Source organism: bacterium (genome assembly GCA_030652805.1).
Lineage (GTDB): Bacteria > JAHJDO01 > JAHJDO01 > JAHJDO01 > JAHJDO01 > JAHJDO01.
In genome coordinates this window covers 1-50289 of the sequence record JAUSPT010000041.1, presented here as the reverse complement: position 1 = coordinate 50289, position 50289 = coordinate 1, and the positions used below count along the sequence as shown (strand labels likewise).

Annotated in this window: 47 protein-coding genes; 36 read left to right on the top strand and 11 right to left on the bottom strand. The window is 37.4% G+C overall.

Annotation, left to right across the window (positions count from 1 at the left end; all coding sequences use genetic code 11):
* The 7 genes from Q7J67_04395 to gatA all read left to right on the top strand — a co-directional run.
* The coding region (locus Q7J67_04395; protein MDO9464520.1) for a pyrroline-5-carboxylate reductase dimerization domain-containing protein at positions 1-480 on the top strand (480 nt) is incomplete at its 5' end.
* A gap of 2 nt (positions 481-482) precedes the next feature.
* Complete coding sequence (locus Q7J67_04390; GenBank protein MDO9464519.1) at positions 483-779, top strand: YggT family protein; 297 nt, start codon at positions 483-485, stop codon at positions 777-779.
* 16 nt (positions 780-795) lie between these two features.
* On the top strand, positions 796-3564 hold the full coding sequence (ileS, locus tag Q7J67_04385) for an isoleucine--tRNA ligase (GenBank protein ID MDO9464518.1): 2769 nt from the start codon (positions 796-798) through the stop codon (positions 3562-3564).
* A complete protein-coding gene (locus Q7J67_04380; protein MDO9464517.1) occupies positions 3546-3932 on the top strand; it encodes a TraR/DksA C4-type zinc finger protein in 387 nt (128 codons plus the stop codon). The genes ileS and Q7J67_04380 overlap by 19 nt, the downstream gene beginning before the upstream one ends.
* Positions 3932-4414 carry a signal peptidase II gene (lspA, locus tag Q7J67_04375; GenBank protein MDO9464516.1) on the top strand — a complete coding sequence of 161 codons (483 nt, stop codon included), beginning with the start codon at positions 3932-3934 and terminating at the stop codon, positions 4412-4414. The genes Q7J67_04380 and lspA overlap by 1 nt, the downstream gene beginning before the upstream one ends.
* Entirely contained in the window at positions 4395-5156 is a 762-nt protein-coding gene (gene lgt, locus Q7J67_04370) for a prolipoprotein diacylglyceryl transferase (protein MDO9464515.1), read from the top strand. Before lspA ends, lgt begins: the two co-directional genes overlap by 20 nt.
* On the top strand, positions 5153-6610 hold the full coding sequence (gene gatA, locus Q7J67_04365; protein ID MDO9464514.1) for an Asp-tRNA(Asn)/Glu-tRNA(Gln) amidotransferase subunit GatA: 1458 nt from the start codon (positions 5153-5155) through the stop codon (positions 6608-6610). Before lgt ends, gatA begins: the two co-directional genes overlap by 4 nt.
* A gap of 11 nt (positions 6611-6621) precedes the next feature.
* Here the strand turns inward: gatA and Q7J67_04360 are convergent, their stop codons facing one another.
* From Q7J67_04360 to Q7J67_04320, 9 genes are all read right to left on the bottom strand, one after another.
* Complete coding sequence (locus tag Q7J67_04360; GenBank protein MDO9464513.1) at positions 6622-7761, bottom strand: uroporphyrinogen decarboxylase family protein; 1140 nt, start codon at positions 7759-7761, stop codon at positions 6622-6624.
* 9 nt (positions 7762-7770) lie between these two features.
* Entirely contained in the window at positions 7771-9903 is a 2133-nt protein-coding gene (locus Q7J67_04355; protein ID MDO9464512.1) for a beta-galactosidase, read from the bottom strand.
* A gap of 85 nt (positions 9904-9988) precedes the next feature.
* Entirely contained in the window at positions 9989-11413 is a 1425-nt protein-coding gene (locus tag Q7J67_04350) for a hypothetical protein (GenBank protein ID MDO9464511.1), read from the bottom strand.
* Positions 11414-11505: 92 nt separating this feature from the next.
* Positions 11506-12153, bottom strand: coding sequence for a DUF1559 domain-containing protein (locus tag Q7J67_04345; GenBank protein MDO9464510.1), 648 nt, complete (start codon positions 12151-12153; stop codon positions 11506-11508).
* Positions 12154-12192: 39 nt separating this feature from the next.
* Complete coding sequence (locus Q7J67_04340) at positions 12193-12954, bottom strand: LamG domain-containing protein (protein MDO9464509.1); 762 nt, start codon at positions 12952-12954, stop codon at positions 12193-12195.
* Positions 12955-12967: 13 nt separating this feature from the next.
* Positions 12968-15853, bottom strand: a complete 2886-nt coding sequence (locus Q7J67_04335) for a carbohydrate binding family 9 domain-containing protein (GenBank protein MDO9464508.1) — start codon at positions 15851-15853, stop codon at positions 12968-12970.
* Positions 15854-15856: 3 nt separating this feature from the next.
* Complete coding sequence (locus Q7J67_04330; GenBank protein MDO9464507.1) at positions 15857-16924, bottom strand: substrate-binding domain-containing protein; 1068 nt, start codon at positions 16922-16924, stop codon at positions 15857-15859.
* A 192-nt stretch (positions 16925-17116) separates the two neighbouring features.
* Entirely contained in the window at positions 17117-17338 is a 222-nt protein-coding gene (locus Q7J67_04325; protein MDO9464506.1) for a type II toxin-antitoxin system HicA family toxin, read from the bottom strand.
* Positions 17335-17556, bottom strand: a complete 222-nt coding sequence (locus tag Q7J67_04320; protein MDO9464505.1) for a type II toxin-antitoxin system HicB family antitoxin — start codon at positions 17554-17556, stop codon at positions 17335-17337. Before Q7J67_04320 ends, Q7J67_04325 begins: the two co-directional genes overlap by 4 nt.
* A gap of 277 nt (positions 17557-17833) precedes the next feature.
* Between Q7J67_04320 and Q7J67_04315 the strand changes: the two genes are divergently transcribed.
* The 28 genes from Q7J67_04315 (at position 17834) to nadE (ending at position 48939) form a co-directional block, all read left to right on the top strand.
* Entirely contained in the window at positions 17834-17998 is a 165-nt protein-coding gene (locus tag Q7J67_04315) for a hypothetical protein (GenBank protein MDO9464504.1), read from the top strand.
* Positions 17995-19428, top strand: coding sequence for an Asp-tRNA(Asn)/Glu-tRNA(Gln) amidotransferase subunit GatB (gene gatB / locus Q7J67_04310; protein ID MDO9464503.1), 1434 nt, complete (start codon positions 17995-17997; stop codon positions 19426-19428). Before Q7J67_04315 ends, gatB begins: the two co-directional genes overlap by 4 nt.
* Before the next feature lie 76 nt (positions 19429-19504).
* A complete protein-coding gene (locus Q7J67_04305; protein ID MDO9464502.1) occupies positions 19505-19846 on the top strand; it encodes a P-II family nitrogen regulator in 342 nt (113 codons plus the stop codon).
* A gap of 16 nt (positions 19847-19862) precedes the next feature.
* Positions 19863-21107: a Glu/Leu/Phe/Val dehydrogenase gene (locus tag Q7J67_04300; protein ID MDO9464501.1), complete on the top strand. Its 1245-nt coding sequence runs from the start codon at positions 19863-19865 to the stop codon at positions 21105-21107.
* 3 nt (positions 21108-21110) lie between these two features.
* A complete protein-coding gene (glmS, locus tag Q7J67_04295) occupies positions 21111-22937 on the top strand; it encodes a glutamine--fructose-6-phosphate transaminase (isomerizing) (GenBank protein ID MDO9464500.1) in 1827 nt (608 codons plus the stop codon).
* Positions 22938-22972: 35 nt separating this feature from the next.
* Complete coding sequence (locus Q7J67_04290) at positions 22973-24058, top strand: mechanosensitive ion channel family protein (GenBank protein MDO9464499.1); 1086 nt, start codon at positions 22973-22975, stop codon at positions 24056-24058.
* Positions 24059-24173: 115 nt separating this feature from the next.
* A complete protein-coding gene (locus tag Q7J67_04285; protein MDO9464498.1) occupies positions 24174-24356 on the top strand; it encodes a hypothetical protein in 183 nt (60 codons plus the stop codon).
* 212 nt (positions 24357-24568) lie between these two features.
* Entirely contained in the window at positions 24569-26041 is a 1473-nt protein-coding gene (locus Q7J67_04280) for an N-6 DNA methylase (GenBank protein MDO9464497.1), read from the top strand.
* Positions 26042-26044: 3 nt separating this feature from the next.
* The gene (locus Q7J67_04275) at positions 26045-27214 is read left to right on the top strand and encodes a DUF4263 domain-containing protein (protein MDO9464496.1); all 1170 of its coding nucleotides are present in this window, start codon (positions 26045-26047) and stop codon (positions 27212-27214) included.
* Positions 27204-28319, top strand: coding sequence for a restriction endonuclease subunit S (locus Q7J67_04270; GenBank protein MDO9464495.1), 1116 nt, complete (start codon positions 27204-27206; stop codon positions 28317-28319). Before Q7J67_04275 ends, Q7J67_04270 begins: the two co-directional genes overlap by 11 nt.
* A 25-nt stretch (positions 28320-28344) precedes the next feature.
* Positions 28345-29373, top strand: a complete 1029-nt coding sequence (locus Q7J67_04265; protein ID MDO9464494.1) for a virulence RhuM family protein — start codon at positions 28345-28347, stop codon at positions 29371-29373.
* Positions 29360-31672: a DEAD/DEAH box helicase family protein gene (locus tag Q7J67_04260; GenBank protein MDO9464493.1), complete on the top strand. Its 2313-nt coding sequence runs from the start codon at positions 29360-29362 to the stop codon at positions 31670-31672. Before Q7J67_04265 ends, Q7J67_04260 begins: the two co-directional genes overlap by 14 nt.
* A 213-nt stretch (positions 31673-31885) precedes the next feature.
* Positions 31886-32122 carry a hypothetical protein gene (locus Q7J67_04255; GenBank protein ID MDO9464492.1) on the top strand — a complete coding sequence of 79 codons (237 nt, stop codon included), beginning with the start codon at positions 31886-31888 and terminating at the stop codon, positions 32120-32122.
* Positions 32106-32957: an exosortase/archaeosortase family protein gene (locus tag Q7J67_04250; protein MDO9464491.1), complete on the top strand. Its 852-nt coding sequence runs from the start codon at positions 32106-32108 to the stop codon at positions 32955-32957. Before Q7J67_04255 ends, Q7J67_04250 begins: the two co-directional genes overlap by 17 nt.
* Positions 32957-34792, top strand: coding sequence for a tRNA uridine-5-carboxymethylaminomethyl(34) synthesis enzyme MnmG (gene mnmG / locus Q7J67_04245; protein ID MDO9464490.1), 1836 nt, complete (start codon positions 32957-32959; stop codon positions 34790-34792). Before Q7J67_04250 ends, mnmG begins: the two co-directional genes overlap by 1 nt.
* Before the next feature lie 86 nt (positions 34793-34878).
* Complete coding sequence (locus tag Q7J67_04240; protein MDO9464489.1) at positions 34879-35646, top strand: DeoR/GlpR family DNA-binding transcription regulator; 768 nt, start codon at positions 34879-34881, stop codon at positions 35644-35646.
* Positions 35647-35673: 27 nt separating this feature from the next.
* Positions 35674-37041 (top strand): aspartate aminotransferase family protein, encoded by a 1368-nt coding sequence (locus tag Q7J67_04235; protein MDO9464488.1) that lies wholly within the window; start codon positions 35674-35676, stop codon positions 37039-37041.
* Positions 37042-37090: 49 nt separating this feature from the next.
* A complete protein-coding gene (locus tag Q7J67_04230; protein ID MDO9464487.1) occupies positions 37091-38206 on the top strand; it encodes a hypothetical protein in 1116 nt (371 codons plus the stop codon).
* Positions 38207-38280: 74 nt separating this feature from the next.
* Positions 38281-39309, top strand: a complete 1029-nt coding sequence (locus Q7J67_04225) for a uroporphyrinogen decarboxylase family protein (protein ID MDO9464486.1) — start codon at positions 38281-38283, stop codon at positions 39307-39309.
* A gap of 85 nt (positions 39310-39394) precedes the next feature.
* Entirely contained in the window at positions 39395-40156 is a 762-nt protein-coding gene (locus Q7J67_04220; protein ID MDO9464485.1) for a creatininase family protein, read from the top strand.
* Complete coding sequence (locus tag Q7J67_04215; protein ID MDO9464484.1) at positions 40146-40625, top strand: cupin domain-containing protein; 480 nt, start codon at positions 40146-40148, stop codon at positions 40623-40625. The genes Q7J67_04220 and Q7J67_04215 overlap by 11 nt, the downstream gene beginning before the upstream one ends.
* Entirely contained in the window at positions 40612-41775 is a 1164-nt protein-coding gene (locus Q7J67_04210) for a Gfo/Idh/MocA family oxidoreductase (GenBank protein ID MDO9464483.1), read from the top strand. The genes Q7J67_04215 and Q7J67_04210 overlap by 14 nt, the downstream gene beginning before the upstream one ends.
* 12 nt (positions 41776-41787) lie before the next feature.
* Complete coding sequence (locus tag Q7J67_04205; GenBank protein MDO9464482.1) at positions 41788-43098, top strand: FGGY-family carbohydrate kinase; 1311 nt, start codon at positions 41788-41790, stop codon at positions 43096-43098.
* On the top strand, positions 43095-44027 hold the full coding sequence (locus tag Q7J67_04200; protein MDO9464481.1) for a hypothetical protein: 933 nt from the start codon (positions 43095-43097) through the stop codon (positions 44025-44027). Before Q7J67_04205 ends, Q7J67_04200 begins: the two co-directional genes overlap by 4 nt.
* 4 nt (positions 44028-44031) lie before the next feature.
* Positions 44032-45036: an amidohydrolase family protein gene (locus Q7J67_04195; protein MDO9464480.1), complete on the top strand. Its 1005-nt coding sequence runs from the start codon at positions 44032-44034 to the stop codon at positions 45034-45036.
* 33 nt (positions 45037-45069) lie between these two features.
* Positions 45070-46023: a TIGR01212 family radical SAM protein gene (locus Q7J67_04190; GenBank protein MDO9464479.1), complete on the top strand. Its 954-nt coding sequence runs from the start codon at positions 45070-45072 to the stop codon at positions 46021-46023.
* A 1-nt stretch (position 46024) separates the two neighbouring features.
* Positions 46025-48217, top strand: coding sequence for a glutamine synthetase III (locus Q7J67_04185; protein MDO9464478.1), 2193 nt, complete (start codon positions 46025-46027; stop codon positions 48215-48217).
* Positions 48217-48939, top strand: coding sequence for an NAD(+) synthase (nadE, locus tag Q7J67_04180; protein ID MDO9464477.1), 723 nt, complete (start codon positions 48217-48219; stop codon positions 48937-48939). Before Q7J67_04185 ends, nadE begins: the two co-directional genes overlap by 1 nt.
* On the opposite strand, the gene Q7J67_04175 is transcribed toward nadE, so the two are convergent.
* Together Q7J67_04175 and Q7J67_04170 are read right to left on the bottom strand one after the other, a co-directional pair.
* Positions 48936-49106, bottom strand: a complete 171-nt coding sequence (locus Q7J67_04175) for a hypothetical protein (GenBank protein MDO9464476.1) — start codon at positions 49104-49106, stop codon at positions 48936-48938. The two genes, nadE and Q7J67_04175, sit on opposite strands and share 4 nt — an antisense overlap.
* Positions 49107-49119: 13 nt before the next feature.
* Positions 49120-49317 (bottom strand): helix-turn-helix domain-containing protein, encoded by a 198-nt coding sequence (locus Q7J67_04170; GenBank protein ID MDO9464475.1) that lies wholly within the window; start codon positions 49315-49317, stop codon positions 49120-49122.
* 173 nt (positions 49318-49490) lie between these two features.
* On the opposite strand from Q7J67_04170, the gene Q7J67_04165 reads away from it, so the two are divergent.
* Positions 49491-50168, top strand: a complete 678-nt coding sequence (locus Q7J67_04165) for a glycosyltransferase family 39 protein (GenBank protein ID MDO9464474.1) — start codon at positions 49491-49493, stop codon at positions 50166-50168.
* Positions 50169-50289: the final 121 nt, after the last annotated feature.

The following is a 50289-nucleotide window of genomic DNA, read 5'->3' as shown; positions in this document are numbered from 1 at the left end:
CAAAATACTAAAGTTGCCAGGGTTATGCCAAATCTTTGTGTTAGCGTGAAAAAAGGAGTTTCAGCGTGTTGTTTTAGTAGTGACTGTCGCAATGAAGATAAACAGTTTGTTGAGTCTCTGTTTAAAGAGCTTGGTATAACTTTGAGCGTTGATGAGAATAAGATGAATATTATTACAGCTATAAGCGGAAGCGGTCCAGGCTATTTATTTAAAATTATGGAGGTCCTTATTGATATAGGGAAGGAAGAAGGTCTTAATGAAGAAGATTCTGGGAAACTGGTCTATCAAACAGTTTCAGGAGCTGTGGCTTTAGCAATAACCAGTAATGTCTCTGCCAGGGCATTGAGAGAAAAAGTAACATCCAAAGCAGGCACAACAGAAGCAGCCCTAAAGGTTATGGATGAATACAAAATTGAGGAAATGTTTCGTGAAGCTGTAAAGGCAGCTCTCAATAGAGAGAAGGAATTGTCAAAGGAGTAGGAATGTTTGTTTTAGGTAATTTCATAGTAGCAATAGCACAGATTATTAGTGCAATATTAACGATACTTACCTGGATTATAATCATAAGAGCGCTTATATCCTGGGTAAATCCGGATCCCTACAATTCAATAGTACAGTTTCTATACAGAGTAACTGAGCCTATCCTGATGCCTATACGGAGGATACTGCCGGCAATGGGCGGTTTTGATCTTTCGCCGATAGTGGCTTTAATAGGAATTATGTTTATCAGGTCTTTTGTGGTCCGGACACTTATTGAGTTTGGCATGCGGATAAAATAGGAGATATCAGTAAACAATGGAGTACAAAGACACATTAAATCTCCCAAAAACAAGTTTCAAGATGAAGGCAAATCTTTCACAGAAAGAGCCGGAAATTTTGAAGAATCTTGAAGAACAGAATATTTATCAGAAGATACGGGATAAATATAAAGGACAGCCTTCCTATATTCTGCATGACGGGCCTCCTTATGCAAATGGGGATATTCACGTAGGGCAGGCGTTCAACAAGATTATGAAGGATATAGTGATAAAGTATAAAACAATGAAGGGGTTTGATGCTCCTTATGTGCCGGGATGGGACTGCCATGGCCTGCCGATAGAATATCAGCTTTTTAAAGAATTAGGAGTTACGAGACATCAAATTGGGCATGTGAAATTTCGTAAGAAAGCCAGAGCCTATGCGAATAAGTATATAGATAGACAAAAAAAGGAATTTAAGAGATTAGGTATATTCGGAGAATGGGACAATCCTTATCTTACAATGGATTTCAACTATGAAGCAGAAATTATAAGGGCTTTTGGGAGATTGGCAAAGGCAGGTTACATATATAAAGGGAGAAAGCCAGTTTACTGGTGTATAAAGTGTGAAACAGCGCTGGCTGAAGCAGAGGTGGAATACAAAGACAAAACTTCTCCCTCTATATGGGTAAAATTTCCTGTTAAAGATGAGTCTGCAGCATATATTCTTATCTGGACAACTACACCATGGACAATTCCTGCAAATGTTGCTGTTGCTGTTCATCCTGAATTTAAGTATGCATTTGTCAAAACAAGGATTAGTGGCATAGAACAGGTATTAATCATGGCAGAAGGCCTGATTTCTGCTGTTCTGGATACATGTCTTGGGGAAAAGTACGAGATTTTAAAGGTCGTAAAAGGTGAAGATTTAGGGAGCATGGAATATAGACATCCTTTCTTGGATAGGATTGGAAAAGTGGTGTTTGCTGATTATGTTGAACTGAGTGAGGGAACAGGTTGTGTCCACACTGCGCCGGGACATGGAGCGGACGATTATCTGACAGGAATAAAATTTAATCTGCCAATACTTTCTCCTGTAAATAATAAAGGGGAATTTACTGAGGAAGCAGGTCCAGACCTTAAAGGACGAAATGTATTTGAGGCGAATGCAAAAATAGTAGATAAGCTGTCGTCTAAGAGTTTATTGCTACATGAAGATAAGGTGCAGCATTCCTATCCACATTGCTGGAGATGCAAGGAGCCTGTTATTTTCAGGGCAACACCTCAGTGGTTTATGAGTGTGGATAAGCATAACCTGCGCAGCAGGGCGCTTGATACTGTAAAGAAGGTAAAATGGATTCCACCTCGCACTATGAATAGAATAGATGCTATGCTTATGAACAGACCTGATTGGTGTTTGTCCAGACAGAGGTACTGGGGAGTAGCAATACCAGCTTTGTATTGCGCAAATTGCAAGCATACGATACTCAATCAGACTATTATTGAGAATGTAGCTGAACTTGTTTCTGTAAATGGATCTGATGCATGGTTTGAAGTTGATATAGAAAAAATTGTCCCGGAAAATTTTGCCTGTCCAAAGTGTGGCAAAACAAGTTTTGAAAAAGAAAAAGATATTATTGATGTGTGGTTTGATTCAGGTGTGAGTCATGAAGCTGTACTTAAGAAAAGGAAGAATCTATCATGGCCGGCAGATTTGTATTTAGAAGGAAGCGATCAGCATAGAGGGTGGTTTCAAACCTCTCTGCTCGCATCAATGGGATTAAATAATAAATCAAGCTACAGGAGTGTGTTAACTCATGGCTTTGTAATGGATGGTGAAGGCAAAAAGATGTCCAAGTCCATTGGTAATGTGATTGATCCCCAGGATGTAACAGCAAAATATGGAGCTGATATACTAAGACTCTGGGTATGTTCTTCAGATTATAAGGATGATATCAGAATTTCCGATGATATTCTAAGGCAAATAGTTGATGTATACAGAAGGATACGAAATACTGTTCGCTTTATTCTCGGAAATATATCTGACTTTAATCCGGATAAAAACGGAATTGCTTACAATAAGCTAACGGAAATAGATAAATGGATGTATTCCAAGCTACAGGAGCTTATAAAGAATGTTGGAGATGCATACGAAAATTTTGCATTCAACAAAGTTTATGTCTTGTTAAACAATTTTTGCACAAATGAGTTAAGTTCTTTTTATCTGGATGTGTTAAAAGATAGATTATACACTGCCAAAGGGGACTCTTTCCAGAGGAGGAGTTCGCAAACAGTGCTTTATGAGATTATTGAGAATATGGCAAGATTAATGTGTCCTGTTTTAACCTTTACATCTCAGGAGATATGGGAACATATTCCGGAGAAAAAGGATAGTGTGTTCCTTGCAGAGTTCCCCAATCAAGGTAAAATAGATAATTCTTTACACCAGAAGTGGCAGGAAATATTGAGTATTCGTGAGAAGGTTCTTAAGATAATTGAAGAAGCGCGGGAGAAGAAACTTATTGGCAACTCTCTTGAAGCGGAAGTAGCTATATATTGCACAAAAGAGACAGCAGAGTTTTTGGAGAACTTTAAGGAAACTTTGCCCTTGATTTTTATTGTGTCAAAAGTTAGTATTACGCAATTTTCAAAGACGGACTCTAAAAAAGATTTAAGGATAGTTGTAGAACATGCTTCTGGAGAGAAATGCGTTAGATGCTGGAACTGGAAGGAATCAGTTGGGAAAGACGTGCAGCATCCGCAATTATGCACCCGTTGTGTAGAGGTAATGAAAAGAGGAGATGCAAAATGCAAGAGCGTATGTTAGAGAGTTTTAAGAAGAAATTAATAAAAGAAAGAGAAAAGTTGCTTGAAGATGTTAATCACATACGTAACGAGGAACTGGGCAAGTCTCAGAGGGATGCGACTGGTGAGCTTTCAGGGTATGCCGATCATATGGCAGACGGGGGGACCGACGATATAGAGAGACAAGTCTCCCTTGGGTTAATGTCTAATGAAGAAGCCATGCTTATTAATATCGATGGAGCTCTTAAGAGAATAGAGGATAAGACCTATGGTGTATGTGAATTGTGCAAAGAGAAAATTTCGCAGGAACGTCTTAACGCAGTCCCATATGCAACATATTGCATAAAGTGCAGGTCTCAGGAAGAAAGCAAAAACAATAAGAAGATTTAATGATAATCTTCTTTTCTGCTTTATCTATATTTCTTATAGATCAGATTATAAAGTTCTGTATAGTAGAGCATCTTTATTTGGGCCAAGAAATATCAATCGTTAAAAATATATTCAGTATTTCCTTTGTCACAAATAAAGGAATTGCGTTTGGCTTATTTTCAAATTCCAACTTTCCTTTTGTCTTAATATCCATAGCAGTGCTTGTATGTATGACATTAGTGTTTATTTCATTTAATAAAGACGCTATATCAAAAAAGGCGGAGGTTTGGATAAGAATTGCATATGGATTAATTTTAGGCGGTGCATTTAGTAATATGCTGGATAGAATAAGAATAGGGGAGGTTATTGACTTTTTGGACTTTCATATCTGGCCTGTATTTAATATTGGAGATTCTGCAATATGTGTAGGGGCTGGAATATTTGTGTTGAATATTTTAAGAAGCAAGAGCAAAATAAAAAGCCATGCATCCAATACTGTTTAAAATCGGTCCAGTAGTTATTTATTCGTATGGAGTGATGGTAGCCGTTGCCTTTCTCAGCTCCGTATATCTCCTAAGTCGCTCAGCGCAAAAAGTAGGTATTAGCAGCAAAAATATCGCAGATCTTGGGCTAGTTCTTTTAATTTCAGGCATAATTGGAGCAAGATTATTATATGTTCTTACAGAAATAGAATATTACAGAGCAAATCCCCTTGAGATAGTAATGATCTGGAAAGGGGGACTGATTTTCTATGGTGGATTTATTGTAGCATTTGTTTGTGGCTGGGTATTTTTAAAAAGAAACAAAATGCCTGTCCTGAAAACCTGTGATCATATAATTCCATATCTTGCATTAGCCCAGGCAATAGGGAGAATCGGATGTTTCTTTAATGGATGTTGTTTTGGAAAGCCGACAAATCTTCCATGGGGAATGATATTCCCAAAAGGAAGCATAGCAGGAGATATCTATCCTGCTATGCATATTCATCCAACACAGTTATATTCTGTTTATACGAATTTTTTGATATTTGCAATACTCTTATTATTTGAAAATTGGAAGAAGTTTGACGGGCAAATTTTATATCTGTATTTAATTCTATATTCTGTATCAAGATTTCTTATAGAATTCCTGCGGGCAGACAACCCACATATTTTAATGGGATTAACAATAGCTCAGGTAATTTGTGTTGTGTTATTTCTAACAGGAGTAGTTATGTATATTAGAGGAGCGGCTCGAAGGAGATGAAATTACATACACTAACAGCTCATGAACTTGCTAAACTACTTATCAGTAGAGAAGTGAGTTCTGAGGAACTTACCAGAGCATTATATGAGCATATAGGCAAAACGGATAAACAGATTGGAGCATATATTACCTTAACAAAGGATATAGCTATTGAACAGGCAAGGGAAGCTGATAAAAGAATAAAAAAGAAAAGGGATATTGGGCCATTAACAGGGATTCCGATTGCAATAAAAGATAATATGTGCATTAAAGACGTTCTGTGTACATGTGGGTCTAAAATGCTCAGTAGTTTCATTCCTCCATACAACGGGACAGTAATAAATAAATTAAAAAAATGTGGGTTGGTATTTCTTGGCAAGACAAACATGGATGAATTTGCTATGGGCTCATCTACAGAAACTTCTTATTTTAAAGTTACCAGAAATCCATGGAATATAAAGACTATTCCTGGTGGTTCCAGTGGAGGGTCTGCGGCAGCTGTTGCATCTGATCAGGCGGTTTTATCTATTGGTTCTGATACCGGTGGTTCTATTCGCCAGCCTGCATCTCATTGCGGCATAGTTGGTATGAAGCCTACTTATGGCAGGGTGTCAAGGTACGGGCTCGTAGCTTTTGCTTCATCTCTTGATCAAATAGGTCCTTTGACCAAGGATGTTTGGGATTGTGCCGCGCTTCTTGAAGTAATAAGCGGATATGATCCTCTTGATTCAACATCATTACGTATGGCTTCGCCTGATTATATGAGCTTTCTCAATAAGGATATTAAGAATATTAAAATCGGAGTTCCAAAGGAGTATTTTATAGAGGGAATTGATAAAGATGTAGAACTGGCTGTAAAGGGAGCAATAGAGAAATTAGAGAATCTTGGTGCCACTATTGAAGAGATATCTTTACCTCATACTGAGTATGCTGTTGCAACATATTATATTATTGCTCCTGCAGAAACGAGCGCGAACCTGGCGAGATATGATGGGGTTGAATATGGATACAGAGCAAAAGGGGAGGGTGTTGATAAAGACTTATTGGGTATGTATGAGAATACAAGAAAAGATGGTTTTGGCGCAGAAGTAAAACGCAGAATAATGCTTGGAACCCACACCTTAAGCTCAGGTTATTATGATGCATATTACTTAAAAGCGCAGAAAGTAAGGACTCTTATCAAACAGGACTTTGATAAGGCTTTCAAAGGGTTTGATATCTTAGTTACTCCAACATCTCCTACTCCTGCATTTAAGATAGGAGAAAAAATAGATGATCCTCTGCAGATGTATTTATCTGATATATTTACAATACCAACTAATTTAGCAGGTTTGCCTGCCATCTCTATTCCATGTGGGGTCAGTAAAAATGGACTGCCAATAGGTTTGCAGCTTATAGGCAACTATTTTGATGAGGGGATGATTTTGCAGGTTGCGCATGCATTTGAGAAGAATATGAGTATATCTACTTATTAAAATTATTTTTGTTAGTATTTACCGTAATTTCTTGCAACTTCAATCATTTTAAAGATATTTTCCTCAGGAGTATCTCTGCCGCATTGATCTCCTGTAGAAAGAATAAAACCTCCTCCTTCCCCTCCGTCATCTATCGCTTTTTTTGATGCTTTTTCTACCACCTCGGGTGTTCCTTTGAGCATAATATCCGTAGTATGAAGATTTCCCATTAGAGAGAGCTTTTTTCCATACTCCTGTTTGATTTCCCTTAGATTACAGTCTCCCATTGGTGGAGTTTCTAAAGGATTAATGGAACTGAGATCTGTTTTTTGGGCGCATATTTTTACCATTTCTTTTTCTGGACCACAGCAATGAATCTGACTGGGAATCCCAGCATCTTTACACATTTTTGTAATCTTCTGTAAACAAGGTAACATTACATCTCCTAAAATAGCTGGTGTATGATTAATTAAACATCCTGAACCGCCAGTTAAAATAAAATCTGGTTTTATAGGAGCAGAAAGAATCTTCTTTAATCGTTTTATTGCTTCCTCTTCTTTTCTCAAACTCCACTCTTTAACTTCATTATATCGGTCATAATAATCATAAACTGAATAGCGTTTTCTATTAGGCTGGTCTAAAAATGGAGGCGCAATAAATATCCCGACTACTCCGTCTTCTCCCATATATTCTTTAACTTCTTTCAATATCTTTAAATCCTTTTTTTGAGGTTTTATCCCTTCAATTGGGTAGAATTTACGGGGAATAGATGCCATGCCTATTTTAGACGCTTTCAAGCTTACAGGAGGATTATCTTTATAATAGACAGTAACAAATTCTGACCATTCCTTTTTGCGTTTCTCTTTCTCCATGTATTCTCTGGTGATAATCTTTTCATCTGATTTAAATACAATAACATTTTCTTTTTTATATTCAGAAACTGGTTCATCCTCAAAAACATTCGGCACACTTTCAAGCCAGCCATCAAATCCAAAATATCTTACTGCATCAATATATGCCTTCCATCTTGGAGGATTATTATAAAGATAAATATCCCAGAAAGGCTTGCCAGTGAGCTTGCATGGAATCATATTGGATATATCCGGTGCCACAGGTACCATATCGGGTTTGCCATTTTTCATCGCGATAAGCATTCTTTCTTTGGAGGTCATTTTATTTCCTTATCTACAGAGCTTAAAAATTCTCGTTTCATAACCCTTAAGTTTTACAGACTTATTTATCCAATTTTCCCTATCAGTGGATAACATGTTCAATGCAGTTTTGTAATAATCTAAAAGTTTAAGAGAAATACTGACTGCCTTTGAACTATTATTAATTAAAAAAAGCACATCTTCATTATTTTTGCCTGTAAGCATTCTAAAACGTATTCCATCGGGTAGATTTAATAAAGGTTTCGAAATATTCGTAATATCCAATATTTTGTTAAAGACTTCGTGGATAAGCTTTTTTTCTAAACCTAAGGATAAATTGCTTTTTTTATCAGGGTCTCCTAAGTCTACAGCTGAGCAATTTGATAATCCAAGATTAATTCCACACATTATAGCTTTGCCCTTGCCGTATTTATTAACTGTTATGGCAGGAGATTTATCATCATATACGGCTACAATACTGCATCCGGAAGGATTATATTTTTCAACAAAATAGCTATTTTTGATTGGAATTTTTTTGCCATTAATAACCACAACCTCTTTCCTTCCCTGATTTAATTTAAATACATCTTTATTCTCCAGTTTGAATATCTTATCAAATCCTCTCCCTGGAATATTTCCTTCATCCAGCCAGAAGTTTTGGTCAAACGCACATAAGAACGGGTCAGAAAAGACAGTACCGCCTTTATGGATATAATCTTTCAGGACTTCTACTATTTTATTGTCCAGAGCAACGGGAAAAGGAAGAACTATTAGTTTGTATTTATATAGATCTTCTTTTTTACAATGTAATTCATGGATAATATCACATGGAATATTCTTCTCCCAGAATAAATTGTAATACCCTAATAAACATTGAGAGGGGATTGTTGTCGTATTGTTATTTTTACACCAGTATATTGCATACGACCGTGGACTGAACAGGATTGCAACCTCAGACTCAGGGATTTTACAGTTTAGAAACAAGTTTTCATTCTTTTTCAAGACCTCTGCAATTTTCATAAATTCTCTGCCGCTTTCATTTGGTTTTGAGCCATTAAAATTCACCATTCCAAGAGAATTAGCTTCCGTTCCATGCCTTTCCTTCCTGTACTGCCAGTAAAGCACCCCTTTAGCTCCATGTGCAACACTGAGCCATGTCCACATAGCAAATTGTTTGCCAGAGATTTCTCCTTTTGGATTTATTCCTGTACCTAATTGTCCGCAGCCCAGTTCAGACTGCCAGATTTCTTTATTTCTTCCAGCATTTCTTGTAGTATCCATTGCCAGGGAGATTCCTACTGTGTCTGAATACCGACTTGCAAAACCACTGCATCCCCATTTGTTCATAATACTAGCATTATCCCAGTCATCAAAAGCCATTGCCGGAAGAACATTATTCTGCACCTGACTTCCACCATATGAATGTCCAATGACAGGTTTATTACTTACTTTTCTTATAGTATTTATTCGCCTTTTAAGCTCAGCAATGAGATTATCTTTTGTAAAAGTTCTCCAATCAATCCAGTCTGTATAGCTCATCTTCCATGTTGGTGGAAATACCTGGTCAAAACCGATGAATCGCCTTCCCCATGCCTTATTTAGAGCTGATATAGAGGGATACTTCTCTTTCAGCCATTTTCTGAATGCGTTTTTTGTCGCTTCACAATAACAATATTCATCATTATTCAAATCGTCATAAAACATATGAGGTTCATTCATTGGTTCCCAGAAAGAAAGTGATTCTCTATCTTTAATGTGAGAGACGACTTTGCTTATAAAATTCAGAGTTATATCCTGAACCTCTTTATTGTCATAACAAAGTCCAGGCCATCCTCCTGATGGAGTATTACTTCTGGGAGAAGGCAAGAATGAAATTCCTTTTACATTAACATAATAATATTCCGGATATTTACAAATTGCCCATTCAGGAGCAGCATGAAGGTGAAACAAACATCCTATTTTAATATCATACTTATCTCCCAAATCAAATATCTTATCAAGATAATCATAATCAATAACACCTTCCTTAATTTCCAGCCTGTTCCAGAGCAGCCAGATACGAATGGTATTCACTCCCATTTTCTTCATATTCTTAAAATCTTTTTCCCACTGATCCATCCTGGGAGTTTCGCCTCTTAGATATTGAACTCCGTATACGAACATTTTGGTTCCTCTATTTTTGCTTTGAGATTTTTAAAGATATAGCTTTCACCACTGTGATATGCTGTTTCAGGTGATTTTTTCTGTATTAATCAGTAAATTGAAAAGAGTAAATCTCTCCCTTTTTAATGTAAAATCGTAATTTTATTGGTCTTCCTTGCAAATTTTCTAACCTTTCTTTTCCTCTCCAAGAAATCGTTTTCTTAACCGAATCTCCAATAAACTTATCGCAATCTTCCAGATTTTTTCCTTTCATCGAATTTTCGTTTTCATCAAGAATTTCAACACCTATGAAACCATCGGGCTTAGTTCTTCCATTAATAAGTAACTTATTTCCCTTAAATTTCAGGACTTTAGTTTTTATGCTTCCTATGTTCCTCTGTCCTTCCAAGCTAACGAAGCCATCCAACCTTAACCTTGCAAGCCCAATTCCTGAAAGAGTTTGTTCTCTTTTTGGCTCATTATGTTTGTTACTGTGCCCGCTGTAATATATCCAAATTTCATCCCCTACAATTAGAGGTTCATTGCCTGTGAAAATCATTCTTTCGTCAAAATCACCATGTCGCCCCAGAGACAAAAAGATTTCCCGATTTCCAACTCTTTTCCAATCTGTCCCATCGCGGCTAGTGGCAAGCTGGACATCTATGGTACCATCCTGCGGATTGGTGTGGTACATCCACAACATTCCTATATATGTGCCGAAATAATTAAACCCTCCCATCCCATAGAACTGAGTATCAGCCCTATCACCTAAGTCAGGACTCAATATTACTTTAAAATTCTTCCAGTTTATTGAGTCTTCACTCTCAGCAGTAGCAATAACTCTGAGGTAATCTCCTGCTTTAAAGTAATCATCTTCAGGTCCCATATATACCGGAGATTCGTTAGGAAGAACCCTCCTGAATGCCCGATACTTTCCAGTTAATCGGTCATATGAAACGCATATTACATCATCAGCTCCGCCTTCTCCCTGATGCATGCTTCTATCCAAGGGGGTGCTCCATACAGGATTCTTTTCGTATTTCTTCCAATGAATTCCATCATTAGAAAACGCAACACTCACCCCATGGGTTCTTTTATCAAGAGACGGTCTATCCCAATACAACATTTGATATTGCCCCGTCTCTTTATTTCCATCAGACAGCTTTATCACGTTTGGCTGGAATACTGCCTGCGGGGCTGTTTCAAAAAATATAAGATTATTATTTCTATTTCCTTTAATTTCTACTAATCCAAGTGATGGTTTCTCCCAAAAGATTCCATCTTCACTCTCAGCATAAGCAATCCCGCCACAATCCCCATTCCCCCAAAATGTGCTGTACCACATTCTGAATCTGCCGTTATCAAAAAGAACTGTTCCATAAAAATGAGGACTTTCTCTATCCCCTTTTTTTATTAAAGGATTTTTAGAATCTTTTTTAGGCTGATGAACAAGCCGACCAATTTTGTAGGTATTCTCTATTAATAAGTCGTCCAAAAATAGCTGTTTGGAGCTATCAATATCAATAACCATATATATTTCCTTTAATTTATAAAGAACTAAATATCTTTAAGCGAATATCCTTTGTCTGGGGGAAACTTCAAACGTATTTTTTTGCCCCTTCATCATTGTTCGGGCCACATGGTAATACCTTGGATAATTTCCTTGTGACCAGCATCAGTATCAGGTGCAAGATAATCGGGTATCATGTAATACCCGACATGTCCATCACAAAAGAGATAGTTGCTGCCATTATTGTGACGGTTAGCAATATAAAACCGGTTTATACATAGTGCCCCGTTATGCCCGTCGGGTCCTGCAGCATCTGGTGCATCCCAAAAATAAATCACACTACTCGGTCCTTTGACCTTACCCAATTTGAATCCTGCTAACCATTTATTGGAAGCGTATGTATCAGTATAACAAGCCGGCCCTCCATACGGGTTCCACCTCGGAAGCTTGGTGGATGGACAGGTCCACATAGGGCTATCCTTTAGATATCCTGTCTGAATAAGTACACCATTAGGACGAGGAGCAGAGGATGTCCCCCCATATGAATAAGCAAGATAATCCTCATTGTCCTGGGCATACATCAATGCTGCTAATCCTATCTGTCTTAAGTTAGATACACATTTAATTCTTCTAGCCGCCTCTCTTGCCTTCGTAAGTGCCGGCAAAAGCAGACTTGCAAGCAACGCTATCACAGCGATTACAACCAAAAGTTCTATTAACGTAAACGAAGCCCTTTGCCTGATCCATTTTATTATATCCATATTCCTTGCCTCCTTGTTATTCTGGATTTATATATTTACCTAGATATCAATTCCTCCTTTAGCATCTTGTAAGATATCCATGTCACTTTTGGGATAGTTGTAAATTTTTACTTCGTCAATAATTCCATTAAAAGGATAGGCATAACCTGACATAAAAGAGCCAACAGTGATTGCATCACGTCCTTTAGTAAGCGCTAGATTCTCCTCACTTACACCAGCTTCTTCTCCATTTATATACACCTTAAATACAGAACCGTCATAGGTGCCGGCTACATGATACCAGACATTCTTCTTGATAGGATATTTTGCCTGATTAGATCGTACTCCCCACTTCTTCTCCCCGTCTCCTGACCAAAAAGTCAAAGAATTATAAAAAATTAAAAATCTAAATCCTGCACCTCTATCTTTTACCGCATTAGTTACAATTTCATCAAAACCAGGCCATACTTTTACTTGTTTATCATTCAACTTAACCCAAGCTTCTATCGTTATTCCTTTAGAGAAATCATATCTGTTTGTACCCTTGATTACAACACCACCATTTTCTACTCCTCCTTCCCCATCAAATTCCAGAGCTTTGTCAAATCTGCCATCAACCCATTTTGTGTATTTCCCTAGTTTTATTATCGTTCCATCATTCTTGTTGCTGCTGGAGTCTCTTACCACTGTCCCTTCCCCTTTATCAAACTTCCAAAAGCCAACCAATCCTTTTTCTTCTTCAGACAGAGCAAATAACGTGAAAGTTAATACCAGCAATCCTGTCAGAATTCCTATTGAAAATACCTTTATTCCTTTTTGCATCTTTTGTCTCCTTTCATTTTTCATATATTTCTATCTCTGTTATTTTTGAGTTTGGACCATTTGTCCCTGTAATCCAGACTCTTATCCTGTCTGTATTTACCTGCTTAAATCTATGAGCAATCACCTCCTCATTTTTTCCAGATACTTTGTCCATAATTTTCCACCTCCCTGCAACGAATGCCTGAATTTCATAATCCTTGAGGCTCCTCTCAAATGGATATACAACTACTCTTCCCACATTATGCTTTCTTGGTAGTTTTATTTCAACCCAGTCAGGAAGTTCACTTGGAGTTTTATCGCACCACATCGCCTTCCAATAGCCATCAAATTTGGTGTCAATAACTCCGTCCGCTAAATGCCATAAACCAAGATCTTCTCTCTCTGGCCTTGCTCCTTTATTTGATGAAGCGCTAATTATTACGGTATCTCCTTCGTGCATCTGAAATGCCAAATTGCCGGGCTTTCTGCGGGCTTGATTTGCCTCATCTATCATCCTGCATATCTCTTTTACTGTGGTAAGTCCTGTCTTTTTCTGGGATGTTGTGTATATATGGACTTCAAATGCATCAAATTTATCACTAAAAGAATCTTCCTTTATTTTTATCTTTCTATCCTCTGATATCACATTGAGCAAATTAGAATATTTACCTATTCCATGAATAGTAATCCTTGCTTGGCTTGGTTCCATATCGACATTTACTGCAAAAAGGTACAACTGGCCATCTACATCTTTCAGGTGTGTCCTGATTTTCTCAGAACTGGCTTTTACTTCAAGTTTACTATTAGGCGCTGTAATTGCCTTGCCTAAATATGCCAATTCTTGGACTTGATAGGGACCACCTATTTTTACTTCCGGGTAATGGTCAGTCTGTCTGTTGTATTGAATAAAACCCTTAGCTCCGCCTATCATGGTCATAAAAGTTGCCCCGCGCGCTTCATAATATGAGCGAATACGTTCATTTATCTTCAAATAATCGCCAAAGTTAAAACCCTGGACCAAATACCCAATAAATTTCCTGCTCTCTTTTCCAATTTTTTGAAAGTGATCAGCAAAACCCATTATTGAAGACATATCATTAATCTTTTTATTTTTCATGTATGGGGGATAGCGGTGAAAACTGTGGTAATCAGCCCCTTCAACATAGTTTTGCCCCCCTTCAGAAGTATAGTGTGTTATTATAACAGGATGATATGGGTCTTCTTCTCGTACCACCTCATAGAGGGCTCTCATATTTTTCACAGCTATGCTTGGTTCATCATCCAAGTGGTAGCCGAACAAATCCGGCTCATCTCTAAACTTTTGTATTCTTTCCCTGAGTTCTACCTGTAATTCAGCAATCTTCTTCTCATCACGTGCAGCTCTGGTAATTGTGAAGCAATGTATGACTACTTTCTGTCCCTGCAACTTCCTCTCTTTAGTCATATCCCAGGCAAAGACTGCATTAAGATATCTATTATTTCCAATTATTCCGTTACGTAACCATGCTCCGTTAAAGAAAAAGAGTTTGCCATCAACATACCAGTTTAAATCTTTTCCAAGCCATACTTCCCCTTTTTTATAGGGAAGTTTCTGGAGGTTGTTTTCTATCACGGCAATTGAGGTATCATTTTTCTCCTTAAGGTTCGCGGTTATAAGCAATTTACCGTATGGAAGTTTACTGCATGAAAATTCCACTTTATTTATTTTTGATGGTAATTCAATAATCTTTTCTACAACCAGTTCTGATTTATTCTCTTCTTTTATACCCACGAAAAGTTTTTTATCTTTCAAATCCTTTTCCGGAAGATTAACCTTTACTTCCAGAATAACCTTCTCAAGATTTTGAGTTTCAAATATTGTGTCTCGATAAAAGGGCTCTATTACATTTATTGCCATTGGTACATAGCTGACATTTAGTTTTGTTTTTGAAAGATAGAGTGTCTTCTGAGTCTTAGGATCGCTTATTGTAAAATAACAATCATATTCACCCTGAGTCTTTAAAATAAAAGGACCTATCTTATTATCCTTCTCCTCTTCTGATTCAAGTTCCCAAATATCTGATTTTATATGAGGCTTTTTATCAGGACCAATAAGCCAACCCTCTATTTTAACTTCTTGCTTTTTTCCTGTTAGATTTTTTACCGGTGCCTTGACTGCTGCATGCAGGTTTTTATCCTTAATCTCTGTTGAAATAGTTATGTTTCCAACCTCATAACAATATTTCTTGAAGTCTGCATCCAAACCTTCAAGTTTTAGAAATCTTCCTGCAATATTAAAAGCGCCATCTTCTGCAATAGATGAATTCTCAAAAGGGTTCTTCTTCTCCCTGCAGAGATTTATGCCCCAGGTTGAGCTTACTTTCGACGTTATTCCAAGAGTGTAAAATGGAATAGCAACTTCACATGACCAATAGTCTTTTCCTATATGAGATTTAGCTTTCCATGTTCCATTCCAGCTTGAATCTCCAAGCCATCCACCTTGGGCACATGAACGGTCAAATTTAGAGCCTGAAGCATTTACTGCAAAGTGGTAATAATCAGTCATATCTAATTTTGTATCTAACATTATCTCTATACAGTCATCGCCAAATACACTCTCGTCATGCTCTTTCAAACTAGTTCTTATATTATTTATATTTGGGTCGAGACATTTCATTCCCACATAAACATTGTTATCATCGTAGAGGATATAACCAATACTCTGGTATTTTGCAGGATTATTTGTATTATTTATTTTAAAATTGGTGATTGGTATTGCCCTCTGCCAGCAGGAATCTGTCAGCTTTCCGTCAATAGTAGGTGGAGAACTTGTTCTTATTGCCTTCATTGTAGTTTCTCCTTCTGCTTGCCCTAAAAGCATTGTTGTGATACTGAATGCGCATACTATAATCTTACGAAACAATACACTTCTTTTTTTCATAAATCATTCCTCCTGTTTGGTTGAATTTCTTACAATCAGTTTTGTTGAAACTTCTATGGGTTCACCAGTCTTTATTTCTTTCTTAATCATCTTTTGCAGAGCATCAATTGCCTTTATTGCCATTTCATCTCTGTCCACAGAAATGCTTGTAATCGAAGGCTCAATATGCGTCAATATATCTGTATCATCATATGATATTACACTTATATCTTTCGGAATATTGATGCCGTTTTTATGCAGCGAGTTTACAACCCTGACAGTAATTCCGTCTGCACAACAAAATAAAGCATCAACAATAGACGGAGTTTTTCTTAAGTCTTCGTTTGCTTTCCTATGATCAAACCATACGATTTTGTTATTAATCGCTATTTTGGCAGAATTTAATGCTTCGCAATATCCTTGATGCCTTAATTTATAATTTGGGTGGGGATATCCTATAAATCCGATTTTTCTAAGCCCTAGAGATATAAGATACCTTGTTGCTTCTTTTCCGCCTGAGACATTTTTGCCAACTATTGATATTGTATTTCTATTATTTATCTCACAGTCAACAAATACACTTGGGATAGTTTTAAATAGAGCTTTGTTATCACCAGAATATGTTCCAATAAAAATCGCTCCAAGCATGTTCTTAAGAGCATCATTTTCTAATATTAGTTTGGAGAGATTTCCGTCTTTTAAAAAATAATGTTTTACATTAAAGTTTTCTTTATTTAAAAACTCATGAAGTTTTTCCAGCAAATCTCCATAGAATCCAATATTTCCGCTCTTACTGGAACCTTGAGAGTAAGAGCTGTTTAAGAATAACCCTACATTTTTATTATAAGATTGTTTTTCTCTATATGTTGAAGATTGGACAAAAGTACCTCTACCTACTTGACTAACCAATATATTTTGTTTTACAAGTTCAGAGATTGCCTTTTCAACAGTAGCTTTGCTCAGTTTATATTTAGCGCATAATTTCACTACTGTATCTATCTTGTCACCAGCTTTTAACCTGGAAGCTTTGCGCTTAATAATAGACATTAATTGATAATATCGTGGTAGAGGGCTATTTTTATCAATTTTCATCTAAAAGTCTCCAAGAATTATCTCAGTATCCCGAGTTAATTTTACTTTAGCGCAAAACATTTTCTTTGTCAAGAACTTTTTCCATTCTTTTATTTTTCTTGAACACTACTGGATTCCGCATCAAGTGCGGAATGACAGATTGCTTCGTCGTTGTACTCCTCGCAATGACACGGGGTTTACTGAATATTTACGCTATTTTAACAAGTCATCTAGAGAAATTTCTGTATCCCGCATAATCTGACGGAGAAGTCCACGACCAATATCTTTCTTGCCGTGGACAGGAATAGTTGTCCTTCGTCCATCTGAATGGCGAAAAATTGCGTAGCTACCACTTTGGCGAGCTAGGACAAATCCATGGTTTCTTAAGATTTTAATGATTTGACGAGCATTCAGGGAAGGTAGCCGAGGACTCATACTGCAACTTTGACTTTTGACACATCCACTTCTTCATAAATTGGCTCGCCAATTTCAAGACGGTCCTCGATATGAAGTTTAATAGCGTCCTCAATCAATGCATGAGCTTCTTCTTCTGTTTCTCCCTCTGTATAGCAGCCCTGAAGAGCTGGGCATATAGCAAGATATCGTCCATCTTCGTCTTTTTCGATTACTACTGTTAAATTATATGTCTTCATTTCTAACTCCTTCATCTTCTTTACGTACCAACTTCTATATAATATAGCTATGGTATCATACTTGTCAAGTTTTTGTGATTGTATTTTCGGGAAATAAGGTTAAAATAAGATGTCATGGATAAAGCAATAGAAATTATAAATGAACTTCGTGAGAAGGGATTAATTAAAGATTATGCTATAGGTGGGGGAATTTTGCGTAAATATGGCTTGACTGAAAAATTTAAGCTTTTATAAAGGACAGTCATTGTGAATAAAGATAAAGCTAAAGATGTAAAGATTGTTATGGAAGATATATAGAATAATAACACGAATGGAATTATTTAAAAAAAAAGAGCTATTTCATAAAGAACTTGCAAAAATACCTTTTGAAGAAAAGATAAAAATACTTATTTCCTTACAGAAGATTGTAAATACTATTCAGAAACCTTCAAAGTTAATATGAATTACGAACCGGTGATTGGGCTGGAAGTTCATGTTCAGCTTTCAACAAAGACTAAAATATTTTGTGGATGCAGTACGAATTTTGGTGCGTCTCCAAATACACAAACATGTCCTGTTTGCTTGGGGCTTCCGGGTGTACTGCCTGTTTTGAATAAGAATGTGGTTCAGTCCGCTATTAAAACGGCATTAGCAACTAATTGCACTGTCGTTGAGAGGTGTATATTCCACAGGAAGAACTATTTTTATCCTGATCTTCCAAAAGGTTATCAGATATCGCAATATGATATGCCTCTTGGGGAAAATGGCTGGATTCAGATTAAGCTTGATGGGAAGGTAAAAAAAATACGCATAACCAGAGTTCACATGGAAGAAGATGCTGGGAAGCTGATTCATTCTGAAAATTCAGAAGATTCAAGGACCAGAGTTGATTTGAATAGAGCCGGCGTGCCCTTGCTTGAGATTGTCTCAGAACCTGATATAAACTCTCCTGAGGAAGCATATCAATATCTTGTATCTTTAAAGCAAATACTGGAATATCTGGAGATTTCTGACTGTAATATGGAAGAAGGCAGTCTTCGCTGTGACGCGAATATCTCAATAAGACCTGTGGGAGAAAGCGGACTCGGAACAAAGACAGAACTAAAAAACATGAATTCGTTTAAAGGTGTCGAGAAAGCTCTTGAGTACGAAATTATACGTCAGAAAAAAGCGATTGATGAAGAAAAGAGAGTAATTCAGGAGACACGCCTTTGGAATACAGATCTTAATAGAACAGAATCCATGAGGAGTAAGGAGGAAGCTCATGATTATAGGTATTTTCCAGAGCCTGATCTGGTGAGGATAAATATTGATAAAGAATGGGTGAATAAAACGAGACAAAGTCTCCCTGAACTTCCAAAAGCACGCAGGGATAGATTAAAAAAGGAGTATGGACTTTCTGATTATGATGTGGAAGTGCTTACAATGGATAAAAGGATTGCAGATTATTTTGAAGAGTGTTCAAAGCATTTTTCAAATTGTAAAATGATTGCAAACTGGATAACAGGCGATATTTTAGCAGCTCTTAAGGGGAAAAAGATCAATATAGATAATCTTAATGTGTCTCCGGAACAATTAGGAGAACTGCTTGGTTTAATTGAGAATGGAACAGTAAGCGGGAAGATTGCCAAGGACGTATTTCAGGATATGGTATGTACTGGAAAGAATGCAAAACAAATTGTGTCAGAAAAAGACCTGGTTCAACTTTCAGATGAGGGGAAACTGGTTTCGATAATTGACAAGATTGTTCAACGAAATCCAAAACCAGTTGATGATTTTAAATCCGGGAAGCAGAATGCATTAGGTTTTCTTGTAGGTCAAATTATGAGAGAGACAAAGGGCAAAGCAAATCCTCAGCTCGTAAATAGGATCTTAAAATCAAAATTGTCCTGAAGAATCTCTGCAACTTGTTTGGACATTAAGCTAATATTTGATATCATACACAAAAATGTAAAGGGAGAAAGTTGCTATGTTAAAGAAGATAGAGTGTATTGTTCAGCCGTTTAAATTAAAAGAGATAAAAGAAGGTTTCAGAGAAATAGCAATTGATGGGATGACAATCACTGAAGTAAGTGGTTGTGGAAAACAAAAGGGGCACCTGAAAAATGTTAAAAATAATGAGTCTATTAATTTTTTACCAAAAGTAAAGATAGAGATTGTTACTGAGGAGGAAAGGGTTGAGGATATAATTGATGTAATACAAAGGCTTGCCAGAACCGGGCAGATTGGCGCAGGGAAAATATTTGTACTGCCTGTTGAAGACGTGATACGTGTTAGAACGAGAGAAAGAGGAAGAAGCGCAATAGAATAACTAATGGGGGTGAATTATGGCGTTTAATCTGTGGCATAATGCCTTAGAGTTGCTTGACAATGTAGCAGAAAAGGTAAATCTGAACGAAGTAGCGCATAAGAGGCTCAGTAAATGTGTAAGAGAGTTAACAGTTTCTATTCCTGTAAGATTAGATAATGGTGGTTTTGAGGTGTTTACTGGTTATAGGGTGCAGCATAATACACATCGTGGACCCTCTAAAGGTGGAATTAGATTCCATCCGGATGTAACTCTTGATGAAGTCAAAGCATTAGCAATGCTTATGACATGGAAGTGCGCTGTTGTTGGAATACCATACGGTGGAGCAAAGGGTGGGGTTATCTGTGACCCGGTCAAGATGTCAATAGGGGAGATAGAAAGACTTACAAGAAGATATACTTCTGAAATAATAATGATAATAGGGCCTGAGAGGGATATTCCAGCTCCTGATATGAACACAAATCCTCAGATTATGGCGTGGATTATGGATACGTACAGCATGGATAAGGGGTATGTTGTTCCCGGTGTGGTAACAGGGAAACCTATATCTGTAGGCGGTTCTCAGGGAAGGGAAGAAGCTACGGGAAGAGGTGTGACGTACACAGCGTTGAATACGCTTAAGCATTTTGATATGGATATAGAGAATACATCTATCGTTATTCAAGGATACGGCAATGTTGGAAGAGCAACTGCAGAATTGCTTTATAAGGAGGGCTGCAAAGTTATAGCTGTTGGTGATGTTTACGGAAGTATTTATAATCCTCATGGATTAGATATAAATAAGCTTAGTGAGCATTTAGCTAATACAGGTAGTGTGGCTAAATATAAGGATGCAGATTCTATAGAGAATAAGAGTCTGCTTGAGTTAAAGTGTGATATTTTGATACCTGCTGCCTTAGAAGGACAGATAAGAGAGGATAATGCTGAGGAGATTAAGGCCAAGATTATTGTTGAGGCTGCTAATGGCCCCATAACTAATGAGGCAGATAATATACTAAAACAGAAAGGGATATATGTAGTTCCTGACATTCTGGCAAATGCAGGAGGAGTAACTGTCTCATATTTTGAATGGGTCCAGGGATTACAAAGTTACTTCTGGAGTAAGAGAGAAGTTAATCTCAAACTGAGAGATATTATGACAAAAGCATTTTACGATGTTCTGGCAATATCTGAAAAAGAGAATGTTGATATGAGAATGGCTGCATATATGCTTGCTGTAGGCAGAGTAGCAGAAGCTATAAAGATAAGAGGATTATATCCATAGATTATGTGTGGAATTATAGGATATATCGGCTATCGTAAAGCAGTTCCAATAGTACTTGAAGGATTAAAGAAGCTGGAGTATCGTGGTTATGATTCATCGGGTATTGCTGTTTTAGATGATGGTAATCTAAAGAGATTTCGAGCGGAAGGAAAGATAAATAAGTTAGAAGAAAAGATTGGCAAAGAGAATTTGTCAGGGAATATAGCATTAGGTCATACCAGATGGGCAACTCATGGAAAGCCCTCCGAGGAGAATGCCCATCCCCACACTGACTGCAGTAAACGTTTGGTAGTAGTTCATAACGGAATCATAGAAAATTATCTTGGGCTTAAAACGCAGCTAATCTCAGAAGGACATAAGTTTGAATCTGAAACTGATACAGAGGTAATAGCGCACTTAATAGAGGACAACATAAGCAAAGGACTGCTTGAAGCGCTGAGAACGGTCTTAGGAGAAATAAATGGCTCTTACGCATTGGCTGTAATTAGCGAAGATGAGCCTGATAAAATAGTAGTTGCCCGTTCTAAAAGTCCCTTAATTATTGGTCTGGGAAAAGACGAAAATTTTGTAGGTTCAGATGTTCCCGCTTTTTTGAATTATTCCAGGCAGGTAGTATATTTGGAGGATGGAGAAGTAGGGGTGCTTACAAAGGATAAAGTAAAGGTTTATAAGGGAGAAGTTGAGAGAAAATTTAAAAGCGTATCAATAAAGTGGGATAGTACTATGGCAGAAAAGGTAGGTTTTGACCACTTTATGTTAAAAGAAATATGTGAGCAGCCTCGAGCAATAGAGGAAACAATAAGAGGAAGAGCACAAATAGATACAGGCAGAATATATTTAGAAGAATTTAAACAACAACATGTTTTAATTAAGAAATTAGAAAGGCTTGTTATTACTGCCTGCGGTACTTCATGGCATGCTGGTCTGGTAGGCAAATATTTAATTGAGGATATAGCACGTATCCCAGTTGAGGTTGATTATGCAGCTGAATTTAGATATCGAAACCCGATTATCGATCGTGGAACAGTATTATTAGCTATCAGTCAATCAGGTGAAACTGCAGATACTCTGGCATCTGTAGAAGAGACACGAAAGAGTGAGTGTCCTGTAGTTTCCATTTGTAATGTTGTTGGAAGCTCTATTTCCAGAGAGTCTGATGTGGTTTTGTATACTCATGCCGGACCGGAAATAGGGGTTGCCTCTACTAAGGCTTTTACCACGCAATTGGTAATGCTCTATTTATTGGCTATTAATATTGCGCAAACAAAGGGATTCTTGAGGGAGGCCGAGAGCATAGAACTGGTTCAGAATCTAAGACTCTTAGTCAAAAAAGCGGACGAATTGATTGATAAAAAAGAAGAGATACAAAGGATTGCCCGTAAGTATTATCAGAACCGGAATTTTTTATATTTGGGACGAGGCAAGGGCTTTCCGGTTGCGCTTGAGGGAGCTCTTAAATTAAAAGAGGTTTCGTATATTCATGCTGAAGGTTATCCTGCAGCTGAGATGAAGCATGGACCTATCGCACTAATAGATAAGAATATGCCGGTAGTAGTTTTAGCTCTCAAGGGACGCCGCTATGAGAAAATGCTGGGCAATATTGAGGAGATAAAATCAAGAGGCGGGAGGGTTATAGTATTAACAGATGAAGAATCTCCTGAAATTAAGAAAATGGCAGATGATTTGATAGTAATACCTCATACTTCTGTTCCACTGTCGCCTATTTTAGCTGTTATACCGCTTCAATTATTAGCATATTATATAGCAGTATTAAAGGGTTGTGATGTTGATCAGCCCCGTAATTTAGCTAAAAGTGTAACAGTTGAATAAGGGGTTTCAACCCATAAGAGAGGAGATGATGTGAAATGAGTTTAATGAATTTATTTAGGATTCAGTTTATGGGTAATTCAGTATCGGTCTATATTCTTTGTTTTGGCATCCTGCTGGCTGCAGGTATTGCAAACAGGGTATTGAATGTAATGGTAATTAACAGATTAAAGAAGGTGTTTAGTAAATTTAAGAATTTGAAATTACGCATCGTGAGTAAGACCTTAGATTCTCTGCGCGGGCCTCTGTCGTTCCTGCTGTATACTATTGGAATAGTAACAATCGTAGAAATCCTTAATATTCCTCAGATTGCAAAAATGGGAGCCGAACATATTCTAAAAATAGCGATTGCTGTTAATATTGCCTATTTTCTTGTTAAAGCAGTTGATATTTTTATCGAGTATTTGGCCCCTTACGTTGAAAGGACAGAATCCAAGCTTGATGATCAATTACTGCCTATTCTTCAAAAAGTAGCAAAGATTTTCATCTGGATAATAACAGTAGCAGTGATCCTGGACAATATGAATTATGATATTAAATCCATTCTTGTCAGTATGGGTATTGGAGGTGTTGCAATTGCGCTTGCAGCAAAGGATAGTATCTCTAATTTTTTTGGCGCACTAACGATTTTTATTGATAAACCTTTTCAGATTGGCGACAGAGTTCAGATTGAGAGTTATGATGGTCCGATTGAGTCTATTGGACTGCGCAGTACAAAGATAAGAACATTGGATGGGACACTGGTTATAGTGCCAAATGGTAAAGTTGTAGAATCCATAATCAATAATATTCAGAAGCGTCCATTTATAAAGAATATGTATACAATAAGTGTTACATATAACACAAGCTATGATAAGCTAAAAAAAGCATTAAAGATATTAAGAAGCGTTTTAAAGAATCATGCTTCAACGGAGAAGTCCTGGGTGTATTTCAAGGAATATGCAGATTACTCTCTAAACATACTTATAATGCACTGGTGCAAATATACAAAATATCAGGAATTTCTTCAGGCAACAGAGGAAATAAATCTGGAAATCAAAAAGCAGTTTGAAGAGAACCAAATAGAATTTGCTTTCCCAACGCAGTCAATCTATCTGGAGAATTCAGAAAAGACGAAGTCATAAAATCCACTTCTTCTATTCCTTACTGTTTACTGATCACTTTTCTATTCCCCATTTGAAGGGGGATTCAGGGGGATGTAATTGTAGGGGCGGGGCTTGCCTCCGCCCTTTTTTCTTTATGAATTTGGGATGGTGGGGTATAATTGGGGAAGTTGGAGAGTTTGCCATATCTGATATTGAGAAATTGTGTCCGGGAATAAGCAGGGATATGATCAGAGTCGTGTTCAGGCAATTGCAGAAAGAAAAGCGAATTGTCTGTCTCGGCAAGGGACAGTCTGCAAAATGGAAACGAATAGGGTAATAAATATATGAATGGGGTAATAAATAGGGCAATAAGTCATTTTTGGCATTTGGATTTTTATATTGTAGGGGCGGTGCTTGCCTCCGCCCTTTTTTTGTGTAGGGGCACAATATCTTGTGCCCTTTTTTCTTTGGGGTTTTGGGGTTTGATGGATGGTGGAGTATAATCGGGGAAATTTGAAATAGCGGATATTTTTTAAAAAGGGTTTTTACGTGTTTGAGCAAACTTTTAAAAATATTGATGACATACTACACAAAGATGCAGGGTGCAGTAGTGAATTGGATTATGTAGAACAAACCTCATGGGTTTTATTCCTTAAATATCTTGATGATTTAGAAAAAGACAAAAAGACTAAAGCGGATTTATCCGGCAAATCATATACGCCTATAATTGATAAAGAGTTTAAATGGAAGATATGGGCTGTTCCTAAAGATAAAGACGGCAAACTCGACCACCACAAAGCCCTCGGTGGCGATGACTTAAAAGATTTTGTTGACCATAAACTTTTCCCATATCTGAAAAAATTCAAGGCACCAGAAAATGCAGCAACCATCGAATATAAGATCGGCGAGATATTCAGCGAATTAAAAAACAAGGTGCAAAGCGGATATAATTTGCGTGAAGTGATAAATCTTGTTGATGAACTAAAATTCAGAACCCATAAAGAAAAGCATGAGATGTCCCATCTTTATGAGGGAAAAATTAAGAATATGGGTAATGCAGGAAGAAACGGCGGGGAATATTACACACCGCGCCCATTGATTAAAACTATTGTAAAAGTTGTTGCCCCAAAGATAGGCAATACCATTTATGACGGCGCTGTTGGTTCTGCGGGGTTTTTATGTGAAGCATTTGAATACTTAAAAAACAGTAGAGACGGAAGATTTTCCGTCTCTACTTTAACCATCAAAGACATGCAGATTCTTCAAAAGAGTACTTTTTACGGGAAAGAGAAAAAATCTCTGGCATACATCATCGGCACTATGAACATGATACTTCACGGTATTGAAGCGCCGAATATTTTACATGTAAACACACTTTCCGAGAATATCTCCGACATACAGGAAAAAGATAGATACGATATTATTCTGGCAAATCCACCGTTTGGCGGAAAAGAACGGAAAGAAGTTCAACAAAACTTTCCAATCAAAACAGGTGAGACAGCTTTTCTGTTTCTCCAACATTTCATCAAGATATTAAAAGCAGGTGGGAAAGCGGGAGTTGTTATCAAAAACACATTTCTTTCAAATACGGATAATGCTTCCACATCCTTGAGGCGGACTTTACTGGAAAGCTGCAATTTGTATGCGGTTATAGACTTACCCGGCGGTGTTTTTCAGGGTGCCGGTGTAAAAACGGTTGTTCTTTTCTTTGAAAAAGGAACGCCGACAAAAAAGATTTGGTTCTATCAACTTAATCTGAATAGAAATCTTGGTAAAACGAATCCATTGAATGAAGATGACCTGGCAGAATTTGTAAAACTGCAAAAAGTAAAAGCTGATTCTGAAAACTCATGGACGATTGATATAAAAGATATTGACCAGAAAACTTATGATCTCTCGGTGAAGAATCCACATAAAAAGGATGAAACAGTGCTGAGGGAACCGAAAAAGATTCTGGATGAGATAAAGGTTTTGGATAAAGAGGGTGCGGAAATTTTAAAATCTATAACAAAGTGGGTGTAAAATATGAATGACGGAGAGTATGCTAAAAATAAAAACCCTGACATTACTTATGTTAGCCATCCAATTGGTAAAGAGGGTAATATTCGATATGTCTCAAAAGTTTTTGATTTGAATGATTTTAAAGATTTTTATTATGAACAAAAAACGAAGAAGGTTTTTGAAGTTATTCGTGAAAGCTCAACTCAAGAAATAACTGCAATTTACAATGAAGATACAACTGATTTTTCTGTTCGAATCCAGAGGTTTTCAAAAAAGACTGGAGCACCACACAATCAATCTTTTAGTTTCCATGGGGGTGCATTAACTCGTTTTATAAAATTTCTTGAATCATTGGATTTGCTTGATCTATCGTCAAGACAAAATCTAAGATTCACAGACAAGAAAATAGATGAAGTAATAGAAAGAGAGAAAGCGTTAACACAATTGCTGGAAGGATCACAACCTTTAACTCCAGAACAACTTTTTCAGCTTTTTAATAACATAGAAAAAGCCGAAAAGAACAAATTGCTTCAAAAGTTTATTGATAATATTGACTTATATGAAATAGAAAGCCTTGATGCAGCCATAAAGCAAAAGGAGCATAAAAAGTCACTCAAGGTACTCGGAAAACTTATGGAAGTTGAAAACGATATTAATTTTCTCAAATTAGTAAAATTGGACGGTGAATTAAATAAATACAAAGCCGATCAACCAGAAAAAATATTTCATAATTGGATAGAAAACAATCTTTGGATTTTTGGAGTTGAGTACCACAAAAAACATCCTTTTAGAAAAATAGGGGAAGATAATTCTCAAGCGGACATTATTCTTGAAACCCCAGACGGTTTTCTAAGTTTAATTGAAATAAAAAGGCCAAATCCGAAATATAAGTTATTTAGATACGACAACTCTCATCGCTGTTACTTTCCAACAAGTGATTTTTCCGAAGCCATTGGTCAGTGTTTGATATATTTACAAAGGATTGAAGATTATAAAAAAACTTTAGAGCAAGAACATTTTGTTAGAATACTTAGACCAAGGATAAGACTTATTATTGGTAGGACAAAGAATTTTAACAAAGAAGAAAACGAGGCTCTTCATTTCTTGAATTCTAGTTTGCATGATATTGATATTATTTCTTATGATCAACTTTTAGAAAATGGGAATAGAATAATTTCATTTTATGAAAAATAACTGGAAAATAAAAAAACTTGGAGAGGTGTGTGATATAAAAACTGGCAAGAAAGATGTCAATCAAGGTAATCTTAATGGTAAATACCCATTTTTTACTTGTGCCAGAGAACATACTTATAGCGATGAATATTCTTTTGATATGGAAGCAATTCTTGTTGCAGGCAATGGAGATGTAGGACACGTAAGTTACTACAAAGGAAAGTTTGAAGCATATCAACGTACATATGTTCTCTTTAATTTTAAAGATATTTCAGTTCCATTTTTACTTCATTTTTTAGAGGGAATGCTTAAAGATACAGTTTCCAAGCAAAAACTTGGAAATACGATGCCGTATATAAAAATGGGAATGCTCGAAAACTTTGAAATTCCATTACCATCATCTCAAGAACAAAAGCGAATCGTTAAAGTTTTAGATGAAGTTTTTGATAAGGTTGAAAAATCAAAGAAAAATGCGAAAAAAAATCTTCAAAACGCCAAAGAAATTTTCGAATCGTATTTGCAGAGTGTTTTTAGTAATGAAAAATGGGAAGAGGATAATTTGAGCGATGTTTGTGATGTTGAATATGGATATACGGAAAAAGCGAGATGCAAAGGTGATTATAGATTTGTAAGAATTACTGATACAGATAAGAATGGTTTATTGACACAAGAAAAAAAGATGTATATAAATTCTTTTAAAGAATCGAACAAGTATATTTTGAAAGACGGTGATTTATTGATGGCACGAACGGGTGCTTCAGCTGGCAATGTATTATTATTTAAAGGTGAGGAAAAGGCAGTATTTGCGTCGTATCTTATCAGAATGAAATTTAAAAAAGAAATTTCGAGTAAGTTGTATTGGTATTTTTCAAAGTCTAGGCTTTACTGGGATCAAGTCAGTCAATTATCGGCTGGCTCAGCGCAACCTCAATTTAATGGCGGAGCATTAAAACAAATAGTTTTTAAATTTCCGAAATCAATAACCGAACAAAAAAGTATCGTCGCAAAACTTGATGCGCTTTCAGCCGAAACCAAAAAGCTTGAAACAATCTATAATCACAAACTCGCAAACTTAGAAGAATTTAAGAAATCAATATTACAGAAAGCTTTTGAGGGAAAATTGTGACCACAGATGAACAGGAGGTAATCTAATGCCCCAATCCGAAATCGTCCTCTACACCACCACGGACGGCAAAGTAAAAATAGACACTATCTTTCAAAACGAAACTATCTGGCTTACACAGGCAAAGATGGCAGAGCTTTTTGATGTTAATGTTCCAGCAATATCAAAACACCTAAGCAACGTCTACGAAGAAGGAGAATTGCAGAAAGAGGCAACTATTTCCAAAATGGAAACAGTTGGGCAGGAAGGCAACCGCCATGTAGCCAGAAACAGAGATTTCTATAATCTGGACGCTATTATAGCAGTCGGCTACCGGGTAAATTCCAAGCGAGCAACACAATTTAGAATATGGGCAACCAATATTCTTAAAGAATACATCATCAAAGGCTTTGCCATGGATGATGACCGCTTAAAGCAAATCGACAAATGGAACTATTTTGACGAGTGGTTGGAGCGAATCCGGGATATCCGTGCATCCGAAAAGCGGTTTTACCAGAAAATTCGTGATATTTACGCAACCGCAATTGATTACGATAAAACATCGGAGCAGGCGCAAATTTTCTTTAAAAAGGTACAGAATAAAATGCTCTGGGCAACCACCGGAAAAACTGCTGCTGAACTCATTGAAAATCGCAGCAATGCGGACAAATCCAATATGGGGCTTACCTCATGGCGAGGTTCTATTGTAAGAAAACAAGATGTGGCTATCGCCAAAAACTACCTGAACGAGGATGAAATCAAAGACCTGAATGAGATTGTAACCATGTATCTGGATTATGCCGAAAGACAGGCAAGGCAAAGAAAAACCGTTACAATGAAACAATGGGCAGACAAACTTGATAGTTTTCTGGAATTCAACGAGCAGGAATTATTGACACATGCCGGCAAGGTTAAGGCGGAAGTAGCTAAAAAGATTGCCGAAAAGTGTTACGAAGAATTTAATAAGAAACGGAAAAAGGCAGAAGCACGGGCAGCGGATGAAGAAGACCTAAAACAACTTGAGGAAATAGAAAAGAAATTGCTGCAAAAACGGGATAATAAAAATGAACGAAGCTGAAACAAGAGCAGAACTCATTGACCCCGCACTAAAAGAAAGCGGCTGGGGTGTCGTGGAAGGCACAAAAGTTTTGCGGGAATACAAAATCACTGCCGGGAAAATCCAGACTGGCGGAGGTCGCGCTAAACCTTTGAGAGCTGATTATGTACTGGTATATCAGGGACGCAAACTTGCTGTCATTGAAGCTAAAAGCGATGAACTGGTCGTTGGCGAAGGCGTTGCCCAAGCTAAGAATTATGCTGGAATGATGCATCTTGATACGACTTATGCCAGTAACGGCAAAGATATTTACCAAATCTGCATGAAGACTGGCAAGGAAGGATTAATTGCTGCCTTCCCATCTCCAGACGAGTTGTGGAATAAGACTTTCGAAACTCAAAACCAATGGCGGGATAAATTTAATCAAGTTCCGTTTGAAGATATCGGCGGCACAAAAAAGGTGCGATACTATCAGGAAATTGCGGTCAATAACGCCATGTCCGCTATTGCCGAAGATAAGTCGCGCATATTACTTACTTTGGCGACAGGTACCGGCAAAACCTTTATTGCTTTTCAAATAGCGTGGAAACTTTATCAAACCCGTTGGAATTTAAAGCGTGACGGTTCAAGGAGACCCCGTATATTATTCCTTGCCGATAGAAACATTTTAGCAGACCAAGCTTTCAACGCTTTTAATGCTTTTTCTGAAGACGCACTGGTCAGAATTGCTCCAAGTGAAATTCGAAAGAAGGGCAGAGTTCCAACAAATGGAAGTATCTTCTTTACCATCTTCCAAACATTTATGAGTGGCAAAGATGCGGATGGTAATTCGATGCCTTATTTTGGTGAATATCCGGCTGATTATTTTGATTTTATCATTATTGATGAATGTCATCGTGGTGGTGCTAATGACGAAGGCAATTGGCGGGGTATTATGGAGCATTTTTCACCGGCTGTGCAATTAGGGTTGACAGCTACTCCCAAACGCAGAGATAACGTGGATACATATAAATATTTCGGTGATCCTGTTTATATCTATTCACTAAAAGAAGGTGTTAACGATGGATTCCTAACACCGTTTAAGATAAAGAGGATTAAGACGACGATTGATGATTATATCTATACGTCAGATGATCAGATTGTTGAAGGTGAAATAGAAGAAGGGAAAATTTATATAGAAACTGATTTTAACCGAATTATTGAGATCAAAGAACGTGAAGCCAAGCGGGTCAGAATTTTCTTAGATGAAATCAATCAAAGCGAAAAGACTATTGTTTTCTGTGCTACTCAGGATCACGCGTTGGCAGTTCGGGATTTGGTTAATCAACTCAAAGACAGTTCCGACCCCCACTATTGCCAGCGGGTAACGGCTAATGACGGCGCACTTGGGGAACAGTATTTGCGCGAGTTTCAGGACAACGAAAAAAGCGTCCCGACAATTCTTACTACCTCGCAAAAACTTTCTACTGGTGTGGATGCCCGCAATATCCGAAATATTATCTTGATGCGTCCGGTTAATTCAATGATCGAGTTTAAGCAGATTATAGGTCGTGGAACACGGTTATTTGACGGGAAAGAATATTTTACGATTTATGACTTTGTTGATGCGTATCATCATTTTGCTGATCCTGAATGGGATGGTGAACCGATAGAGCCGGAACCAAAAGAACCCAAAGAGCCGAAGGAGCCGAAAGATATTATCAGTGAACCTGGACCTCCATACGAAGCAAAGAAGAAGATTAAAATTAAATTACGCGATGGCAAAGAGCGGGAAATCCAGCATATGATTGCCACATCTTTTTGGAACGCTGATGGCAAACCTATATCAGCCGAAGAATTTCTGGAAAATCTTTACGGTAAATTGCCTAGATTTTTTAAAGATGAGGAAGAACTACGCAAAATTTGGTCTATTCCGTCAACTCGAAAGTCTTTTCTGAAAAAATTAGAAAAAGCAGGTTACGGCAAAAATGAATTAAGCAATCTGCGAAAGTTGATTAATGCAGAAAAAAGCGATTTGTTTGATGTGCTTGAATATGTGTCGTTCAATGTTAAACCCATTACCAGAGAAGAACGAGTAATAAACGCAAAATCAAATATCTTCTTAGGGCTTGATGATAAACAAAAAGATTTTCTGGATTTTGTTTTGTCTCAATATATTGAAACTGGTGTCGGCGAACTTGACCAAGATAAATTACCGAGCTTGCTTGAATTAAAGTATCAATCAATAACTGATGCGGCAGAAGCGCTTGGTGGTGTTGAATCAATAAAGAATACATTTATTGAGTTCCAAAAATATTTGTACCAGATTAAAGTGGCGTAATTCATATTAAGGGCACAAGATATTGTGCCCCTACAATGCACCTACAATAACCGCCAGCTAAAGCAAGCGGTTGAGGGGGAGGGGATTTGGGATTCGCAATGACAGGGTTAAAAAACAAGACTACTCTTTCTTTTCTCTGTAAAACCCACGAAAAGTTCTGTATAATTGTAGATTGAGCATATAAACTAGACCATTAACATGTGGAGAAAAACAATGAAAGTCAAAATCGTTGTCATTCTAATTGTGTTTTTAATTTTTAGTATGCATCAACTTGGATATGCTTGGGGATGGCGGCCTAGGCCTCCTGTTCCTCCTCCTCCAGTTGCTCCGGTTGCTCCTCCTGCGGCAGCTAAAGCTCCTCTGCCTGGTTCAGTGGTTGTTGTTATTGTAGCGTCAGGAGTTCTTCTTCTGGGATTATGGAGGAGAAAAAGGAATGAGGATTCAGACTGACAGGGGGAAAATATTCCTGATATTACTGGTTTCTCTCATTATTCCGGTTCTATTGCATAGATATTTTTTATGGATACTGAGCATTTACCACCGGCAGCCTATGTATTTTTATATTTTACTTACACCTCTGATATCCTATCTTCTTTTCAGGCATGCTCAGACAAGCTCACCTTTTAAACAGGAGAAGAATGCCAGCGGTACATTTTATTTCTTTGTTTTTCTCCTATCAGGTTTTCTGATTTTCTTATATGGATTTTTTTCCGGAATGTATTTTTTTGAAGGGGCTGCACTCGTTGTTTTTGCGTTCAGTCTATGTTGTCTTTTTTATGGTATAAAGAAGGCAAAAAAAGTCCTTTTCCCATGTTTTTTTCTTATTTTTCTTTATCCTTTTGAATGGAGACTCTCTTTTTTGATTCACTGGATTAACCGTCTTAATGCAATTATCATTGGTGCTTTTTTTGGTCGGCTTGGTATGCCGGTTAAATTGTCGTTGGAAAATTATTCGGTAACAGTATCTGATTTCACGCTTATTCTTGTAGAACGTTGTTCAGGGCTGGATACGCTGATTATATTGCTAATGTTTTTATCAATTTTGCCGTGGATATGCAAATTTAATCTCGCACAAACATTGATATGGATATCCAGCATACCTCTATTCATTTTGATATCAAATATCTTGCGGATTTTATTGTTTACTATTGCAGGGGTAACAGGCATGAACTGTGTCCAAACTGAAAGTTTTGACAAGATTCTGGGAACGTTCTTTCTGGTTTTTCTTGCTGTGCTTTTTATGTGTGAGAAAAACTGTTTAAAAAAATGTTATAATAGCAGTTAATGAAAACGAATAAAGTAAATAGGCGTAGAAAGATGAAATATGATGTGATTGTTGTTGGTGCGGGACATGCAGGGTGCGAGGCGGCTCTGGCAAGTGCGAGAATGGGTGCGAAGACATTACTCATCACAATGAATAAAGATAATATTGGGTTTATGTCCTGCAATCCTGCAATTGGCGGAATAGGCAAGGGGCAGCTTGTTAAGGAAATAGATGCTCTTGGCGGTGAAATGGCAAAGGCTGCTGATTATGCAGGCATACAGTTTCGCCAGCTCAATTCTTCAAAAGGCCCTGCAGTACGTTCCTCGCGCGCACAAATAGATAGAAAAAAATACAAGTTTTACATGAGTAACGTTGTAAATAAGCAGAAAAATCTGGATGTAACAGAGGGACAGGTTATAGGATTAGTTGTAAAAAATATGTCTGTTATCGGAGTGAAAACCAGTTCAGGGAACATTCTCTCTAAAGCAGTGGTTATTACTCCCGGCACATTCTTGAATGGGCTGCTTCATGTAGGGCTTAAACATTTTCCAGGCGGCAGAATGGGAGAAAAAGCAGCAACAAAACTTTCGGATTCCTTAAAGGATTTAGGATTTAAACTTCTTCGTTTTAAAACAGGAACCTGTCCAAGATTGGATGGAAGAACAATTGATTTTTCAGGGCTCCAGATTCAGGAGGGAGATAAAAAGCCAATACCGTTTTCTTTTTCTACAAGACGTATAACCAGGAAGCAAGTCCCTTGCTATCTTACCTATACTAATCAAAGGACGCATGAGATTATTCGTTCCGGGCTGAGTAAGTCGCCTCTGTTCACCGGTGTAATTCATGGCACAGGAGTGCGATACTGCCCTTCAATTGAAGACAAAATAGTAAAGTTTGCTGATAAAAGTCGTCACCAGATATTTCTTGAGCCGGAGGGATTGGATACGTTTGAATTCTATCCTAACGGGCTTGCTACAAGTCTGCCGGAAGATATTCAGATGGATTTTTTACACTCAATCAAAGGATTGGAAAAGGCAAAGCCCACACATATGGGTTATGGAATAGAGCATGATGTTATCGATTCCAGACAGGTTTATCCTACTCTGGAGACAAAACCAATTAGTAATTTATATCTGGCAGGACAGATTAATGGTACTACAGGATATGAGGAAGCTGCAGCACAGGGATTGGTTGCAGGAGTAAATGCTGTGTTAAAAATGAAGGGAAAAGCTCCTCTTATACTGGATCGTTCTACCAGTTATATTGGTGTGCTGCTTGATGATCTTGTAACAAAGGGTACGAATGAGCCATACAGGATGTTTACTTCGCGCGTTGAGCACCGCCTCGTTATTCGTGAAGATAATGCAGATTTACGGTTAAGAAAAATTGGATATGAAGCAGGCCTTGTTTCAAAGGATGATTTTGATAAAACTACTGAGAAGCAGAGAAAAATTGAGCAGGGATTAAAATATTTAAGAAGAGAGAAAATAAGCCCTTCCACTGTTCCTTCTATTAAAAAAACTATTTCTCTGGAGGAATTTCTCAGACGTCCGGAAGTTAGCATTAATACTTTCAAGATTGACTTGCCTGATGATGTGCTGACTCAAATGGAGATAGAGGTCAAATATGCCGGTTTTATTCAGAGACAGGTCAGAGATATAAGGAAATTTAAGGATCTTGAGAGGATAAGGATTCCCATAGATTTAGACTACGCAGATGTTCATGGATTATCAAAAGAGATTAAGGAAAAGTTGGAAAAATTCCAGCCTGTATCATTGGGTCAGGCGAATCGCATTTCTGGCGTAACCCCTGCAGCGATCATGATTCTAATGGTGTTCCTGAAGAAAGCTAAGTAAATTTTTTTTGACAAGATTTGTGTTATGTGATACAAATAATCATAATCAAAAGCAAATAATCATATTTAAGAAGGAAACGGACAAAAATGGGGCTTAAGTTTACAGAAAGAAAAAAAATAATACTGAATATCCTGAATGCAGAGAACAAGATTGAGGTTGTAAAACTTGCGGGTAAACTTGAAGTATCAGAGGTTACGGTAAGAAGAGACCTTTCAGTAATGGAGGGACAAGGCCTGCTTGCCAAGACATATGGCGGAGCGGTGAAGCTGGAACAGACACTTCTGGAGACTATGTATAGAGATAAAGTCAAAAAAATGCCTAAAGAAAAAGAGGCAATTGGTAAGTATGCAGCAGAACTTGTTAGAAGTGGAGACGTGATTTTTCTTGATGCTGGTACTACAACAGTGCAGATTGCAAGAAATCTTAAAAACAGGAGCAATATAACTGTAGTAACAAACTCTATACTTGTCATGTTAGAGCTCAGAACTTCTCGTAACATAAGTACAATACTATTGGGTGGTAATTGCAGAGCAGGGAGTTTTGATTTAAGCGGACCTCTTGCAGAAAAAGGCATAGAGAGTTTTCGTGCCGATAAAGCTCTTCTTGGAACTGATGGAATGAGCGTGGATGGAGGGGTAACCACAGGAGACATATATACTGCGAAAATGACAGAATTAATGTGCCGTCTTGCAACTGAGGTTATTGTTGTAACAGATCATACAAAGATTGGCAAAAACTCGTTTTCAAAATATGTAGATATTAAGGATATAGACAAATTAATAACAGATAAGAACGCTGATAAAACATATCTAGAGAAGATAAGAAAAATCGGGGTAGAAGTAATAACAGTATAGCGTTAGAAATATAAATTGGAGGATTAAATGGAAATGTACAATAAAGACTGGGCAAAAATAGATTTAAGTAAAGTTCCTGATGTAAAAGTAACTCCCCCTGGACCTCAATCCAAAAAGTGGCATGAGCGGTGCACAAAGTATTTCAAAGGGTTAAGCAGTCAGGTGAAACTTTTTCCGGTTGTTTTTGAGTCTGGTAAAGGTTGTGTTTTGACAGATGTAGACGGTAATAAATACATAGATTTTTCCTCAGGTATTTATGTTACCACATTAGGACATTGCCATCCAAAAATTACAGAAGCCATCCAAAAATATGCAGGTACGCTTCAAAATGCGCATGATTTCACCACCCCGATAAAAACACAGTTAATGGAAAAATTGGCAGAAATTTTGCCCGGCGATTTGAACGGATTTCAATTGTACGATTCAGGAACCACAGCAGTTGAAGCAGGATTGCGTGTATGCCGCGCTGCTACTAAACAGCATGAAATGATTTCCTGCTTCTATGATTATCACGGAAAAACTTATGGCGGCGTATCATTGGGACACATTCGTTCTGCAGTGTACGGACCTACAAGAGCGCCGGGATTCCATATGGTCCCGCGGCCTGACCCATATCATCCTCACTGGACCAAGGATGACGGGACAATTGATACTGATAGATATATTGAATTTTATGAAGAGTATTTAGATAAAGGTACAGCGCATCAGGTAGCCGCCTTTGTTCTGGAACCGATTCAAGGCTGGGGCGGTTCAGTAATACCTCCTGATGATTTCTTTCCAAAAATGAGAAAATTTTGTGATAAGCATAAAATCTTACTAATGTGCGATGAGGTACTCACCAGTATGGGGCGTACAGGGAAATGGCTTTGCACTGAACATTGGGACGTTGTGCCGGATGTAGTAATGCTTGGTAAAGGTTTTGGCAATGGTTTTCCAGTAACATGTGTAGCAGTACGTGAACCTTACAAAGAATCATTTGAATCAATTTCAGCTTCCAGCAGTTATGGAGGAAATCCGATGGCATGCGCAGCTGCACTTGCATGTATTGAGGTTATAGAAGAAGAAAACCTGCTTGAACAGTCTACGCATCTGGGTAAAATAGCGTTAAAACGTATGGAAAAGATGAAGGATGAGCGTTCCATTGTGGGTAACGTGCGGGCAAAGGGGTGTCTTATGGGTATAGAGCTTGTAAAGGATAAAAATACCAAAGAACCTTTTGAAGAAGCGGGAAAACTGGTTTATCAAAAAGCCTTTAGAAAAGGGCTTGCATGGATTCCAGCAGGACATATCTTGCGTATGAGTCCTCCTATTATTATGGAAGATGAAGTTCTTCTCAAGGGCATGGACATTATTGATGAAGCCATTTTTGAAGTGGAGAAGGAACTGGGATATTAAAAGCTGAAGTCTGGAAAATACGAGAAATACATCTTAGGAGATTAGAAGGATGAATCAGAGAGAAAGGTTGTTAGCAGTATTTAGTGGAGAAAAGCCAGATATTACTCCATGGTATGCTGATTTGATTTACTGGTATGAAAGCCATAAAACAATGCAAAAATTACCTAAGGAATATGAAGGAGAAGAGGGTTATTTAAAACTTCATCAGGATACAGGTGCAGGTATCTATCTTTATCCTCCTTCAGTATGGAAAGAGGAATTCGGTGAAAGCATAAAGACTAGTGTTAAAAAAGAAGGGAATAAAACTCTTTCCACCATATGTACACCTTTAGGAGAACTCAGCAGTATAAAAGAATATCTTCCCCAGTCCTTTTCTACCGCCTATAAAGAATATTATATTAAAAAGCCTGAAGATTTAAGAATTATGCGTTATATTTTTTCTCATCGCAAGATAACACACTGTTTTGATGATTTTAGACGCATTGACGCTTTATGGGGTGGATATGGATTGCCTGATCTCCTGGCACCAATTTGCGTTTCTCCTTTACAAACGCTTTTAAGCCGCTGGGCAGGAGTGCAGACAACTATCTTTTTACTTATCGATAGCAAAGAAGAAATGGAACGAACAATTACTGAGTTAGAAAAAGATGATGATGAAATCTTCCAAATAATTGCCGATTCTCCTGCAAAATTAGTTGAATTTCCTGATAATCTTTCTGGTGAAGTTACCGGGGAAAATTTAATAGAAAAATATAATCTTCCTTACTGGCAAAAAAGGATTGAACAATTGCATAAAGCAGGCAAATTTGTTGGCATACATAATGATGGGACATTAAAAGGCTCTTTATCATCAATTATAAAGGCGGGTTTTGATTTTGCAGAAGCAGTAACTCCAACACCAGTAGGAGACCTTACCTTAGAAGAGATAAAAAAAATTGCAGATGATAAAATTATTATATGGGGGTGTCTGCCGGGTGCTTTATTTTCACGGGTTTATTCTGAAGATTATTTTGTGAATTATTTAAAGAAAGTAATTCAAACTTTCCCTTTAGGTTCAAAGTTTGTTCTTGGAGTAGCTGACCAGGTTCCCCCAGATACGGACTTTTTAAGAATTTGTTTAGTAAGAGAAATTTTAGAAAATCAATTTAAAAGTGATAATAAATAAACAGTAAATTATTAAAATTAGTGTCTCTGGAAATATTGAATTTTCTTTTTGAAGCAAAAAAATAGGCAGAGAAATTGAGAAAACCTGATAAAAATCGCTATCTTGTCGCTCTGAAGCATATTGAATCAGAGGAGATTTGTTTTCAGGAAAGCGAAATAGAATCTTCAGTAGTCAGCAAAATTTTGGGACGTCCTGTTCCGATGAACCTTCGTTCTTACGAACTTCCGGTTAAGGATTATATTGAGCTAAATTTGAAGTGTGGAAATGACATGATTTTTCTGGCAAACGTCTGGGAACTTGGCCGCAAGAACGTCTTTGATTCCCAGGGACGGAAGCAATATGTTGACGGTACCATAAAGACCCGTGCAGACTTGAAACAGATAAAGTTTCCCTGTTTGGACATTATTAAAAAATCTATTGAAGAATTACTGGAAGGTATCGAGGGGACAGGTCTTGGGTTGATATATACTCCCAACCAGACGGCATTTATTGTTACTACTGCTATCGGTTATCAAGACTACTATATGTATATGATTACTGATCCTGAATTCATTCATGATTTTCAGAAAATGGTAAATGATTTCTGCATAAGCGAATTGGAACTGGCACTTAGTTATCCCATAGATGTGATACAAGTAGGGTCTGTAATTTGCAGCAAGGAAGGTCCAATGTTTTCAAGAGAAATGATTGAGGAGTTTGAATACCCGGGCCTGCGCCAAAGAGTTGAATTAGCAAAAAATAAAGAACTTCCTGTAAGCATCCATTTTGATGGGAACGGGATGTCTCTAATCTCGGATTTTATAGAAATGGGAATAGATGTACTTAACCCTATTGAGCCCTGTGATGGCAAGCAAGATATCTATAAAATCAAGGAAATGTATGGGAATAAGATTGCCTTGCACGGTAACATTGACCTTTCCGGCGTTCTAGCCTTCGGAACGCCGGAGGACGTAGAAAAGGATGTAATTGAACACATTGAAAGACTTGCTGTTGGCGGTGGATATATCTGCGCATCCAGTCATAATATAACCGAAGCTGTGCCTCTGGAAAATTTCTATGCGATGAGAGATACTGTACTTCGTTACAGGTTTAAAAGGAAGTAAATGACAAAAATGAGCCAGAGTTGTGTATTGAAAAACTTCGTGCTGGTAAAGTCGTGGATTGTTTAAATTAAATAGAGGAGACAAAATGTCAATTTATTTTGCAGACAAAAAATGGCCTGAATTAAAGGAACTAATTAAAAAAAATGCCTTAATTATATTGCCAGTTGGTCAGATAGAAGAACACGGCAAACATCTGCCGGTAAAGACCGATGCCTATATTGCTGAAGAAGTGGCAAAAAGAATAGGAGAATCGCTAAAAAATAAGATTCCTTTACTGATTATGCCTGCTGTTTGGAGCGGTTATTCAATGAAAAGTGTAGCAAAATGGCCCGGAACAATGAGATTAAAACAAGAAACATTTATCAACATGGTATTTGATATCTGTTCTTCCGTCATTGAGATGGGTTTTAAAAAGATTATAATTATTAGCGCTCACGGAAATCATACGGGTGCATTAAGAGTAGTGACGCGCAATGTTGCCGATGCATATAATATCTATATGGCTCTTACATATCCTTCGCTAATGGCAAAAGAAGAGTTTTTGAAAATTAGCAAAGCCGGTCCAAAAGGAAGTTGTCATGGCGGTGAATACGAAACATCTTTAATGCTTTATCTGAATGAAAATCTAGTAGATATGAAAAAGGCGACTGGGCAGGATAAGATAACAGTATCTTCCAAGTTCTATCCGGACAAGGTGTTTTGGTCTACATGGGGAATACAGAAAAGCAAAACAGGTATTTACGGTGACCCAACAAAAGCAACAAAGGAAACCGGAAAAAAGATTATGCAGGCAATTATTAACAATTATCAGAAATTTATTAAGGAGTTTTATAAAAATGGAAAATAAGTGGACAAAGACTTTTGAACTGTCCGGCAAAGAGAAAAAGGATGCGTTAAAGAGATGTTATACTGTTCTTGAAAAGTGGGAAATAAAAATGCCCGATGTAGATCCTCTTGTCTTAGATTTTGGATTAAGTGATTTTTGCAGAACAGGTCTTATTGAGTTCTGGATAGCTAATGAAGAGAAAGAGGGATATTGTGGAAAATTTTTATTTCTCTTTGATGGACAAACCTGCCCTGCTCATCACCATAATTTTAAACATGAAACTTTCTTTATCGTTAAAGGTAAAGTTTCAATGAAAACTGCGGAGAAAGAATTTTTGATGGAAGAAGGAGATACTTTTGCAATGAATCAGGGAATAGTTCATTCTTTTACAGGAGAGGGGAACAGTCTAATTCTTGAAGCTTCTAAACCATGCATTCCAGGAGACAGTATTTTTAAAAACAAAAGGATTGGTAAAGATGGGAAAATATAAGAAAAACAGAAAAAAAATACGATTTGGTGTTATCGGTCTTGGCTTAATGGGACGGGAGTTAGGCAGCAGTATTGCCCGCTGGTGTCATCTGCTTTATGATGGACCTGCACCGGTTATCACAGGTATTTGTGATAAATACAATAAGGAAACGGGAAAATGGTTTTTGGACAATTTCCCGACCATTAAAATAGATACCGATGATTACCGGGAATTAATTAAATCCGATAAAATTGATGCCGTATATTGTGCTGTCCCTCATAATCTTCACGAAAGGATGTACATTGATATTATTAAGGCAGGAAAGCATTTGCTCGGAGAAAAGCCATTTGGTATTGATAAAAGAGCCAATGACAATATTTTAAAAGTTATACAAGAAAATCCCGACATAATTGTCCGGTGCAACTCCCAATTTCCCTATTTTCCAGGGGCACAGAAGATAATTAAGTGGATACAGGAGAAAAGATATGGCAGGCTTATGGAGGTCAAAAGTGGTTTCCACCATTCCAGTGACATGGATCTTGATAAACCAGTCAATTGGAAGCGGATGATAGAAATTAATGGAGAATATGGATGCATGGGCGATCTGGGAATGCATACCCAGCATATTCCTTTTCGTATGGGATGGATACCAAAAACAGTGTATGCTGATTTATTAAATATAGCTGAAACGAGGCCTGATGGAAAAGGAGGATTTGCCACCTGTCAAACATGGGATAATGCTGTGCTTACCTGCAAATGCGCTGATCCTGATCACGGAAAAGATTTTACACTTATCCTTGAAACCAAGCGTATGGCTCCTGGCGCAACAAATACATGGTTTATAGAGGTCTACGGCACTGAAGGTTCGGCAAAATTTACAACTCACGATCCTAAGGCTTTTTATTTTTTAGAGACCAAAGGCAAAGAACAAGGATGGACACGTATTGATACAGGATCTCAGTCAGTAATACCATCGATTACTGGCGGGATTTTTGAATTTGGTTTTTCAGATGCTTTTCAACAGATGTTAGGGGCGTTTGTGTATGAATTTAAAGAAGGAGGCTCTGACCATTCTTTTAAAAATGTAATGCCGGAAGAAACCGCCCTGAGTCATAAAGTCTTGACGGCAGCACTGGAGTCAAATAAAACTGGAAAAAAGATAGCTATATAATTTTATTTCAAAATGGAAAATGCCTTAGCAGTTCTCGATATTGGTACTAGTTCCCTTAAATGCGGAACTATAGACAGAGAGCTAAATACAATTGAAAGTATACTTTGTGATTTTAAGATTAATCGTAAGCAGGAAATCTGTGAATCCGATTTTGAAGAATGTTTTACCAAAGCCAGAGAAGCCTTAAAAAAGATAATCAAGATTGCTACACAAAAAGGCTATTTTATTGAAGCGATATTGATTACCAGTCAGGCACAAACCTTTATGCCTGTGGATAAGGATTTTAATTCTTTAGACAAAGGGATTGTCTGGCTCGATACAAGAGCAGTAGAAGAAGAAGTATATCTATCTGAAAAGCTACCTGAATTTTATAAAACCGCTGGTTTTTCCAAGCCTTTATCATCTTTATATATTTCAAAATTATTATGGTTGAAAAAGAACAAAGCTGCTATATACAAAAAGGCTGCTTATTTCCCTCTTATTAATGAGTATGTTGCTTTCAGATTGACAGAAAAGTTTTATTCTGACTATACCAGCTTTGGCATGGGCGGAGTTTTTGATATACGCAAAAAGCATTTAAATCAAAAAGCGCTTGATATCCTTGAACTTACACAAGACAATTTCCCTGAAATTAAAGAAGCTGCAGGTATTTCCTATGAATTAACTCATAAAATGAGACATGAGTTAGGGCTCAAAAAAGAGCTACCTGTATATTTCTGTGGTAATGACCAGTCAGCGTCAGCAGTAGGAGCAGGGCTTGAAGCTGAGGGAGACATAAGCGCCAATTTCGGAACAGCAATGGTGCTTTATGCCATCATAAAAGAACCGCTAAATTCTATAAAAGAAAATCAAATTGTAGGCATAGGTCCTTTAACAAATGATTATTTTCTGATTAGTCTTGACTCTCAGTTTGGTAATATTATTCATAAGTTTAAAACAAGATATTTCCCAGATATAACATATGACGATTTTCTGGCAAAATTTAATACTGTGAAAAGCAAAGACGCATTTATTGAAATCAGAGCTGCCAACGGAGAATTCATACATGATAAGTCTGCTGATAAGGACATAATAGCTGGGTCTGTTATTAAGTATTTTTTAAACAGGTTTCTATCGCATCTTTCAGAAATAGAAAAAATATCTTCTGCCCGCCAGATCTATGTGTCAGGTGGAGTCTCGCAGTCCAAGGTATGGCTTGATATCTTGGCTAAGAACTGCAAATACAAAATAACCCCTTCATCCGGTCGTGACGCAGGGATTATAGGCGCGGCAAAAATCTATAGAAATAATAAAAAACAGAAATTATTCGGAGGTGTGAAATGAAAGAATTTAATTACAGTCCGTCCAGATATGTTCCTTTTAGAGATAAGGAAGTTCTGGAAAGAGTCAGAAATATCAAGCGAGAGGATATTACCAAGCATCCCAATCCTGACTTAAAAATCAAGGTGGCCAAGGATTTTGAGATATGGTTTATATTTATGATGGATGTTTTCTTCCGTATCAAAGAAGCCATGGAAGCGGATAAAAAGCTGGTTATGATCCTACCCCAACCCTGGCCGCTCTACAAAAACGTAGCCTATATGATTAATCGCTCTAAGATCAACTGTGAAAATCTCTACACGTTCAATATGGATGAATATGCGGATGAAGATGGAAATATCGCACCAGAGACATGGCCTTTGGGCTTTACTCATGCGCTCAAAAAATATTTTTACAATGAACTTGATAATAAGCTTCGTCCGCCGGAAACCCAGATGATTGGTTTTACCAATGAAAATTTTAAAGATTATGGGAAAAGGATTGCTGATCTCGGTGGGGCTGATATTTGTTATGCAGGACCAGGCTGGACAGGACATTTAGCCTTTGTCGAACCAGATGCGCCTGAGGTCCCAAAGGGTCTGGAAGAATTCAAGAAAATGGGGCCGAGTATTGTTACTCTAAGTCCGTTCACGCTGGCCCAGAATTCTTTGCACGGCAGTTTTGGCGCCAGTGGCGATATTGCGGCTGTACCGCCCAAGGCCGCCACTATCGGTCCGCGTGAGTATCTGGCGGCTAAGCACAGGCTCAACACTTATTCTATCAGTGTTCACGGAACTGGCACATCGTGGCAAAGACTTATAACCAGGCTGGCCCTGCACGGTCCAGTAACCCCTCTGGTCCCTGACTCTATTGTTCAGTTGACATCAGCTGACGTATTCATTTCAGAAACAATTGCTCAAGATATAACGCCTGATTGGGAGAAAGGATATTAATTCTATGGATAAGAATAAAATTATTAAGAAAATAAAAACGCGTAAAGGAATAATTGATGGACATTCCCATATAGGAGTAAATTACAAAAATTACGTGAGCCATTCATATCCATATTGTCTGAGTTTTGAAGATTTGGTGATCAGGATGAAATATCTGAGGATATCATACGCAGTCATATTTCCTATGGACTCAAGTTATTATACTGTTGAACTGGGAGCATCGAAAGAAATAAAAATAAATGAAATGTTTTCAAAGTTCCCTTATGAGATTGAAAATCAAAGCATGTTGAAAGAGATTTATGAAATATTTCCAGAGTATTCTGATATGGCTATCCCGTTTGTTATGTTTGACCCCTCAAGAAAAACAAAAGAACAGGCTGAGCTATTTGAGAAACTCCATAAAGAATATCCTGTGTTTGGCTTAAAAACAGTCCCAACATACATACGGGCATTTGTAAAGGATTTGGAGACTAAAGGCCGGCCTATTTTAGATTTTGCCGTCAGACACAATCTGCCCATAACGTTTCACAGCTCATATTACAAAGGTGACCCATGGGCTTCAGTCTTTGATATTATAAAATTTGCTGAGAAGCATCCGGAAATTAGAATCTGCATTGCTCATTCAGCGCGTTTTGTAAAATCCGTGCTGGAGAGAGCATCAAAATTAGAGAATTGTTTTGTTGATCTTTCTGCGTTTCATATACACTGTATCCTTGCCCAGCAGGAATCCCCTCACATTCCCTTACCAAGAGAACGGATGGAAGCAGATTATAACGAACCTTGGTCCGTAATGAGAAATATTGTTAGCAATTACCCTGATACAATTATCTGGGGAAGCGATACTCCTGCAAATTATTTTATACAAAAATATTATGACATTAATGGAAAGCTGATAGATGTGTCTTTAAAATCGTCGTTTGATATGGAAATAAAGATATTAAAAAGTCTTTCAGAAGATAAGATTTCAAAGATAACATATAAAAACACCTTGAAATATCTATTTGGATAAAACTCAGAGTTCTTGCTTCTTTTTAATAATGGAATGGGAATCTTTAAAAAAGTGATGAGTGATGAGATAAGAAGATATTACAAATTTTCTGAATATCTCAAGAAACGTTTTGGAGCGCGGGTTTATAAGGTAAGTATAGATGCAGGATTCTCCTGCCCTAATAGAGACGGCTCAAAGAGTAAAAACGGCTGTATCTATTGTGATAATAGGGGATTCAGCTTTAACAGCCGTATTGCTTCGCTGCCAATAGAAGAGCAAATTGCTAAAGGCATAGAGTTTGGTAAGAGAAGGTTTAAAGCTGAGAAATTCATAGTGTATTTTCAGGCATATACAAATACATACGCTCCTTTAGAAGTTTTGAAGAAAAAGTATGATACCGTCAGAAAATTTGAAGATGTTGTAGGCATATCCATTGGCACTCGTCCTGATTGTATAAATGAGGAGATTCTTGATCTAATTGAAAGCTATACATCTGATTATGAAGTATGGATTGAGTATGGTCTTCAGACCACACATAATGAGACTTTAGAGTTTATAAACAGAGGGCATGTTTATAAAGATTTTCTAGAAGCTGTGAATCTGACAAGAGAAAGAAAAAACATAAAGATATGTGTTCATGTTATTATAGGACTGCCTCATGAGACTAGAGGGGATATTTTGAAAACTGCGGAAGTTCTGGGCAGGCTTAAATTAGATGGTATAAAGATTCATCCGCTTCATATAATAAAGGGAACAAGGCTGGAAGCGATTTATGAGGAAGGTCTGTATAAGCCATTGGAATTAGATGTATATGTAGATTTGGCTGTAGGATTTCTGGAGTATCTCTGGGCAGATACTGTGATTCAGAGAATAACTGCAGATTGCCCCATGGAATTTCTCATAGTGCCAATGTGGATTGTTGACAAAAACAAAGTGCTGGGTAAAATAGAAGAGAAACTTCTGCAAATGAACACGTTTCAGGGCAGATTATATCAGGAGAGGGGATAAGATGAGCATAAGACAAGATGTGTTGGAAAAAATTAGCGGTGTTAAATTGAGCGTGGAAAAGTTACCTAAAAGAGTATCAAACTATTTTGGTGAAAACACGTTTAGTATTTCTGTGATAAAAAAACACATAAGTAAAAAGACCTTTGCATCATTTAGGCGCTGGCTTGATGAAGGAAAGACGATCAGCATGAAGGAAGCAGATGAAATAGCAAATGCAATGAAGGATTGGGCAATTGGAAAGGGAGCAACTTATTATACACACTGGTTTCAGCCTATGACAGGTCTTACAGCTGAGAAGCATGATAGTTTTATTTCGCTTGATGAAGAAGGCAGAGCTATTGAGAAGTTTAGCGGATCAATGCTTATTCAGGGTGAGCCTGATGCGTCCAGCTTTCCAAGCGGAGGTATAAGAACTACCTTCGAAGCGCGTGGGTATACAGCATGGGACCCTTCAAGCCCTGCATTTGTTATAGAATGCGAACTTGGAAAAACTCTGTGTATACCATCCATATTTATTTCATATCATGGAGAAGCGCTTGATAAAAAGCTTCCCCTACTGCGCTCTGATGAGGCTATTAACAAAGCAACAGTTGGGCTTTTAAAGCTTTTCGGGCATAAGGATGTAAAAAGGGTCTTTTCAGATTGTGGTGCTGAACAGGAATATTTTTTAATAGATAAGCGGTTTTATAGAATGCGACAGGATTTGCTTATGACAGAACGCACACTAATTGGAGCATCATCTCCAAAAGGACAGCAATTAGAGGATCAATACTTTGGCTCAATTAAAGAGCGTGTTATAAATTATATGAATGATGTAAGTATTGAGGCATATAAATTAGGTATTCCTTTAAAGACCAGACATAATGAGGTTGCTCCTCACCAGTTTGAGTTTGCTCCTGTTTTTGAGGATTCAAATATTGCAGCGGATCACAATCAGCTTCTTATGGATATTATCAAAAAGATTGCCTTGAAACATGATATGGTGTGTCTCTTACATGAAAAACCGTTTGCAGGTATAAATGGAAGTGGAAAGCACATTAATTGGTCTCTGTCAGATGATAAGAGAAATAATCTTTTTAATCATGGAAATACGCCAGAGGACAATTTGCAGTTTCTGGTATTGTTAATAGCTGTAATCCGGGCTGTTTACAAACATGCTGATCTGTTATATGCCAGTATAGCCTCAGCAGGTAATGAACATAGGCTTGGAGCTAATGAAGCTCCGCCTGCAGTTATATCAGTGTTTGTTGGTGATCAACTGACAAAGATTCTCGGTACAATAGAAAAAGGTAAAAAGGCGGAATTCAGTAAACAAGATATTGTAAATCTGGGCGTTGGCAAATTACCAACCTTTAATAAAGATGTGGTTGACAGGAATAGAACTTCTCCTTTTGCTTTTACCGGTAATAAGTTTGAATTTAGGGCAGTTGGGAGTTCCCAGAATATTTCAACACCTATTATGGTTATTAACACAATTGTTACAGAATCTATAGATTATATTACAGATAGAATAAAAAAGGAGTCTAATTACAAGAATTTTAGTTTAAAGGTACTGTATGTGTTGGGAGAAATCATTAGAGAAACTAAATCAATTAGGTTTGAAGGTGATAATTATTCTAAAAGCTGGATAAAAGAAGCGGGGAAAAGAGGGCTGGTTAATGAACCTTCAACACCTAAGGCGCTTAAAGCTCTTATTAAAGAGGAGAACATAGCGCTGTTTGAGAAATATGGTGTGCTTACAAGGGGAGAATTAGTTTCAAGATATAATATATGGATGGATATGTATTGTAAGAAGTTGGAGATTGAAGCCAATACTTTGCGTGAAATGGTGGACTCAAATGTGGTACCAGCAGGTTTTGATTATCAGGGGCTTTTGGCGAAGAATCTTACAGATCTGGTCTTCTTAAGGAAGAATGCTGGTTTGAAGATTAAAGAAGAAGTTTTTGAAGATCTTAAAAATCACTTAACGAATGTAACAGATAAGATATATTATGTGAGAAAGCATACACGTAGAATGGAGGGGCTGCTGAAGAAAGCTGGCAATCTGAAAGCAGAGGAAAAGTCTAATTTATTCTTTGAAGAATTAAAACCTCTAATGGAGCATATAAGAAAACATGTTGATGAACTTGAATGTGTTGTAGCTGATGAGCATTGGGACCTGCCAAAGTATAGAGAGATGCTGTTTGTGCAATAATGGATAATAATATATCAGTAAAGATAGTTTCATGGCTTAAAGAGCAAGTGGAGAAGTCCGGAGCCAGGGGTTTAGTTTTTGGCCTTAGCGGAGGTATAGATTCTGCTTGTGTTGGGGTTCTTTGCCAGAAGGCTGTCAAGGACAATTGCCTTGGATTAATAATGCCATGTGAGAGTCATAGTAATGATGAAGATATGGCATTTCTGATTGCAAACAAGTACTCAATTCCAGTTAAGAAAATATCTCTTGATGAGCCATTTGAAAAGCTTCTGGATGTTTTACCAGCTTCTGAAAACAATATAGCCAGAGCAAACCTGAAACCAAGGCTAAGGATGCTTACATTATACTACCATGCAGCTAACTATGGATATCTGGTCTGTGGATGTGGAAATAAGACAGAAATAGAACTTGGCTATTATACAAAATACGGAGATGGAGCAGCCGATGTTCTTCCTCTGGGTAATTTGCTTAAGACTCAGGTAAGGCAGTTGGCTAAGGACTTGGGCATTCCACCAGAGGTTATAGCAAGAAGACCCTCTGCAGGTCTGTGGCCAGATCAATTTGATGAAGATGAAATGGGCCTTTTATATGACGAAGCAGACAATATTCTAAGGGCAATCGAAAGCAATAATACCAAAGACATAGACAGACGAAAGCTCAATAAAGTAATGAGTATGATATCAAGTTCACAGCATAAACGAGATCCTATTCCAACCCCTTAGTTTACTGCAACAGCAGTTTGCCCAGCATGCTCTTCTATAAGCGAGGAATTAATCTCTGCTTTGTCTATTTCTACTTTATGTCCTCTGTAGCATTTTTCACAGACTTCCTTGTTGTTTTTAAAATACACTGAGTCCACTTCATTTTTGCATATTTCACATCTATACATTTACTTCACCTCCTCACATTTTTGTTTTTGGATAAGGGCAATTTTCATACATTTGTGCTTCAAGCCACTCATCTATTGTTTTTCTCTTAAAACGCCACTGATTTGAAAGTTTTACAGCAGGGATCTTTGCATTATTAGCAAGTTTATAGACTGTTCTCTCATTCATTTTAATGTAACCAGCCAGCTCTTTTATAGTCATTATTTCACTCATGTGCGAAATACTAACATCAGAATACATAAATGTCAAGAAAAAAGTTTATTTTATGTAAAAAATAACATTAAACCACCTTGTAATACAATAAACTAACAGTTCTGGGTTTTCCCAATTCCCTTGATTTTAGTGAATAAAGCTATTACACTTACGGTTGAAATTGGTGGGGAGATATGAAAGAAAGATTAAACAGTTTAATTTGCATGCAGTCCAGGAGGAAAGCGGTTCTTTTTATTTTCATAACGGCCCTGTTATTCAGGCTTATTGGTTTGTTTTTTGTCGACATACATAATCTTGAATACGGAGATATGGCATATCAAACAATAGTTGATAACTTACTAGATGGGAAAGGATATTTGGAAGGGGAATTCCGTGCTTTCAGACCTCCTTTGTTTCCATTAATACACGCAGGGATATTAGCTGTTTTTGGTAGAGATAATATACTTGCCTTAAGACTCTTTTTTATAATGATAGGGTCTATTACGTGTGTTGGACTGTATTTAATTGCGAGAGATATCTTCAGACTCAAACTTGCCGTATTGACAGGCTTATTGCTGGCTCTCAGCCCGCAGCATATCTGGTATAGTATTCATATCCTGTCAGAATGCCCCTATACATTATTTCTGGTGTTTCTTGTGTATTTTCTGCTTAAAGCTGTTCAGAAAAGCAAACTGGTATTTTCATATGCAGCTGGCATTCTGCTTGGACTTTCTTTGCTGACCAGGTCAATATTAGCAGGTTTTCTTCCTTTCTATCTTTTATGGATGCTTGTTGTTTATAAAAGCAAGCTAAGTGCCATAAGACATTTTGCTGTTCTTTTAATATTTGCCCTCACTACTGTCCCATTATAAGTCAAACAACAACAATTGGTTAGGAGATTCACCGTTTTGAGTTTCATCATTAACATTTGTAAGTAGCTGTAAAACAGGAACTTTCTCAAATAAGGTTATACTTAAAATCTGTAGAATAGTG

Excerpts from the sequence above, each read along its gene's own strand:
- Q7J67_04330 (MDO9464507.1), bottom strand. The coding sequence starts at position 16,924 with ATGAAAATTGATAAAAATAGCCCTCTACCACGATATTATCAATTAATG.
- Q7J67_04205 (MDO9464482.1), top strand. The coding sequence starts at position 41,788 with ATGGAAAATGCCTTAGCAGTTCTCGATATTGGTACTAGTTCCCTTAAA.
- Q7J67_04300 (MDO9464501.1), top strand. The coding sequence starts at position 19,863 with ATGGCGTTTAATCTGTGGCATAATGCCTTAGAGTTGCTTGACAATGTA.
- Q7J67_04275 (MDO9464496.1), top strand. The coding sequence starts at position 26,045 with ATGAATGACGGAGAGTATGCTAAAAATAAAAACCCTGACATTACTTAT.
- mnmG (MDO9464490.1), top strand. The coding sequence starts at position 32,957 with ATGAAAACGAATAAAGTAAATAGGCGTAGAAAGATGAAATATGATGTG.
- Q7J67_04320 (MDO9464505.1), bottom strand. The coding sequence starts at position 17,556 with ATGAAGACATATAATTTAACAGTAGTAATCGAAAAAGACGAAGATGGA.
- Q7J67_04285 (MDO9464498.1), top strand. The coding sequence starts at position 24,174 with ATGAATTTGGGATGGTGGGGTATAATTGGGGAAGTTGGAGAGTTTGCC.
- lgt (MDO9464515.1), top strand. The coding sequence starts at position 4,395 with ATGCATCCAATACTGTTTAAAATCGGTCCAGTAGTTATTTATTCGTAT.
- glmS (MDO9464500.1), top strand. The coding sequence starts at position 21,111 with ATGTGTGGAATTATAGGATATATCGGCTATCGTAAAGCAGTTCCAATA.
- gatA (MDO9464514.1), top strand. The coding sequence starts at position 5,153 with ATGAAATTACATACACTAACAGCTCATGAACTTGCTAAACTACTTATC.
- gatB (MDO9464503.1), top strand. The coding sequence starts at position 17,995 with ATGAATTACGAACCGGTGATTGGGCTGGAAGTTCATGTTCAGCTTTCA.
- Q7J67_04325 (MDO9464506.1), bottom strand. The coding sequence starts at position 17,338 with ATGAGTCCTCGGCTACCTTCCCTGAATGCTCGTCAAATCATTAAAATC.
- Q7J67_04210 (MDO9464483.1), top strand. The coding sequence starts at position 40,612 with ATGGGAAAATATAAGAAAAACAGAAAAAAAATACGATTTGGTGTTATC.
- Q7J67_04350 (MDO9464511.1), bottom strand. The coding sequence starts at position 11,413 with ATGGTTATTGATATTGATAGCTCCAAACAGCTATTTTTGGACGACTTA.
- Q7J67_04255 (MDO9464492.1), top strand. The coding sequence starts at position 31,886 with ATGAAAGTCAAAATCGTTGTCATTCTAATTGTGTTTTTAATTTTTAGT.
- Q7J67_04235 (MDO9464488.1), top strand. The coding sequence starts at position 35,674 with ATGGAAATGTACAATAAAGACTGGGCAAAAATAGATTTAAGTAAAGTT.
- Q7J67_04355 (MDO9464512.1), bottom strand. The coding sequence starts at position 9,903 with ATGTTCGTATACGGAGTTCAATATCTAAGAGGCGAAACTCCCAGGATG.
- Q7J67_04390 (MDO9464519.1), top strand. The coding sequence starts at position 483 with ATGTTTGTTTTAGGTAATTTCATAGTAGCAATAGCACAGATTATTAGT.
- Q7J67_04220 (MDO9464485.1), top strand. The coding sequence starts at position 39,395 with ATGTCAATTTATTTTGCAGACAAAAAATGGCCTGAATTAAAGGAACTA.
- Q7J67_04200 (MDO9464481.1), top strand. The coding sequence starts at position 43,095 with ATGAAAGAATTTAATTACAGTCCGTCCAGATATGTTCCTTTTAGAGAT.
- Q7J67_04190 (MDO9464479.1), top strand. The coding sequence starts at position 45,070 with ATGGGAATCTTTAAAAAAGTGATGAGTGATGAGATAAGAAGATATTAC.
- lspA (MDO9464516.1), top strand. The coding sequence starts at position 3,932 with ATGATAATCTTCTTTTCTGCTTTATCTATATTTCTTATAGATCAGATT.
- ileS (MDO9464518.1), top strand. The coding sequence starts at position 796 with ATGGAGTACAAAGACACATTAAATCTCCCAAAAACAAGTTTCAAGATG.
- Q7J67_04380 (MDO9464517.1), top strand. The coding sequence starts at position 3,546 with ATGCAAGAGCGTATGTTAGAGAGTTTTAAGAAGAAATTAATAAAAGAA.
- Q7J67_04290 (MDO9464499.1), top strand. The coding sequence starts at position 22,973 with ATGAGTTTAATGAATTTATTTAGGATTCAGTTTATGGGTAATTCAGTA.
- Q7J67_04240 (MDO9464489.1), top strand. The coding sequence starts at position 34,879 with ATGGGGCTTAAGTTTACAGAAAGAAAAAAAATAATACTGAATATCCTG.
- Q7J67_04305 (MDO9464502.1), top strand. The coding sequence starts at position 19,505 with ATGTTAAAGAAGATAGAGTGTATTGTTCAGCCGTTTAAATTAAAAGAG.
- Q7J67_04185 (MDO9464478.1), top strand. The coding sequence starts at position 46,025 with ATGAGCATAAGACAAGATGTGTTGGAAAAAATTAGCGGTGTTAAATTG.
- Q7J67_04170 (MDO9464475.1), bottom strand. The coding sequence starts at position 49,317 with ATGAGTGAAATAATGACTATAAAAGAGCTGGCTGGTTACATTAAAATG.
- Q7J67_04265 (MDO9464494.1), top strand. The coding sequence starts at position 28,345 with ATGCCCCAATCCGAAATCGTCCTCTACACCACCACGGACGGCAAAGTA.
- Q7J67_04345 (MDO9464510.1), bottom strand. The coding sequence starts at position 12,153 with ATGGATATAATAAAATGGATCAGGCAAAGGGCTTCGTTTACGTTAATA.
- Q7J67_04195 (MDO9464480.1), top strand. The coding sequence starts at position 44,032 with ATGGATAAGAATAAAATTATTAAGAAAATAAAAACGCGTAAAGGAATA.
- nadE (MDO9464477.1), top strand. The coding sequence starts at position 48,217 with ATGGATAATAATATATCAGTAAAGATAGTTTCATGGCTTAAAGAGCAA.
- Q7J67_04215 (MDO9464484.1), top strand. The coding sequence starts at position 40,146 with ATGGAAAATAAGTGGACAAAGACTTTTGAACTGTCCGGCAAAGAGAAA.
- Q7J67_04230 (MDO9464487.1), top strand. The coding sequence starts at position 37,091 with ATGAATCAGAGAGAAAGGTTGTTAGCAGTATTTAGTGGAGAAAAGCCA.
- Q7J67_04340 (MDO9464509.1), bottom strand. The coding sequence starts at position 12,954 with ATGCAAAAAGGAATAAAGGTATTTTCAATAGGAATTCTGACAGGATTG.
- Q7J67_04260 (MDO9464493.1), top strand. The coding sequence starts at position 29,360 with ATGAACGAAGCTGAAACAAGAGCAGAACTCATTGACCCCGCACTAAAA.
- Q7J67_04250 (MDO9464491.1), top strand. The coding sequence starts at position 32,106 with ATGAGGATTCAGACTGACAGGGGGAAAATATTCCTGATATTACTGGTT.
- Q7J67_04165 (MDO9464474.1), top strand. The coding sequence starts at position 49,491 with ATGAAAGAAAGATTAAACAGTTTAATTTGCATGCAGTCCAGGAGGAAA.
- Q7J67_04335 (MDO9464508.1), bottom strand. The coding sequence starts at position 15,853 with ATGAAAAAAAGAAGTGTATTGTTTCGTAAGATTATAGTATGCGCATTC.
- Q7J67_04175 (MDO9464476.1), bottom strand. The coding sequence starts at position 49,106 with ATGTATAGATGTGAAATATGCAAAAATGAAGTGGACTCAGTGTATTTT.
- Q7J67_04360 (MDO9464513.1), bottom strand. The coding sequence starts at position 7,761 with ATGACCTCCAAAGAAAGAATGCTTATCGCGATGAAAAATGGCAAACCC.
- Q7J67_04270 (MDO9464495.1), top strand. The coding sequence starts at position 27,204 with ATGAAAAATAACTGGAAAATAAAAAAACTTGGAGAGGTGTGTGATATA.